This is a genomic window from Novosphingobium sp. AAP1 (genome assembly GCF_001295765.1).
Lineage (GTDB): Bacteria > Pseudomonadota > Alphaproteobacteria > Sphingomonadales > Sphingomonadaceae > Novosphingobium > Novosphingobium capsulatum.
In genome coordinates this window covers 796,438-854,108 of the sequence record NZ_LJHO01000001.1, presented here as the reverse complement: position 1 = coordinate 854,108, position 57,671 = coordinate 796,438, and the positions used below count along the sequence as shown (strand labels likewise).

The 57,671-nt window shown below is 67.6% G+C and carries 43 protein-coding genes (2 of these 43 only partly in view); 18 read left to right on the top strand and 25 right to left on the bottom strand.

The window, feature by feature from the left end:
• A protein-coding gene (locus tag IP65_RS03750; RefSeq protein ID WP_082349740.1) for a TonB-dependent receptor crosses the window boundary here: on the bottom strand, positions 1-2,489 show its 5' portion. It extends 250 nt beyond the left edge of the window; the window shows 2,489 of its 2,739 coding nt (coding positions 1-2,489); it begins with the start codon at positions 2,487-2,489; its stop codon lies off the left edge, out of view.
• Between the two features lie 405 nt (positions 2,490-2,894).
• Between IP65_RS03750 and IP65_RS03745 the strand changes: the two genes are divergently transcribed.
• A complete protein-coding gene (locus IP65_RS03745) occupies positions 2,895-3,626 on the top strand; it encodes a copper homeostasis protein CutC (protein ID WP_054130798.1) in 732 nt (243 codons plus the stop codon).
• 26 nt (positions 3,627-3,652) lie between these two features.
• On the opposite strand, the gene galA is transcribed toward IP65_RS03745, so the two are convergent.
• Entirely contained in the window at positions 3,653-6,640 is a 2,988-nt protein-coding gene (gene galA, locus IP65_RS03740; protein WP_054130797.1) for a beta-galactosidase GalA, read from the bottom strand.
• Between the two features lie 219 nt (positions 6,641-6,859).
• On the opposite strand from galA, the gene IP65_RS03735 reads away from it, so the two are divergent.
• The 5 genes from IP65_RS03735 (at position 6,860) to IP65_RS03715 (ending at position 18,034) form a co-directional block, all read left to right on the top strand.
• A complete protein-coding gene (locus IP65_RS03735; RefSeq protein ID WP_231627537.1) occupies positions 6,860-9,286 on the top strand; it encodes a beta-N-acetylhexosaminidase in 2,427 nt (808 codons plus the stop codon).
• Entirely contained in the window at positions 9,283-11,892 is a 2,610-nt protein-coding gene (locus IP65_RS03730) for a glycoside hydrolase family 2 protein (RefSeq protein WP_054130795.1), read from the top strand. Before IP65_RS03735 ends, IP65_RS03730 begins: the two co-directional genes overlap by 4 nt.
• The gene (locus IP65_RS03725) at positions 11,892-14,489 is read left to right on the top strand and encodes a glycoside hydrolase family 3 C-terminal domain-containing protein (RefSeq protein ID WP_054130794.1); all 2,598 of its coding nucleotides are present in this window, start codon (positions 11,892-11,894) and stop codon (positions 14,487-14,489) included. The genes IP65_RS03730 and IP65_RS03725 overlap by 1 nt, the downstream gene beginning before the upstream one ends.
• A 134-nt stretch (positions 14,490-14,623) precedes the next feature.
• The gene (locus tag IP65_RS03720; protein ID WP_369801223.1) at positions 14,624-16,042 is read left to right on the top strand and encodes a glycoside hydrolase family 125 protein; all 1,419 of its coding nucleotides are present in this window, start codon (positions 14,624-14,626) and stop codon (positions 16,040-16,042) included.
• A gap of 48 nt (positions 16,043-16,090) precedes the next feature.
• On the top strand, positions 16,091-18,034 hold the full coding sequence (locus IP65_RS03715) for an alpha-L-fucosidase (protein ID WP_054130793.1): 1,944 nt from the start codon (positions 16,091-16,093) through the stop codon (positions 18,032-18,034).
• Here the strand turns inward: IP65_RS03715 and IP65_RS03710 are convergent.
• Both IP65_RS03710 and IP65_RS03705 read right to left on the bottom strand, forming a co-directional pair.
• Positions 18,012-19,553, bottom strand: coding sequence for a carboxylesterase/lipase family protein (locus IP65_RS03710; protein ID WP_054130792.1), 1,542 nt, complete (start codon positions 19,551-19,553; stop codon positions 18,012-18,014). The genes IP65_RS03715 and IP65_RS03710 overlap by 23 nt on opposite strands.
• A 148-nt stretch (positions 19,554-19,701) precedes the next feature.
• On the bottom strand, positions 19,702-20,889 hold the full coding sequence (locus tag IP65_RS03705; protein ID WP_082349738.1) for a carbohydrate porin: 1,188 nt from the start codon (positions 20,887-20,889) through the stop codon (positions 19,702-19,704).
• A 35-nt stretch (positions 20,890-20,924) separates the two neighbouring features.
• On the opposite strand from IP65_RS03705, the gene IP65_RS21650 reads away from it, so the two are divergent.
• Positions 20,925-21,092, top strand: a complete 168-nt coding sequence (locus IP65_RS21650; RefSeq protein WP_197279203.1) for a hypothetical protein — start codon at positions 20,925-20,927, stop codon at positions 21,090-21,092.
• A gap of 358 nt (positions 21,093-21,450) precedes the next feature.
• On the opposite strand, the gene acs is transcribed toward IP65_RS21650, so the two are convergent.
• The gene (acs, locus tag IP65_RS03700; protein ID WP_054130790.1) at positions 21,451-23,400 is read right to left on the bottom strand and encodes an acetate--CoA ligase; all 1,950 of its coding nucleotides are present in this window, start codon (positions 23,398-23,400) and stop codon (positions 21,451-21,453) included.
• A 276-nt stretch (positions 23,401-23,676) separates the two neighbouring features.
• Between acs and IP65_RS03695 the strand changes: the two genes are divergently transcribed.
• The 3 genes from IP65_RS03695 (at position 23,677) to acpA (ending at position 27,530) form a co-directional block, all read left to right on the top strand.
• Positions 23,677-24,324, top strand: coding sequence for a DUF3237 family protein (locus IP65_RS03695; protein ID WP_082349737.1), 648 nt, complete (start codon positions 23,677-23,679; stop codon positions 24,322-24,324).
• A 47-nt stretch (positions 24,325-24,371) separates the two neighbouring features.
• Positions 24,372-25,688: an amidohydrolase family protein gene (locus IP65_RS03690; protein ID WP_054130788.1), complete on the top strand. Its 1,317-nt coding sequence runs from the start codon at positions 24,372-24,374 to the stop codon at positions 25,686-25,688.
• Positions 25,689-25,886: 198 nt separating this feature from the next.
• Positions 25,887-27,530, top strand: coding sequence for an acid phosphatase (gene acpA, locus IP65_RS03685; protein ID WP_054130787.1), 1,644 nt, complete (start codon positions 25,887-25,889; stop codon positions 27,528-27,530).
• Positions 27,531-27,554: 24 nt separating this feature from the next.
• Here the strand turns inward: acpA and IP65_RS03680 are convergent, their stop codons facing one another.
• From IP65_RS03680 to hemC, 3 genes are all read right to left on the bottom strand, one after another.
• Positions 27,555-28,427, bottom strand: coding sequence for a hypothetical protein (locus tag IP65_RS03680; protein ID WP_231627536.1), 873 nt, complete (start codon positions 28,425-28,427; stop codon positions 27,555-27,557).
• Between the two features lie 94 nt (positions 28,428-28,521).
• Positions 28,522-29,199 (bottom strand): uroporphyrinogen-III synthase, encoded by a 678-nt coding sequence (locus IP65_RS03675; RefSeq protein WP_054130786.1) that lies wholly within the window; start codon positions 29,197-29,199, stop codon positions 28,522-28,524.
• On the bottom strand, positions 29,199-30,152 hold the full coding sequence (gene hemC / locus IP65_RS03670; RefSeq protein ID WP_082349736.1) for a hydroxymethylbilane synthase: 954 nt from the start codon (positions 30,150-30,152) through the stop codon (positions 29,199-29,201). The genes IP65_RS03675 and hemC overlap by 1 nt, the downstream gene beginning before the upstream one ends.
• Positions 30,153-30,197: 45 nt before the next feature.
• On the opposite strand from hemC, the gene tsaD reads away from it, so the two are divergent.
• Genes tsaD through IP65_RS03655 form a run of 3 tightly spaced genes read left to right on the top strand, consistent with a single transcriptional unit; the run spans position 30,198 to position 33,773 of the window.
• Positions 30,198-31,250 carry a tRNA (adenosine(37)-N6)-threonylcarbamoyltransferase complex transferase subunit TsaD gene (tsaD, locus tag IP65_RS03665; protein WP_054130785.1) on the top strand — a complete coding sequence of 351 codons (1,053 nt, stop codon included), beginning with the start codon at positions 30,198-30,200 and terminating at the stop codon, positions 31,248-31,250.
• The gene (locus tag IP65_RS03660) at positions 31,247-32,260 is read left to right on the top strand and encodes an NAD(P)H-dependent glycerol-3-phosphate dehydrogenase (RefSeq protein WP_054130784.1); all 1,014 of its coding nucleotides are present in this window, start codon (positions 31,247-31,249) and stop codon (positions 32,258-32,260) included. Before tsaD ends, IP65_RS03660 begins: the two co-directional genes overlap by 4 nt.
• The gene (locus tag IP65_RS03655; protein WP_054130783.1) at positions 32,253-33,773 is read left to right on the top strand and encodes a lipopolysaccharide biosynthesis protein; all 1,521 of its coding nucleotides are present in this window, start codon (positions 32,253-32,255) and stop codon (positions 33,771-33,773) included. Before IP65_RS03660 ends, IP65_RS03655 begins: the two co-directional genes overlap by 8 nt.
• Positions 33,774-33,792: 19 nt before the next feature.
• Here IP65_RS03655 and rsmA read toward each other — a convergent pair whose 3' ends face one another.
• From rsmA to IP65_RS03590, 13 genes are all read right to left on the bottom strand, one after another.
• Positions 33,793-34,611: a 16S rRNA (adenine(1518)-N(6)/adenine(1519)-N(6))-dimethyltransferase RsmA gene (gene rsmA / locus IP65_RS03650; RefSeq protein WP_156306402.1), complete on the bottom strand. Its 819-nt coding sequence runs from the start codon at positions 34,609-34,611 to the stop codon at positions 33,793-33,795.
• 2 nt (positions 34,612-34,613) lie between these two features.
• Positions 34,614-35,618, bottom strand: coding sequence for a 4-hydroxythreonine-4-phosphate dehydrogenase PdxA (gene pdxA / locus IP65_RS03645; RefSeq protein WP_054130782.1), 1,005 nt, complete (start codon positions 35,616-35,618; stop codon positions 34,614-34,616).
• A gap of 156 nt (positions 35,619-35,774) precedes the next feature.
• Complete coding sequence (locus IP65_RS03640) at positions 35,775-37,133, bottom strand: peptidylprolyl isomerase (RefSeq protein ID WP_156306400.1); 1,359 nt, start codon at positions 37,131-37,133, stop codon at positions 35,775-35,777.
• Positions 37,134-37,379: 246 nt separating this feature from the next.
• A complete protein-coding gene (locus IP65_RS03635; RefSeq protein WP_054130781.1) occupies positions 37,380-38,447 on the bottom strand; it encodes a spermidine/putrescine ABC transporter substrate-binding protein in 1,068 nt (355 codons plus the stop codon).
• Positions 38,448-38,500: 53 nt separating this feature from the next.
• On the bottom strand, positions 38,501-39,844 hold the full coding sequence (locus IP65_RS03630) for a glutamine synthetase family protein (RefSeq protein ID WP_054130780.1): 1,344 nt from the start codon (positions 39,842-39,844) through the stop codon (positions 38,501-38,503).
• A gap of 26 nt (positions 39,845-39,870) precedes the next feature.
• A complete protein-coding gene (locus IP65_RS03625; RefSeq protein ID WP_054130779.1) occupies positions 39,871-41,214 on the bottom strand; it encodes an FAD-binding oxidoreductase in 1,344 nt (447 codons plus the stop codon).
• Positions 41,215-41,316: 102 nt separating this feature from the next.
• Positions 41,317-41,847 (bottom strand): nuclear transport factor 2 family protein, encoded by a 531-nt coding sequence (locus tag IP65_RS03620; protein WP_022678248.1) that lies wholly within the window; start codon positions 41,845-41,847, stop codon positions 41,317-41,319.
• A gap of 29 nt (positions 41,848-41,876) precedes the next feature.
• Complete coding sequence (locus tag IP65_RS03615) at positions 41,877-42,227, bottom strand: DUF3147 family protein (RefSeq protein ID WP_022678247.1); 351 nt, start codon at positions 42,225-42,227, stop codon at positions 41,877-41,879.
• A 392-nt stretch (positions 42,228-42,619) separates the two neighbouring features.
• Positions 42,620-43,735: an ABC transporter ATP-binding protein gene (locus IP65_RS03610; RefSeq protein ID WP_054130778.1), complete on the bottom strand. Its 1,116-nt coding sequence runs from the start codon at positions 43,733-43,735 to the stop codon at positions 42,620-42,622.
• 19 nt (positions 43,736-43,754) lie between these two features.
• Positions 43,755-44,606, bottom strand: coding sequence for an ABC transporter permease (locus tag IP65_RS03605; protein ID WP_054130777.1), 852 nt, complete (start codon positions 44,604-44,606; stop codon positions 43,755-43,757).
• Positions 44,606-45,475 carry an ABC transporter permease gene (locus IP65_RS03600; RefSeq protein WP_054130776.1) on the bottom strand — a complete coding sequence of 290 codons (870 nt, stop codon included), beginning with the start codon at positions 45,473-45,475 and terminating at the stop codon, positions 44,606-44,608. The genes IP65_RS03605 and IP65_RS03600 overlap by 1 nt, the downstream gene beginning before the upstream one ends.
• A 292-nt stretch (positions 45,476-45,767) precedes the next feature.
• A complete protein-coding gene (locus IP65_RS03595) occupies positions 45,768-46,490 on the bottom strand; it encodes a gamma-glutamyl-gamma-aminobutyrate hydrolase family protein (protein WP_054130775.1) in 723 nt (240 codons plus the stop codon).
• Positions 46,487-47,995, bottom strand: a complete 1,509-nt coding sequence (locus tag IP65_RS03590; protein ID WP_082349770.1) for an aldehyde dehydrogenase — start codon at positions 47,993-47,995, stop codon at positions 46,487-46,489. The genes IP65_RS03595 and IP65_RS03590 overlap by 4 nt, the downstream gene beginning before the upstream one ends.
• 188 nt (positions 47,996-48,183) lie before the next feature.
• Here IP65_RS03590 and IP65_RS03585 point away from each other — a divergent pair, with 188 nt between their 5' ends.
• The 5 genes from IP65_RS03585 to IP65_RS03565 all read left to right on the top strand — a co-directional run bounded on the left by IP65_RS03585 (position 48,184) and on the right by IP65_RS03565 (position 54,180).
• Positions 48,184-49,524, top strand: a complete 1,341-nt coding sequence (locus IP65_RS03585) for a glutamine synthetase family protein (RefSeq protein WP_022678240.1) — start codon at positions 48,184-48,186, stop codon at positions 49,522-49,524.
• Entirely contained in the window at positions 49,524-50,837 is a 1,314-nt protein-coding gene (locus IP65_RS03580) for an FAD-binding oxidoreductase (protein ID WP_082349735.1), read from the top strand. The genes IP65_RS03585 and IP65_RS03580 overlap by 1 nt, the downstream gene beginning before the upstream one ends.
• 198 nt (positions 50,838-51,035) lie before the next feature.
• Complete coding sequence (locus tag IP65_RS03575) at positions 51,036-51,413, top strand: cytochrome c family protein (protein ID WP_054130773.1); 378 nt, start codon at positions 51,036-51,038, stop codon at positions 51,411-51,413.
• Between the two features lie 167 nt (positions 51,414-51,580).
• The gene (locus IP65_RS03570) at positions 51,581-52,045 is read left to right on the top strand and encodes a (2Fe-2S)-binding protein (RefSeq protein ID WP_054130772.1); all 465 of its coding nucleotides are present in this window, start codon (positions 51,581-51,583) and stop codon (positions 52,043-52,045) included.
• A gap of 14 nt (positions 52,046-52,059) precedes the next feature.
• Positions 52,060-54,180, top strand: a complete 2,121-nt coding sequence (locus tag IP65_RS03565; RefSeq protein ID WP_231627535.1) for a molybdopterin cofactor-binding domain-containing protein — start codon at positions 52,060-52,062, stop codon at positions 54,178-54,180.
• 106 nt (positions 54,181-54,286) lie between these two features.
• Here the strand turns inward: IP65_RS03565 and IP65_RS03560 are convergent, their stop codons facing one another.
• The 4 genes in view from IP65_RS03560 to IP65_RS03545 are tightly spaced (each overlapping or abutting the next) and all read right to left on the bottom strand, a layout consistent with a single transcriptional unit that may run on beyond the window.
• Entirely contained in the window at positions 54,287-55,693 is a 1,407-nt protein-coding gene (locus tag IP65_RS03560; RefSeq protein WP_054130771.1) for an efflux transporter outer membrane subunit, read from the bottom strand.
• Positions 55,690-56,628, bottom strand: coding sequence for an HlyD family secretion protein (locus tag IP65_RS03555; RefSeq protein WP_156306375.1), 939 nt, complete (start codon positions 56,626-56,628; stop codon positions 55,690-55,692). The genes IP65_RS03560 and IP65_RS03555 overlap by 4 nt, the downstream gene beginning before the upstream one ends.
• The gene (locus IP65_RS03550; RefSeq protein WP_231627534.1) at positions 56,628-56,861 is read right to left on the bottom strand and encodes a DUF1656 domain-containing protein; all 234 of its coding nucleotides are present in this window, start codon (positions 56,859-56,861) and stop codon (positions 56,628-56,630) included. Before IP65_RS03550 ends, IP65_RS03555 begins: the two co-directional genes overlap by 1 nt.
• Positions 56,858-57,671: the final stretch of an FUSC family protein gene (locus IP65_RS03545; RefSeq protein WP_054130769.1), read on the bottom strand. The gene runs 1,274 nt beyond the window's last position; only the last 814 of its 2,088 coding nucleotides appear in the window; the start codon falls outside the window, past its right edge — the gene reads right to left on this strand; the stop codon is at positions 56,858-56,860. Before IP65_RS03545 ends, IP65_RS03550 begins: the two co-directional genes overlap by 4 nt.

Below are 57,671 nucleotides of genomic sequence, written 5' to 3'. Positions count from 1 at the left end.
CGGGCCTGGAAACCGTCCTTTTCGAAGTACGGGATCACGTTGACCGTGTGCTTCGAAAGGTAGGGCAGGTTGACCACGTTGCCGTCGCTATCCACGCCGCTCTTGGCATCGGCATAGGTATAGTTGGTCAGGATGCCGAAGCCGCCCCAGATCGGCGTCTGGAAGCCGACCGACACCCCGTTGACCGTGGCGTTGGTGGCGTTGACCGGCAGCGTGACCTGGTATTCCACCGGCGTGGTGCCACCGAGCGGGGTAAGCATCTGCGACACGGTCTTGGTCACGATGTACGAGCTGATCTGGCGGCGGAAGTATTCCACCGACAGCAGCGAGCCGGAACGGAAATACCATTCGGCCGACAGTTCGTAGTTGGTCGACTGATAGGGATTGAGATCCGGGTTGCCGCCGGCCGCGGTGAAGTTGGTGTCATTGCGGCTGAATGCGCCGGCCAGCTGGGCATAGCGCGGACGGGCGATGACTTCGGCCACGGCACCGCGCAGCTTGAAATTATCGCTGATATCCCACGACACGTTCAGGCTGGGCAGGAACTTGAGATAGTCCTTGCTGCTGACGATCGGGGTGTAGGTCGCGCCGTTGTCGGTCGAGTTGAAGTAGTTCGACCGGTCGCTGGTATAGACCATGCGATAGCCGCCCGAACCGTGGATCGGGCCGCTGCCGAAGTCCAGCTGGACATAGGCATTGGCAACCTTTTCACGCACGCTGAACGTCGAGCCCTTGTCGATCCCGGTGTCGACATAGAGGCCGTTGTTGAGCGCATCGACCACGCCCTGTTCGGTCAGCGTGGCGAACTGGTTGGCGTTGCCATTGTCGTTGAGGCCGTTGAACAGGCCACCAGGCGTGAGGTGGGTGGTGAAGTCGGTGAGCGAAATCGGGTTGGTGTAGAACACCTTGGAGCCGGTCACGGTCAGCGCGTTCTGGTGCGTAGAGGCCTTGATGCCCATGCGCACGTCCTTGAAGAACGCGTCGCTCACCTCCCACTTGCCGTCCAGCTGGGCGTAGAACTCTTCGTCCTTCTGGCGCGAATGGGCGATGCCGCCGATCTGGTAGCCGTTGATGGTGGTGCCATCGGGCAGCTTCTGCGACGAGGTGGAGAAGCGGCCCCACTGGCTCGCGTCGGTCGGCGCGGTATTGTAGTTCACGCTGGTCGACGTGCCGGTGTAATCGAAGGTGTAGCCACCGTTCGAATAGAGCGACATCAGGTATTCGGGGTTGGTGCCGCCAGTCGCCTTGCTCCAGCCGCCGTTGCCCGACAGGGTGAAGCGGTCGCTGACATGCCAGGTGCCCGCCAGGTTATAGCTGTCGTTGGTCACCTTGGTCTTGCGATAGTTCATGTCCAGCTCCGCCTGGGTGCTGGTGCCATTGGCCATTGAGGCCGAACTGATTAGGCCGTTCGACAGCGTGACTGCCGAAATGTTGCCCGGGTTGTAGTTCGGATAGATGAATTCCGACTGCGAGAAGTTGTTGTAGGTGCCCTGGATGTGCATGCCCGTGGCGATCAGCTCGAAATCGCTGGTGGGGGCATATTGCACGGCAAACTGGCCACCGATGCGCTGGCGCGTCTGCTTGAAATAGGCGTGGTTGATGCCGGCCGGATAGCGGGCATTGGCCAGGTCCTGCGTCGTCCCGCCGTTGATAGCGAGCGCCGAGTTCTTCGGCACATAGTTGCCGTTGCCGTCGGTCAGCAGGTCGCCATTGGCGTCCTTTTGCAGGAAGTCCTTGCCGGTGGAGTAGCCGAAGTATTCGATCCCGGCGCGGGCCAGCGAATCCTTGTCATAGGTGCCGGCCACCATGATGCCGAAGGTTTCGTCCTTGTTCTTCCAGCTGTAAAGCAGCGAGCCGCGCGGGTTGGCGATCTTGGAGCGATCGTTGTAGTTCACGCCGATCGAACCGTTCAGCGAATTCGCCTTCATGTCGAGCGGCTTGCGCGTGCGCACCAGCACGGTGCCGCCCAGCGCGCCTTCGTCGATCCACGGTTCGGGCGACTTGTAGACTTCTACGCGCGAAATCACTTCGGGCGCGAGCAGCGAATAGTTGAACGTGCGGCCGGTCACGTCGCCGGGGTTGCCACCCCAGTCGGCCGAGGCGATCGAGTGCCCGTCGATCAGGATGCGGTTGAGCGCCGGATCGGTGCCCTGGATCGACACGCGTTCGCCGATGCCGAACTGGTGGTCCACCGACACGCCGGGAATGTGCGAGAGCGATTCGGCCACGTTGCGATCGGGGAACTTGCCCACGCCTTCGGCGGTGATCACGTCCATCACGGCAATCGCGCTGCGCTTCACGTCGATCGCGTTCTTGAGCGAGGCGCGAATGCCGGACACGACAATCGCCTGGCCCGGATCGCTGCCCTGATCGGCGGAATCGGCGGCGGCGCTGTTGGGCGCTGTGGCCTGGGCATCCTGCGCGATGGCTGGCGACGACACGATCGTGGCAAAGGTGCTTGCCAGCAATGCTGCACGAAAGAATGACATGTTTTAACCCTCAATCCCGCCCGTATCCCGGGCACGAATGTGTTGAACCCTGAAACGGTGTTGCTTACCCCTCGCGGCTGTTTCCTGGATGTGGTCTGTAACCAATCTAAGTCCAACCGCCACGCAATATGTCACTTAAATGAAACCGGCTGTCCACCAAAACTTGGCCTGACACATCCGCCAACAGAATGAAATAATGTGAAAAAATATACGAAATCCGCCGTTTTCCGGTCTTTTTGCGGGTTGAGGGGTGCGGCATATTGGCCGCAGTCCCAAAAAAATTTACACGGGTTTGGTAGGGACCAAAACAAAGCCACATCGCGCAAAGGTGATTCGCTGGTGCGGTGGACCGCAAAAGGAGCAGGCCAATGAATGCCAATCAGCCCATGACGAAGGCCGGCCGCGATGCTTGAAGTGTGCGTGGAAGACGGTGCCGGCATGGCTGCGGCGCTGGCCGGTGGCGCGGATCGGCTGGAACTGTGCGTGGCGCTGGACCTGGGTGGGCTGACGCCGCCATCGTCCCTGCTCGATCTTGCAGCGCGCCAGCCCTTGCCGGTTCATGCCCTGTCGCGCCCGCGCCCTGGTGATTTTGCCTACAATGCCCGCGATTGTGCGCTGGTGCAGGCCGATCTGGCCGATTTCGCCAAGGCTGGCCTTGCCGGCGCGGTGATCGGTTGCGGCGGGCGTCAGGGGCTGGATCGCGGGGCGCTGGCCGAATGGGTCGACCATGCCCGCGCGCTGGGCGAGGCACGCGGGCGGCCGCTGTCGCTTACGCTGCACCGCGTGTTCGATCTGCTCGACGATCCGTTCGCCGGCCTGGAAATCGCGGTGGAACTGGGCTTTGACCGCATTCTGACCTCGGCCGGCGCGGTGCGCGCGGGTGATGGCGTGGCGCGCTTTGCCGCGCTGGTGAAAGCGGCCAGCGGGCGCATCACGATCATGGCCGGCGGGGGCCTGGAACCGCCCGCCGTGGCCGCCTTGCGCGCGGCCGGCGTGCACGAATTCCACGCCTCGTGCCGCAGCCCGGTGCCCAAGGCCTGCGTCGATGCGCGGTTGATCGACCTTGGCTTCCAGGCCGGGCGTGGGCGCCAGACCGATGTGTCGCGCGTGGCCGCCTTCGTTGCCGCCACACGTTGAAATGGTATTGAAAAGGAATTGAAATTTCAGGGAGTGAGGTCCACCGGCCCGGCAATTCCTGACACGCTCCCGTCCCGCGCGGCCACGATCACCACCAGTTCGCGCGGGCCGGCACCAGCGGGCAGCGCCAGGGTAAGGGGGGCCGGCGCCGGGCTGGTCTTGCGGCCCAGCAGCGCCCCGTCCAGCCATACCTCGGCCGTGCCGGCCAGGCTGGCAAAACGCAGGCTGCCGCTACGCGCCGCCACCGCGCGCCATGGCGTGATCGTGGCGCGATAGAGATGCCATTGTTCGCTGCTGCCGGCCGTCGTGGTTGCCGCCTCGCTGCTGCCCACGCTGTCCCAAGAATTGTTGTCGCCCGCCGCGGGAGCCAGGCGCGGGTCGGGCCGCGCGGGCAGGGCGGGGGAGCGCAGCCAGCGATCCAGGCGTTGCCGTGGCGCTTCGGCCGCCACCGTTGGCGCGGCGCTTCTGTCCTCGCGGCCCACGACCAGTCGCGCCGGGGCCAGGCCGGGCGCGCTGGCTTCCAGTACCAGCGGGGCAAGGCCCGCATCCCCCTGCACGATCGCCTGGGCCAGGCCATTGAACAGGCTGCGCGCGGTGCCTTTCTCGCTTTCGTGGCTGTTGGGATCGCCATTGCCCAGCCCGATGATTGCCCCGCCGCGCACGGACAGATGCACCATGTCCTGCGCCACCGGCACATGGCGGCCACGCGCATCGGTGGCATCAATGGTGATCGCCAGGGCATCATCGCCTTCGCTACCCAGCGCGCGGCGCGCGGGGGTCAGCCGCAGGGCCTTGGCCGGGCCAGCGGTCTCGTGCACCATGCGGGCCACCACCTTGCCGCTGTCGATCGCCAGGGCTTCCAGCCGGCCGGGGGCATAGGGGATGTGCAGCGTGTGCCCCATGATGCGATCGGCCTGGGCAATGCGGGCGACGGTGCGCCCGTTCAGCCGCACTTCCAAGCTCGGCGCATTGGTGATCGCCAGCATCTCTATCGGCTGGCCTTCGCGGCCCGGCCAGGTCCAGTGCGGATCGATCCACACCATCGGCGCGCTATCCAGCCACTGCGCCTGGCGGATGCCGAACGCGGTCTTGGGAAAGCCGCACAGGTCCATGATGCCGAAAAAGCTGCCCACGCTGGGCCAGGCATAGGGCGTGGGCTCGCCATGGTAATCCAGCCCGGTCCAGACAAAGCCGCCGGCCACAAACGGCCGCGCCGCGATTGCCTGCCAGGATTGGCGGTGGGTGGCGCCCCAGCCGGCGGCTTCCTTGTCCAGCGCGGTGATCACGTGGGCCTGCGGATCGCTGGCAAAGGCGCCGCGCGTGCCATAGGCGCTGGTGTCTTCGCTGCTCAGCATCGGCTGGTCGGGATGCAGCGCGTGATAGCGATCGTAATCGCCCTGGTAATAGTTGAAGCCCATGAGATCGACCGCCTGGCCGACGTTTTCGGGATTGAAGAAGCCGCCGCTCATCGCCGCGGTCACCGGGCGGTCCGGGTCGAGCCGGCGCACGGCGGCGCGCAGGCGGCGCACCATTTCCTTGCCGGCGTGGGTGCCCTGCATCGGTTCTTCGTTGAACACCGACCAGGCAAACACGCAAGCATGGTTGCGGTCGCGCTGCACCAGCCATTCCAGCTGCGCCAGGTAATCGGGCGCGGGGTTGAACAAGCGGTTTTCGGCCATGACCAGAAAACCCAGCCGGTCGCACCAGTCCATCACTTCGGGCGCGCAGGCGCCATGCGTCATGCGAATGGCGTTGCAGCCCAGCTGCTTGAGCCGCTGCAACCGCCACAGCACCAAGGCATTGGGCACGGCGACGCCCACCCCGGCATGGTCCTGGTGCAGGCAGACGCCCCTGATCTTGGTGGCGACGCCATTGAGCAGCAGGCCGCGCGCCGGATCGAACACCACCGCACGAAAACCGATCGCCACGCGGCGGCGGTCGATCACCACGCCATCGCGTTCCACTTCCACCACCAGGTCGTGCAGCACCGGATCATCGGGAGACCAGAGCGCCACCGCGCCATCGGGCCGCAGCGTGATCTGCGCCTTGCCCTGGTCCAGCCCGTCCACTTGCGCCTTGGCGCTGTCCTGGCACAGTATTCGCCCTGCGGCATCGCGCACACTGGCGCGCACCACGGCGCTGGCCGGTGCGTCGGCGATATTGCCCAGCGTCACGCTGACCGGCACCGTCCAACGGCCATTGGCCTGGCGCACCGGGTGGCCATGCACGCCCTGTTCGGCAATGTGCAGCGGCGGGCGGGTCACCAGCCAGGCGTGGCGATAGATCCCCGCGCCTTCATACCACCAGCCCTCGCGCACGGTGGCATCGGCGCGCACCGCGATCCAGTTGAGATCGTCGCCATAGCGGGCAAAGGGCGTCAGATCGATCGTCACCCCGGTATAGCCCGACCAAGAGTGTGCCACCTCGCTGCCATTGACCCACACCGTGGCGTGGCTGGCGATGCCATCAAAGCGCAGCTCGATCTTCTGGCCTTCCACTGCCGGATCGAGCCGGATCAGGCGGCGATACCAGCCGATCCCGCGCGGGCGATAGCCTTGCGAGACATTGGCAGCGGGATCGAAGCCCTGCGCGCTGGCCCAATCGTGCGGCAGCGTAACCGCCTGCCAGTCTGACGCATCGAAATCGAGCGCTGCCGGCCCGCCGGCATTGCCCGCCTTGACCGACAGATAAGTGGCATTGTGATCGGCGGGCACGGGAAAAGGAATGTCGCCTTCGTGAAACAGCCATCCCTGGTCGAGCGACTGGCGCCCCGGCTCTGTTGCCGGAAGGCGCGGCGCGGCGCCGGGCAGGGGGGCTGGCATGCGCAAGCCGCCAGGCATCATGTCCGTCGGGGCGATCAGCAGTGCCGCGCCGCGGTTTGCGCTGGGCAGGGCCATCGCGCTGCCGCCCCAGCCCAGCCGCATTGCCATGGCCCAGCCCGCCGCCCCTTTCAGCAGGGCGCGGCGCGAGGCCAGCGTGGCGGCGCGCGGCAAGGCATTGTCGGCTGGCGGCATGGCGGTATCCTGGCTTGCGGCGTAACGTCCGAAAGGATTTACATTGGTAATGTCGTTCGGGCAACGCTTGCGCGCCGGTTGAAGCGTAGGCGTATAAGCTCCGGCTTGGCGCCTGACGATTTTTTGTTGCGGCGGACACAATACCTGTTGTCGCATTGGATATATTTTGGTTACCTCTCTGCCCAAGGGTAGAGACAAGCAGGCGCGAGGGAATCAGGCATGATGGTGGCAGGATCGAACGGGCGGGGATCGCGCGCCCGCGCTGGAATGGCGGCGCTGGCCGTGGGCCTGGCGCTGGCAGTTTCGCCCGTTGCCCTCGCCGCGCCCAGCCATGGTCCGGCAGCCCTGCCGCTGGTGCCTTGGCCCGCCCAGGTGGTGCCGGGCAAGGGCGCGCTCGTACTCGCCAATGGCGCTACGCTGGCCGTGCCGCCGGGTGATGCCGGGGCCAAGGCGGCCGCCACCCTGCTCGCCGCGCGTCTTTCTGCGCAGCATGGCCTTTCGCTGCGTGTGGTCGAAGGCGACAAGGGCACCGTGCGCTTCGTGCGTGGTGCCACGGCCGGTGACGAGGCCTATGCCCTGGCCGTCTCGGCCAGCGGAGCGGTGATTACCGCCTCGGGCGATCGCGGGCTGCTCTATGGCGCGATGAGCCTCGAACAACTCGCCGGCGTGCCGGGCAAGAGCGGCGCTGCGGTGCGCGTGCCGGCTCTGGCCGTGACCGATGCACCGCGCTTTGCCTGGCGCGGGCTGATGATCGACACGGCGCGCCATTTCCAGCCGATCGCATCCATCCGCGCGGTGATCGACGGCATGGTGGCGGTCAAGCTCAACGTGCTGCACCTGCATTTGACCGACGACCAGGGCTGGCGCTTTGAAGTGAAGAAGTATCCGCGCCTGACGCAAGTGGGCGCCTGGCGCACCCAGCCTGATACCGGGCAGGGGCCCGATGCCGACAAGGGTGCGCGCAGTGGCGGGTTCTATACCCAGGCGGAACTGCGCGATCTGGTGGCCTATGCCGCCGCGCGCGGCATCACCGTGGTGCCCGAAATCGACCTGCCCGGGCATGCCCAGGCGCTGGTCGCGGCCTATCCCGAACTCGGCGTTCTGGGTGGCACGCCGCCGGTGTCGGGGGACTGGGGCGTCAATCCCTATCTGTTCAACCCTGGCCCGCAGGGCATGGCTTTCGTCAAGGACGTGCTCGATGAACTGATGGCGGTGTTTCCGTCCACGTTCATCCACCTCGGTGGTGACGAGGCGGTCAAGGACCAGTGGGAGCGCGCGCCGCAGGTGCAGGCGCAGATGCGCGCCCTGGGCATCAAGACCGAGAACGGCCTGCAAAGCTGGATGATCGATCAGCTCGGCAGCTATCTCGCGCAGCATGGCCGCCGCCTGATCGGCTGGGACGAGATCCTCGAAGGAGGCCTGCCGCCTTCGGCCTCGGTGATGAGCTGGCGGGGCGAGGCCGGCGCGGTCGATGCGGCCAATGCCGGGCACGATGTCGTACTCAGCCCGGCGCCCAATCTCTATCTCGACAATCTCCAGTCCGATCGCGGTGACGCGCCTCCGGGCCGCATCGCGATCCAGACGCTGGAGGCGGTCTATCACTATGATCCCATGCCCAAGGGGATCGATGCGCAAAAGGCCGCCCATGTGTTGGGCGCGCAGGCCAATGCCTGGTCGGAATACATCGTCACGCCCTGGCAGATGCAGCACAAGATTTTTCCGCGCATCGGCGCGCTGGCGGAAAGCGTGTGGAGCAATCCGGCTCAGGCCAAGGATTATCCCGGCTTCCTCGCCCGGCTCGATCCGCAGATGCGCCGCTGGCGCGAGGCCGGGCTGGAAGTGGCCGACAGCGCCCTGGCGGTCGATTTCAAGATCGCCGGCACGCGCAGTGCCGCGCTCGATGCCAAGCGCCTGACCGTGGCCCTTGCCACCCAGGCCCCCTATGGCACGATCCGTTACACGCTGGATGGCAAGGCGCCCACGGCACGGGCGCGCGCCTATGCCGCGCCGCTGGCCGTGGCGCCGGGCACGGTGATCATGGCGGCCGATTTTGCCGCCGATGGCGCCGCGCTGTCTGCCCCGCGCCGGTTCGATGTCACGCGCGATACGCTGCTGACCACGGCCAACGGTGCGCTGTCTGCCTGCCCGCGTGGTGCGCTGGGCCTGCGTGTTCCGCTGAATGCCGATGCCACGGCCAATGCGCCGGCGTTCAACGTCAATATCTTCGATGCCTGCGTGGCCGATGACCATGCGCCGCTGGCCCATGCCAAGGCGATCACCGTCAAGGTGGCGCGCCTGCCGCGCAACTATGGCCTGGCGCACGATCAGCACGCGGTGATCGCGCGCTATGCCACCAGTCCGTTTGGCGAACTGGTGGTGTCGGCCGGCTGCCGCGCGGCGGAAAAGGCGGCAAACGATCAGCAGAAGGAACACGATCCCATGCCCGGCGCGCGGGTGCTGGCCACCTGGCCGCTGCCCGATCCGGCCAAGGCGCCGCAGCAGTTTGCGCTCGACGCCGATCTGCCGCAGCTGGGCCTGGCGGATGAAAACGACGTCTGCTTCCAGTTCACCGCTTCGCCGGCCGGGCCGTTCTACACGGTGGAGCAGGTGCAGTGGCATGAAACCCCGCGTGGGGCCGCCAAGTGAGGCGGCTGGTCACGCTGGCTGCCCTGGCGCTGGCCGGGGTGGCGCCAGCCGCGCTGGCCGCGCCGGAAAGCCAGTCGCTCGATACCGGCTGGCAGGCGCGCATCGCTCCTGACGACGGTGCCGCAAAAGCCCATCCCCGCGAGGCGCGCTGGTTTGGCGTGCCCGTGCCCGGCACCGTGCAACAGGCCCTGGTTGAACAGCACCGCGTGCCCGATCCGTTCATCGGCACCAACGAAGGCGCGATCCAGTGGGCGGGCCTGGCCGGTTGGGACATGCGCCGCACGCTGAATGTAACGCCAGCGATGCTGGCGCACGGCCATCTCGATCTGGTGTTCGACGGGATCGACACCTTCGCCACGGTCAGCGTCAACGGGCATGACGTGCTCACGGCCGACAATGCCCATCGCACTTGGCGCGTGCCAGTGCGCGCGCTGCTCCATGCCGGCGCCAATGAAATCCTGGTGCACTTTGCCTCGCCCATTCGCGCATTGCAGCCGATGGTGCTCAAGCAGGCGCATCCGCTGCCGGCCGAGTACGATTCTGCCTTTGGCGACGAGCCCAAGGGCGTGCAGACCTCTGCCTATATCCGCAAGCCCAAGTACCAGTATGGCTGGGACTGGGGCCCGCGCATCGTCAACATCGGGCTGTGGCACGGCGTGCGGCTGGAAGGCTGGGACGGCGCGCGGATCGGCGCGATGGACGTGCAGCAGGATGCCATGGGCAGCGCACAGGCGCGGCTGACCGCGCGCCTGGCGGTAGAGGCCGATGCCACCGCGCCGCTTACCGTCGAGCTGGCGGTGACCGCGCCCGATGGCACGGCGCTGCCGCCGGTCACGCGCAGCGTGTCGGTCGATGCCGGCAGCAACACGATCACCGTTCCACTGACCATCGCCGCGCCGCAGCGCTGGTGGCCCGTTGGCATGGGCGCACAGCCGCTCTACCAGGTATCGGCGCACATCATCGATGGGGCGGGGCAGGGTCAGGCCGCGCAGCGCACGGTGGGCCTGCGCACGGTTGAACTGATCCGTGGCAATGGCGCGTTCGGCTTCAAGATCAACGGCGTGCCGGTCTTTGCCAAGGGCGCCAACCTGATCCCGTTCGACAGCTTCCCCTCGCGCGTGACCGCCGCGACGATGGAACACATGCTGGCCGATGCCAAGGCGGCCAACATGAACATGATCCGGGTGTGGGGCGGCGGCACCTATCTCGACGATGCGTTCTATGCTGCGGCCGATCGCATGGGCCTGATGATCTGGCAGGATTTCATGTTCGGCGGCGCCGTGCCGCCACCCGATCCGGCCTATCGCGCCAGCGTTGCTGCCGAGGCGGACGATCAACTGGCCCGGCTGGGCAGCCATCCTTCGATCGTGGTGTGGACCGGCGGCAATGAAGTGCTGTCGGGCTGGGCCAACTGGTCTGACCGCAAGGAGTTCAAGAAGGCGGTCGGCCCTGATGAGCAGGAGCGCATTGCCACGGCAATGACCGTGCTGTTCGACCGCGTGCTGCGCGATGCGGTGGCCGCGCATAGCCCGCAAACGCCGTATTGGCCGGGTTCGCCATCGACCGATTATGAAGGCCCGGTCGATACCGATGCCGCTGGCGATCGCCATTTCTGGGATGTCTGGTCCGGCTCCAAGCCGGTGGAAAACTATCAGGACAGCTGTCCGCGCTTCATGTCGGAATACGGCTTCCAGGCGATGCCGGTCATGGCCACGATCGCCGGTTTTGCCGGGCCGAACGTGTCAGACCCGCAAAGCGCGGTGATGAAGGCGCACCAGAAGTTCCTCGCGGGCGAAGGCAACAGCCGACTGCAATTCTATCTCGATGCGCGGCTGCGCGCGCCGCAGGGCAGCGGCCCGGCGCGGCTGGCGGATTTCGATTACCTTACCCAGGTCAACCAGATGCAGGCGATCGACATGGCCGCGCGCCACCATCGCGCCTGTGCCCCGGTCACCATGGGGTCACTCTATTGGCAGTTGAACGATGTCTGGCCGGCGATTTCGTGGTCGAGCATCGATTATGCCGGGCGGTGGAAGCTGCTGCACTATGCCGCGCGGCGGTTCTTTGCCCCGCAGACCGTGGTGGCCGAGCACAAGGGCGCGGCGACGCGCGTGGCGCTGGTCTCTGACGCGCAAGGTCCGCCCGCCGCGCACTGGCGCCTGACCGGGCGCGCCATGGACGGCACCACGCTGGGCACCGCGCAAGGCGATGTGCAGCTGGCCGCCAATGGCGTGACCGAGGCGGCAGAGGTGCCCGATGCCACGGTCTTTGGCAGCGCGGCGCCCGGCGCGGCTTATGCCGTGGCCGAACTGCTGGTCGCTGGCCAGCCGGTCGCGCGCCAAATCGTGGAGCGCGCCGTGCCCAAGGCCATGGCCTATCCCGACCCCGGCCTGTCGGTCGTCTGGCATGGGCGCCAGGTGACGGTTACCGCGCGCAACCTGGCGCGGGCTGTCATGCTCGATTTCGGCACGCTGGATGCAGCCGCCGATGACAACGGCTTTGACCTGCTGCCCGGGGAGAGCCGCACTCTTACCATCACCGGCCCTGCGCCGGTGGCCAAACTACGCCGCGCGCTGGTGCTGCGTACCCTGGCCGGGAGCCACTGATGCGTTCGTTGCCCGTTTCCTCTGCCCTGGCGTCGGTCATCGCGCTGGCCCTGGCTGCGCCGGCTGCCCATGCCGATCCGGTGGAGCAGCAAATCGCCGCCGCGCTCAAGGGCGTGAGCCTGGAACGCAAGGCGGCGCAGTTGCAAAGCACGGCGCCGGCCGATCCGGGCCTGGGTCTGCCGCCCTATGACTGGTGGAACGAAGGGCTGCACGGCCTGGCGCGCAATGGCGTGGCCACCGTATTCCCCCAGGCGATCGGCCTGGCCGCAACCTGGGATCCGGCGCTGATGGAGCGGGTCGGCACGGTGGTTTCGACCGAGGCGCGGGCGCGGTTCAACGCCCAGCCCGTCAGCGCCGATCGCCGCATTTACCAGGGCCTCACCATCTGGTCGCCCAACATCAACATCTTCCGCGATCCGCGCTGGGGCCGGGGCCAGGAAACCTATGGCGAAGACCCGCTGCTGACCGGCAGCCTGGCGGTGGGCTTCATCCACGGCTTGCAAGGGCCAGACCTTGCCCATCCGCGCGTGATTGCCACGGCCAAGCACCTGGCAGTCCATTCCGGGCCGGAAGCCGGGCGCGACAGTTTCGATGTCGATCCCAGCCCGCAAGACCTGGAATGGACCTATCTGCCGCAATTCCGCATGGCCGTAACCCAGGGTCATGCGTTGTCGCTGATGTGTGCCTACAATTCCATTGCCGGAATGCCGGCCTGCGCCAACGACGCGCTGCTCAACCAGCGCGTGCGCAAGGACTGGGGCTTTACCGGTTTCGTCGTGTCGGATTGCGATGCCATCGGCAATATCTGGCAGTTCCATCACCATGCCTATGACGCGGCAGAGGCATCGGCCGCGGCGATCCGCGGCGGCAGCGATTTCAACTGCGGCACCGCCTATTCTGCCCTGCCCGACGCAGTGCGGCGCGGCCTGGTGAGCGAGGCGGAGGTCGATCGCGCCCTGGTGCGTTCGCTCAGCGCGCGCGCACGGCTCGGCATTGCTTTCAACCAGCCCGATCCCTGGCGCGCGATCAAGCCCGATCAGGTCGATACGGCCGATCACCGCGCCCTGGCCCTGGAAGCGGCGCGCAAGGCCATGGTCCTGGTGCAGAACAACGACGGCGTCCTGCCGCTGAAACCGGGGGTGAAGCTGGCGGTGATCGGCGCCAATGCCGATGACCTGGGCGTGCTCGAGGCCAATTACCATGGCACCGCCGCCGCACCTGTCACCCCGCTCGAAGGACTGCGCGCGCGCTTTGGCGCCGATCACGTGGTCTATGCGCAAGGCTCGGTCCTGGCCGAAGGTGCGCCGGTGGTCCTGCCCGAAACCGCGCTTGCTGCCGATGGCAAGCCGGGGCTGGCGGCCGAATACCGCGATGCGATGGGCAAGCTGGTGCTGGCCCGCCAGGATCGCCGCATCGATTTCAACCTCACCCGCGCCGCGCCGGCCGGCCTCGATCCGGCGCGGTTCAGCGCGCGCTGGCAAGGCATGCTGGTGCCGCCGGGGCCGGGTGCCTGGCGCCTGGCGATCGATGCGCCGCAATGCTGGAAGGATTGCCACCGCCATGATGACGTGGCGCTGTGGGTGGGCGGCCAGCAGCTGCACGCCGGCCCGCTGGGCAAGGCGCGCGTCGAATTTGCCCTGAGCAGCGATGGCACGCCGCAGCCGATCCGGCTGGAGCTGGAACACTATGGCGACGATGAAGGCCTGCGCCTGATGTGGGTGCCGCCTGCCGACGCGGAAGAGGCCAAGGCCCTGGCCGTGGCCAAGGATGCCGATGTGATCGTGGCGGTGTTGGGCCTGTCCCCCGATCTTGAGGGCGAGGCGCTGCAGGTGCAGGTGCCTGGCTTTGTCGGCGGTGACCGGTCAGAGATCGAACTGCCCGAGCCGCAGGCGAGGTTGCTGGCAAACTTGCGCGCCACGGGCAAGCCAGTGGTCGCCGTGCTGGCCACCGGCAGTGCCATCGCCATGGATGAAACCCTTGCCGATGCCGTGCTGGTGGCGTGGTATCCGGGGCAAGCCGGCGGCACTGCGCTCGCTGACATCCTGTCGGGCGCCAGCAATCCTTCGGGGCGGCTGCCGGTCACGTTCTATCGCCACACCACCGATCTGCCCGCCTTCGTCGACTATGGCATGAAAGAGCGGACCTATCGCTTTTTCACCGGCACGCCGCTGTGGGGCTTTGGCCATGGCCTGTCCTACACCCGCTTTGCCTATGCCAACCCGGCCGTGAAGGCGGCCGATACGAAGAGCCCGGTCACCCTCTCGGTGCGCCTCACCAACCAGGGCAACCGCGCTGGCGAAGACGTGGTGCAGGCCTATGTCGTGCCGCCGATCCCCGCGCACGAGGCGGTGCTGACCGAACCCGTGCTGCAACACCAGCTGGCCGGTTTCGCCCGTGTTAACCTGGCACCGGGCAAGATGCAGACGGTGACGCTGACGCTCGATCCGCGCAGCCTGTCGGTGGTTGATCGCCGGGGCACCCGCCGGGTTCTTCCCGGCGCGTACAAGGCGTGGATCGGCGATGGCCAGCCGGGAGACGGGCCGGGCACCTGGGTGGAATTCACCCTGGCCGGCCAAGCGCAGGAGATGCCGAAGTGACCAAAGCCACCAACCCCCATGCCGCAGCGCTGGATCGCCGCTCGCTGGTCAAGGGTGCGGCGGCGCTGGCCACGGCCGGCTTCGTGGCCAGCCAGCCGGCGCGCGGTGCCGTGGCGGCGCAGGCCATTCCGCCGATCGCCGCGCCGCCCACGCCCGCCGCCCAGGCGCCTGCCGCCCCCGCCCCTGGCACGGCACCGGCCCCGCTGGGCTTTGCGGCCCGCCCGCCCAAAGTGCAGCGCCGCTTCACCAGCCCGGCGGTGGAGGAAGAGATCGCGCGCGTTTCGGCGATGATCGCCGATCCCAAGCTGCGCGCGATGTTTGCGGCCTGCTATCCCAACACGCTCGATACCACGGTGGAACTGGGCCTGGTCGATGGCCGGGTCGATGCCTTTGTCATCACCGGCGATATCCCCTGCATGTGGCTGCGCGACAGCAGCGCGCAGCTGCTGTCCTACATCCACCTCGTGCGCAAGGACGCGCACCTCGCCACGCTGTTTCGCGGCGCCATTGCCCGCCAGGCGCGTTCGGTCCTGCTCGATCCCTATGCCAATGCGTTCATGCGCGATGCCACGGCCAAGACCAACCTGCCCTGGGCCCTGGAAGACCAGACGCAGATGAAAACCGGCGTGGCCGAACGCAAGTGGGAGGTCGATTCGCTGTGCTGGCCGATGCGCCTCGCCTATCGCTATTGGCAGGCGAGCGGCGATACGGCCCCGTTCGACAACATCTGGGTTTCGGCGCAGCAGGCGATCGTGCGCACGTTCCGCGAACAGCAGCGCAAGGATGGGCGCGGGCCCTACAGCTTCCGCCGCACCAGCGATCGGCCCACCGAAACGCTCGGCCTCGATGGCTATGGCGCGCCCACGCGGCCGGTCGGGCTGATCCACAGCGGCTTCCGCCCGTCTGACGATGCCTGCCTCTATCCGTTCCTGATCCCGTCCAACCACTTTGCCGTCACCACCCTGCGCGAAATGGCGCTGGTGGCCGAAGGCGCGGCGGGCAATGCCGCGCTCGCGGCCGATGCGCGCGCGCTGGCCGATGAAGTGGCCGCCGCGCTGGCCAAGTGGGGCACCATGCGCCTGCCCGACGGGCGGCAGGTCTGGGCCTATGAAGTCGATGGCTTTGGCAACGCGGTGTTCATGGACGATGCCAACGTGCCCTCGCTGCTCGGCCTGGCCTATACCGGCTGTGTCACCGCCGATGATCCGCTGTGGCAGGCCACGGCGGCGGCGTGCTGGTCGGATGCCAATCCCTATTTCTTCAAGGGTTCGGCGATCGAGGGGATCGGCGGCCCGCATGTCGGCCTGGGTCAGGTCTGGCCGATGAGCCTGATCGTGCGCGCCATGTCGTCCAGCGATCCGGCGGTGATCGCACCGCTGCTGCGCCAGCTGCGCGATACTGACGCCGGCACCGGCTTCATGCACGAGGCGGTCGATTGCAACAATCCGGCCCAGTTCACCCGCAGCTGGTTTGCCTGGGCCAATGGCCTGTTCGGCGAAATGATCGTGGGCCTGGCCGATCGCCTGCCGGCGGTGCTGGCCAACCCGCTCTGACCTTTCGCGCGGCGCCGCGTGCGCCGCGCCTTTCCCCAAGGATTGCCCATGGACCTGTCCCGCCGTCGCTTCCTGTCGCGCTCTGCTGCCGCGGGCGCGGTTGCCCCCACGCTGGCCGCTGCGCCGACCCTGGCTGCCACCCCGGCGGCCACGGCACCCGCACCCTGGGGCGCCACGCCGTCGCCGCGCCAGTGGAAGTGGCACCAGCGCGGCATGTATGCCTTCGTCCATTTCTCCATGAACACCTTCACCGGCAAGGAATGGGGCTATGGCGATGAAAAGCCGGAATGGTTCAACCCCACCGATTTCAGCGCCGACCAGATCGTGCTGGCCGCCAAGTCTGCCGGGATGACCGGGGTGATCCTTACCGCCAAGCACCATGATGGCTTCTGTCTGTGGCAGACGCAGCTGACCGAGCATTCGATCCGCAACAGCCCCTACAAGGGCGGCAAGGGTGATATCGTTGCCGAAATGGGCGAGGCGGCGCGCCGCCATGGCCTGTCCTATGGCCTCTATCTCTCGCCGTGGGATCGCAACCATCCCGAATATGGCCGGCCCGCCTATGTCGATTACTACCGCGCGCAACTGACCGAGCTGTGCACCCGCTATGGCAAGCTGTTCGAGGTGTGGTTCGACGGTGCCAATGGCGGCGATGGCTATTACGGTGGCGCGCGCGAAACCCGGCACATCGATGCCCCGCGTTATTACAACTGGCCTTCGATCATCGCTCTGGTGCACCAGATGCAGCCCGATGCCTGCACGTTCGATCCGCTCGGCGCCGATATCCGCTGGGTGGGCAATGAAGATGGCGTGGCCGGCGATCCCTGCTGGCCGACCATGCCCAACAAGCCCTATGAACAGGATGTCGGCAATTCCGGCCTGCGCGGCGGCGAAATCTGGTGGCCGGCCGAAACCGACGTGTCGATCCGCCCCGGCTGGTTCTATCACCCAGATGAAGACACCAAGGTGAAAAGCCCCGAACGCCTGGTGCGCCTGTTCGACGAATCGGTGGGGCGCGGCACCAATCTCAACCTCAACCTGCCGCCTGATCAGCGCGGGCGCCTCGCTGATCATGATGTGGCAGTGCTCGCCTCGTTCGGCGATGCCATGCGCGCCACCTTTGCCCGCGATCTGGCCAAGGGCGCGGTGGCCCATGCCAGCGCGGTGCGCGGGCCTCGCTTTGCCCCGGCCGCCGTGCTCGATGGCCGGGCTGAAACCTATTGGTCCACGCCCGATGCCGTGCACACCCCCACGCTTACCCTCGATCTGGCGCCGGGGACGCGGTTCGATGTGGTGCGCGTGGCCGAATACCTGCCGCTCGGCGTGCGCGTCACCCGCTTTGCCATCGAGGCCGAAATCGGCGGGCAGTGGCAGCGCCTGGCGGAAAAGGAATGCATCGGCGCGCAACGCGTGGTGCGCCTGCCCGCGCCGATTGCGCCACGCCGCGTGCGCCTGGTGATCCTTGATGCGCCGGCGTGCCCGGCGATCCGCGAGTTTGCCCTGTTCAAAAGCGTGGCGCCGGTGCCGGTGGCCGCGCCCGCGCCGCGCGGCAGCGACGTGCTCAGCACGCTGGGCTGGCGCGTGGTCGATGCCAGCGCGCCGGGCGCGCAGGCGCTGCTCGATGGCGAGGTCGAAGCGCTGTGGGCTCAGCCGGTGCCCACCGCTGGGCATCCGGCCACGGTCACGCTCGATATCGGCCGCGCCGTGACGCTGGGCGGATTCAGCCTGACCCCGCCGCGCCATCTGGCACCCGATGCGACGCCGCCGCGCGGCTATCGTGTGGAGACCAGCCTGGACGGGCAGGCCTGGCAGGCGCAGGGCGAGGGTGAGTTTTCCAACATCGCTTACGCCCTGGCGACGCAGCGCATCGGCTTTGCCGCCCCGGTCCAGGCGCGCTATCTGCGCCTGGCGTTTGCCCAGCCGGCGCTGCCCGATCGCGCCGTGCTGGCGATTGCCGGGGTGGGCGGGTTCAGCGGCGCCTTGCCCCGCTGACCGGCTCGATCGGCGTCTGTTGCCACAATAGGCGTTCGGCGCCGTCGGGATCGTTCTCGACGGTGCTGACGCGGTCGAACACCATGGTGGCGCGGGTGGTGGCGTCAAAGCGCGGCCAGGCCGGCATGCCTGGTGACCCGGGCGCCCCGCCTTTGACAAAGGCCACCATCGCTTCGTGCCAGGCTTCGGCAATCGGCTGGTCCGCCGCCGAAAGGCCGAACATCTGCGCCATCGATGGCAGTGTCACGTGGTCAAACGTCAGCGGCAGGTCGAGCACGTGGGGGCTGTGCCCCTTGTAGGGGCCGCCCGGCGCCGGCAAGGCCAGGCGATAGCGCCACACCGGCGCGCCGCGTGCGGCATGGGCCTCGGCCAGGCGCAGCGTGGGCATGCCATATTCCTCGGCCGTGAGCAGGCGCCAGTGGCGCTGGGCGTCGGTTAATTCGGGAAAGGCGCGGGCATAGGCGCGGTTGAGCGCGGTCATCCGCGGCATCGGCTCGGTCGATACGCTTTGCGACCAGATCGGCCGGCTGGCCTGCACCTCGTTCAGGAACAGGCGGCTTTCGTTGGCATTCGATCCGGTCAGCAGCGGCACGCGTGGCGCGCGCCCCTCGATCACGCGGGCCAGCGGCGCCTGGGGCAGGAATGCGCCATCGACCGTCGGCCGGAATGGCAGGCCCTGTGGCCAGCCCTTGCGCGCGGCGACTTGCGCTTCGACCAGCGCGGGAAAAGGCGCCACCAGCAACCGCTCCACCCCGCCCAGCCGCGCCACCACGGCATTGGCAAAGATCGCGGCGGTGGCAGGAATATGCACGGTCTGCGCCCCGCCGCTGAACACCATGGCGCGGGCATAGAGCCCGTCGGCCGCCGGCGTGCCGAGCAGTGCGCAGACATTGCGCGCGCCCGATGATTCGCCCGCCAGCGTCACCGCGCGCGGGTTGCCGCCGAACGCGGCGATATTGTCCTGCACCCAGCGCAGGCCCAGCACCAGGTCACGCAGGCCATTGTTGCCGCTGCCGGCATAGGCGCGGCCCAGCAGGTGGCCCAGTTCCATGAAGCCCAGCGCGCCCAGGCGATAGTTCAGCGTCACGCAGACCACGCCATGCGCGGCAAAGCGGTTGCCGGCGATCACCTCCCACCCGCTCCATCCGGTTTCGTTGCTGCCGCCGTGCACGAAGACCATCACTGGATAGCGCCCCGGTGCCGCCGGCGCCCAGATGTTGAGCTGAAGGCAATCTTCCGCCTGGACGGCGGGCAGCGGGTCCATTCCGGCCGGCTGCGGCGCGGCGCGCGCCGGGCGGGTGGCATCCCATTCGCCTTGCCAGGGCCGGGCCGGGCGCGGCGCGGCAAAGCGGGCGGCGGTGCCATAGGGGATCCCGGTGAACACGCGCATGCCATCGGCCATGCGGCCACGCACCACGCCGCTGCGGGTGGTCACGCGCAGGGTGTCGCGGGCGGCATGCGCCACTTGGGGCAGGGCCAGCGTGGCGGCCATGCCGCCCAGCGCCCGGCGCCGCGTCATCAGGGGCATGCGTCGATCAATCCCTTGTTCGTTCAGGCTATCATGCCTCTTACCCGAAAGGATCGGAAACGTTCCACCCCGGCCGGCGCAGGCGCGCCCGCTTTTGCCTGCCCTTGCCCCATGCGCAAGGGGCAGGGCGAGGTTTTGCCTAGCGCGCCCAGGCGAGCTTGAACCGCATGCCCCAGACCAGGGCAGAGCGCAGCGCCGGATTCCAGCCAGGGTGGATCACATATTGCAGTTCCGGTTGCAGGGTCAGCCAGCGCGCCACTGGCCGCGCCGCGGTCAGCTCCAGCGCGGTTTCGTGGGCCCGCGCCACCACGGCATCGGGCAGCAGCGCGGCGCGCGCCCGGCTGCCGAGCCGGGCATGGGCCATGGCCACGCCCAATTGCCAGGCGCCCGCCTCGCGCACCAGGCCGGTGCCAAGATAGCAGCTGATCGGATTGCTGCGCGCATCCGCCAGTCCCAGCCGAACCCAGCCATGCCAGCGCGGTGCCAGCGGCCCTTCGATCAATACATAGCCGCCCTGCGAGTGGGCGCTGTGCCCTGTATCGTCCACGCGCGGCAGCGGCCGGGTATAGCGCCACACGCCCACCTGCACTTCGCCCTGGCCCAGCGGAAACTCCACCTCACCGATCAGCAGCGCGCCGGTCGTGCCGGGCAGGCGCAGGGCGGGTACATGGTCGTTGGCCACGCTGCCAGCCTGCGCGTCGAACGCGCCCAGGCGCAGCGTGGTCTTGCCTGCGGTGCTGGCGGTAACCAGCGCCCCGCTCACTGCCATGGGAAAGATGCCGGGGCCGTTGGGGCCGCTTTGCGCCAGTTCGGCGCCAGTGCCGTGACTGGCGTGGACGAACAGGGCGCCCACGCTCTGCACGTCGAACTCGGTGTTCACGTCGATCAGGCCCACCTTGGTCGCAATCGCCAGCGGCGCGGCATTGTCGCTCGCCTGCCAGCGCACCCAGGCTTCATACAGGTGATGGCGCCCTGGCGCCTGGATGCTGCTGATGCCCTGCGCATCGCCCGCCCACGAATCGGAAAAGACCGGCCCATGCACGGCGATCATGTCGATATGCGCGGTCAGCCGCGACACACCCAGCGCGCCGCCATCCACGTCCACCCAGGCATCGGCGCGCGCCGCCAGCCCGCCGCCGCGCGCCACACCGCCATCGGCAACACCCAGGGCATCGGCCACATAGCTGGCGCCCAGGCCGATCAGCCGCGCCGGTGGCGTATCTGCTGCCCAAGCCGTCTGCGGCAGGGCCAGCATCAGGCCAAGCAGCGCGGTGGCGCGGGACAGCCGGTGGCGCCTGGGCCGCGCCGGGGGAAGGGATCTGCACATGCCGCACAGTCTGCGGCATCGCCGGCCAAGCCTGGATGGATGCCGGGCTGCGCAGAAACGCGCATCGCGGCAATGCGGAAGGCGGCATTAAGCTGCCGTTGACCGGCAAGCCCATGCCGCCACCACAACAGCCGCTGCCGCCCGCTGAAAATTTCAGCAGGCTGAAGTGTTGCAACCCTGCATCAGATCTTGTCAAAGAATAGGTATGCACTTTTGGACTAGCACGTCTGGCTTGAGCCGCTATGATGACAAGGCATAAGACGGGATAAGCCCGGCGCGGCGGTGGGAGAGGACGCCGTAAAAAATCCCTGCGCCGGGTGAACCTGCCATCAAGCCGCGATTGCCATATAGTGGCGCGAAAATCGGGCTTTTTACGCAAAATCTACGGTTTACCGCACGCCCCGCGCTTCATGCTTCGGGGCGTTTGCGCTGTGCGAATCGGCGCCGCGTCGACCGTGCCAATCGCGTCAGGCCATATGCCAGCGCCCCCGTCACTGCCCGGCCCGTTGGGGGCACCGTGCAGTGGCGGGGGCGCGGCAAACGCGGCGCTAACCGGCGGGCTTAGGCCGTGGCCAGCACCGGGCGATTGGCGATGAGGTTGTCCACCACCGAAGGATCGGCCAGCGTGGAGGTATCGCCCAGCGAGCCCAGGTCATTCTCGGCGATCTTGCGCAGGATGCGGCGCATGATCTTGCCCGAACGCGTCTTGGGCAGGCCGGGGGCGAACTGGATCACGTCGGGCGTGGCGATCGGGCCGATCTCGTGCCGCACCCAGGCCACCAGTTCGCGGCGCAGCGCCTCGTCGGGCTCCACTTCGGCATTGCAGGTGACATAGGCATAGATGCCCTGGCCCTTGATGGCGTGCGGCATGCCCACCACGGCGGCTTCGGCCACCTTGGCATGGGCCACCAGCGCGCTTTCGATCTCGGCCGTGCCCATGCGATGGCCCGATACGTTGATCACGTCGTCGATGCGGCCGGTGATCCAGTAATAGCCATCCTCATCGCGGCGGCAGCCGTCGCCGGTGAAGTACCAGCCCTTGAACGTGGTGAAATAGGTCTGGAAAAAGCGCTCGTGATCGCCCCACACCGTGCGCATCTGGCCCGGCCAGCTATCGCCGATCACCAGGCAGCCGTCGGTGGCGCCGTCCAGTACCTGGCCATCGTTGTCGAGCAGGGCGGGCTGCACGCCGAACATCGGCTTGCTGGCAGAGCCCGGCTTCAATGCCGTGGCGCCGGGCAGGGGGGTGATCATCGCGCCGCCGGTCTCGGTCTGCCACCAGGTGTCGACAATCGGGCAGCGGCCTTCACCCACCACCTTGTGATACCATTCCCAGGCTTCGGGGTTGATCGGCTCGCCCACCGAACCCAGCAGGCGCAGCGACTTGCGGCTGGTCTTGTGCACCCAGTCATCGCCCTCGCGCATCAGGGCGCGTAGGGCAGTGGGGGCGCCATAGAAGATTTCCACGCCGAACTTGTCCACCACCTGCCAGAACCGGCTGGGATCGGGAAAGTTGGGCACGCCTTCGAACATCACCGTGGTGGCGCCATTGGCCAGCGGGCCATAGACGACATAGGAATGGCCGGTGACCCAGCCGATATCGGCCGCGCACCAATAGATTTGGCCCGGGCGATAGTCGAACACGTACTGGTGCGTCATCGCGGCCCACACGGCATAGCCGCCGGTGGTGTGCAGCACGCCCTTGGGCTTGCCGGTGGAGCCGGAGGTATAGAGGATGAACAGCGGATCTTCCGCGTTCATTTCCACCGGCGCGCAATCCGCGCTCTGCTCTGCCACGGCCTGTGCCCAGGGCAGATCGCGGCCTTCCTGCATTGGCACATCGGCGCCGGTGCGGGCCAGGACCACTACGGTATCGACCGCAGGGCAATGCGTCAGCGCTTCGTCGACGTTCTTCTTGAGCGGCACGCGCTTGCCGCCGCGCAGGCCTTCATCGGCGGTCAGCACCACGCGGCTGTCGCAATCCTCGATCCGCCCGGCCAGAGCATCGGGCGAAAAGCCGGCAAAGACGATCGAATGGATCGCGCCGATCCGCGCGCAGGCCAGCATCGCCATGGCGGCTTCGGGCACCATCGGCAGGTAGATCGTCACCCGGTCACCGGCCTTGACCCCGCGCGCCTTGAGCAGGTTGGCCAGGCGGCACACATCGGCGTGCAGTTCGCGATAGGTGATCGCGCGCGATGCATCGGTCGGGCTGTCGGGCTCCCACAGGATCGCCACGGTATCGCCGCGCTCTGCCAGGTGGCGATCGAGGCAATTGGCCGAAAGGTTGAGCGTGCCGTCCTCGAACCAGCGAATGCCGAAATCTTCCTCGTGGAAACTCGTGTTCTTCACTTTGGTGAACGGCTTGATCCAGTCGATCCGCTGCGCTTCCTCCGCCCAGAACGCATCGGGTTCCTCTACCGAGCGACGGTGCATTTCCAGATAGCGCGCTTCGTCGATCAGGGCGTTCTGGGCCCAGTCGGCGGGAACGGGATAAATGGCTTCGGCCATATGCGGAACCCTCTCGATGTGTTTGTCGTGCGCTGTGCGGGCGACGTGATGCTTGCCTCACGCTAGCCGCTTGGGCGCCTCTGTGCCAGTTGGATATAAGTCTACCATGCCGCAGGCGCGAGATGGCCGGGCGCGCTTGCACGCACGTGCCGTGTGCCGGGTGTCGCAACATCGAAACAATCCGCCGCGCATCTCCCAAATGGAAGGTGCGCAGGCAGCGTCCATGCGTGCACCACTTAGCCCAAGGCCTGTGGGGATCGCAGGCCAAGGAGGATCATGATGACGCTTTCCCGCCGCAATGCCCTGGGTGCGATCGGTGCCTGCCTGCCGCTGGCGGCTGCGGCCACGCGCGCGCTGGCTGCCCCCGTGGTGCCGCCCGCGCCCTTGCCGGTGCCGGCGGGCGTGGCCGGCCACGAACCATCGGCCCCGCCGCTGCCACCGGGCGGCGTGCCGCCGATCTATGACAAGGTCGGCCTGGAATGGGTGATGGATATCCTGCCGTTCTGTTCGCAGCCCGAATACATGGGCAGCGCCCAGGACCAGGTGGCGTCAGACGGCTATCGCAACGATGTCTGGCCGATCATCGGCGGCGTGTTCCAGGGCCGGGGGATCAAGGGAACGGTGATCCCCGGCGGCGGCGATTTCCCGGTGGTGCGCCCCGATGGCGTGGTGGTGGTCGATGCGCTCTATCGCCTGAAAACCGATGATGGGCAGCAGATCATCATCCACAACAAGGGCCTGGGCTATACCGAGCAGAAGTATCGCCTGCTGCCGACCTTCGAAGTGCCGGGCGCCAAGTATGCCTGGCTGCGCGAATCCGTGTTCGTCGCCACGCTGACCTTTCCCATTCCGCCATCGATCAAGGCGCCCGATTTCGGCCCCAATGCCAATGGCCGTCTGATCCAGGTTTTCCGTAAGACCTAAGGCGAAAGGCACTCCCGCTGCGATGCCAGAGGCGCTAGGCACAGACCATGCTCGTCCGCTCGCTTCTGCTCGCCGCGCTTTGCGCCTCTGCCACTCCCGCGCTGGCGCAAGCGGCACCGGATAGCACCGTCCCAGACAGCACCGTTTATGTGCGCGCCGGGCGCCTGATCGATCCGGAAAGCGGCCAGGTTCTGACCGGCCGCCTGATCCGGGTGGAGCAGGGCCGGGTGGCAGCGATCACTGCCGATGGCCCCGGCGCGGCGGCGATCCCGGCAGGCGCGCGGGTGATCGACTGGAGCGGCTATACCGTGCTGCCCGGCCTGATCGACATGCACGTGCACCTGGCTGACATGGACCAGTCGGAAAACGTCGCCGAACCGCTGCTGCATTCGGCCATGGAAATTGCCTATGTCGGCGCGCGCAATGCCCGCACCACGCTGATGGCCGGCTTCACCACGGTGCACAATTGCGGCAATTTTCGCGCCTATGCCGATGTGGAACTGCGCAATGCGATCAACCGCGGCGATGTGATCGGCCCGCGCATCAGCGCGGTGGGCGCCTATGTGACGATTCCCGGCGGCGGCGGCGAAGTGACCGGCTTTGCCCCCGATGTCGAAGTGCCGGCCGACATGCGCGCCGGCGTGGTGGCCGATGCCGCCGATACCACGCGCAAGGTCAACGCGCTGTTCCAGCATGGCGCGGATTCGATCAAGCTGATCGCGACGGGTGCGGTGCTCGCCCAGGGGACGGAGCCGGGCCAGCAGGAACTGAGCGAGGACGAGATGCGCGCTGCCGTCACCGTGGCCAAGGCACGCGGATCGTGGGTTACCGCCCATGCCCACGGTGCCACCGGCATCAAGGCGGCCATGCGCGCCGGGGTCAAGGCGATCGAGCATGCCAGCCTGATCGATGACGAGGGCATTGCCATGGCCAAGGCCAAGGGCGTGTGGCTCGACATGGATATCTACGATGGCGACTATATCGCCGACTATGGCCGGGCCCACCACTGGCCGGCCGACATGCTGCGCAAGAACGACGATACCACGCAGGCCCAGCGCGATGGCTTTGCCAAGGCGGTCAAGGCCGGGGTCAAGCTGTCGTTCGGCACCGATGCCGGGGTCTATCCCCACGGCCTCAACGCTCGCCAGTTCAAGTACATGGTCCGCTATGGCATGACCCCGATGCAGGCGATCCAGGCCGCCACCACGGTTTCGGCCGATCTGCTCGGCTGGAGCAAGGACGTGGGCGCGCTGTCGCCCGGCCACTATGCCGACATGATCGCGGTCAAGGGTGATCCCCTGGCCGACATTTCGGTGCTGGAGCATGTCGATCACGTGATCAAGGGCGGCGATGTGGTGAAGTGAGCGCGCGGCTTCCACCACCCCCCGACCCGTTCCTCTAAAGAGTAGGGGGGAGGAATTACAATATCTTATACCCCCTCCTCTTCAGAGGAGGGGGTTTGGGGGTGGTGGAAACCTGGCCCCAAGCTATGCTTGGACAGACGCTGCCCAAGTCTCTATTCCAGCGGCCGATTCCTTCCCCCCAATGGAACAAAGCCCAGCATGAGCGACCAATCCGACAAGCCCGCCGGCCCCGCCCTCGATCGCCGCAGCCTTTTGGCCGGGCTTGCCATTACCGGCGCTGCCGCCGGGGTTGATGCCGCGGCTGCCGCCCCGCGCGCCGGGGCCGGAAGCCGCGCCAAGGTTGATGCCGCGCTGCGCGCCAAGATCGATACGGTCGTGGTGATCTATGCCGAAAACCGCAGCTTCAACAATCTCTTCCCCGATTTTCCGGGGCTGCAGCAGCCGCTTTCCGCCGTGCCGGCCGAGCGGGCCCGGCAGCGCGATCGCGATGGCCGCGTGCTCGAAACCCTGCCCAAGGTCTGGGAAGGCATGGTGCCTGACAAGCAGGTGGTGGAGCACGCCGAGTTCCATATCGACGAAGACGCCATCACCGGCCTGCCCAATGCGCCCTTTGCGCTCAAGACGCCCGAAGGCGATCCGCTGCCCCATGGCGTGGTGACGCGTGACCTGATCCACAGCTTCTACAACAACCAGTGGCAGATCAACGGCGGGCGCAACGATGGCTTCGTCGCTTGGGGCGATAGCGGCGCTTTGGTCATGGGCCATTATGGCGATGTGCGGGCCAACCTGCGGCTGTGGCAGGTGGCGCGCGAATTCACCCTATGCGACAATTTCTTCATGGGCGCTTTCGGCGGCTCGTTCCTCAACCACCAATACCTGGTTGCCGCCACGCCGCCCTATTACCCGGACGCTGACAAGAGCCCGGCGAAAGACCGCGTGGTCAAGCTTGATCCGGCCTACAGCGATCCGCCGCGCCCGCTGCTCAAGCCCGGTACGCCAGCCAGCGCGATGGATGGCCCGGTGCGCTTTGTTGCCGATTCGATCACGCCCGATCACCGCGCGGTCAACACCATGCTGCCGCCCTATCTGCCCACCTACCAGGCCGATCCGGCCCGGCCGGGGATGGCCCTGGTCACTTCGCAGACCCTGCCGCCGCAGACCCATGCCCATATCGGCGATCGGCTGACCGAAGCCGGCGTGGAGTGGGCGTGGTACGCCGGTGGCTGGGACGAGGCGATGGCAGGGCGCGCCAATAGCGCGGCGTTTCCCTCCCGCCCCAATTTCCAGCCGCATCACCAGCCGCTCAACTATTTCGCCAACCTGGCGCCGGGCACGGCGGCGCGCGAACGCCATCTGCGCGATGGCGGCATGGGCGAAACCGCGCGCACCAACCTGTTTCTGGCCGATGCCGCGGCGGGCAAGCTGCCGGCCGTCACGTTCTACAAGCCGCAGGGCAACCTCAACATGCACGCCGGCTATTCCGACGTGGATGCCGGCGATCGCCATATCGCCGGGGTTGTCGATGCGCTGCGCCGCTCGCCGCAGTGGGACAAGATGCTGGTTATCATCACCTTCGATGAAAACGGCGGCTGGTGGGACCATGTCGCTCCGCCCAAGGGCGATCGCTGGGGGCCGGGGACGCGTATTCCCGCGCTGATCGTCTCGCCCCACGCGCGGCGCGGCCACGTCGATCACACTGTCTATGATACCGGCTCGATCGCGCGCTTCCTGGTGCGGCGCTTTGGCCTCAAGACCCTGCCGGGCCTGGTCGAGCGGGACAAGGCGATGATCGCCGCAGGCGGACCGCCGCCGGGCGACCTGACCGGCGCGCTGATCGTCTGATCAGCGCTGCCGGCGCCGCGCCGCTCAGGCGGCGGTGTCGGTCTGCGCGGCCTGCGGTGCTGGGCTGGGCGTTGGCGTGGGCTGCGGCGCGGCTTGCGCCGGGGCCTGGCCGGCAGGGGCTGCCACCGGCGGCAAGGGCTGCGGCGCGGGCAGCACCATCGCGGCGGTTTCCAACTGGTCCAGCGCATGCTGCGCAGCCACCCAGTCGCGGGCGTGGGCCAGCCATTCGGTGGCGGCATCCTTGCCCGGCATGCGCTCCACGTCGCTGATCGCAGCGTCGACGCGGCCACCGGCCAGCGCCAGGCGGGCATGATCGGCCCGCGCCTCGGGCGTGGCGTTGGGGCCTTCGTCGTGGCGGATCACGAACAGGCCGGCGATCTGGCCCGAAATCCAGTCCCAGGTATTGCCGCGCGGGGTCTTGCCCATCAGCTGCGGCTCGATCCCCGCCAGCTCTTCCGACAGGTTGCCCAGCGTGACCGGGTGGGCGGCGGCGGCTATCACGCGGTCCACCGCGCCCGGCTGGCTGGCGCCAAAGCGCACGCGCAGCTGATTTTCCAGGATGCCCAGCGGCTGGCCGCGCTCGATGGCGCGGCGCGCGGCAAAGGCCACCAGCAGCGCTTCGGCGCGGCTGGCCTGGCCGGCGGCGGCATTGGCCTGCTGGTTCAGTTCGGCCAGGCGCTGCTCCAGCGCGGAAACCTTGGCCGATGTGCTGGCGAGCACGGCATCGCTCGCCGCGCTGCTGGCAGCGGCCACGACCGCTTCGGAGGCGACGGCGGCGGGTACATCGCCACTGGAACTGGCCATCGGGCCCAGGTCAAGCCGCAGCCAGCCTTCGCGCGCGGCGAGCCAGGCGCCTGCGCCGCCCAGGGCGAGGATCACGATCAGCACCAACCCCACCAGCAACCGTCCCCCGCCACGGCGGCGCGGCGGATTTGTTTGTGCGTATGGCGTATCCTGCATCAATCTTTTTCGCTTGTTCGTGGCCCCGAAGTCACAGGTTCTGGCACATTTGCCGGGCCAGCGCCAGCAATGGTTGATCGCGCCGCATTGCGGAAATTTCAACGGCTTGCCAGCCGGTGCCGGCCATCTGCGCGATTCGCGGGGCGAGGCAGGCCAGGCCCACATGGCCGCGCGCCAGGCCCAGCCGGCCGCACTCCTCGGCAAAATGGCGCGCCGCTTCGCCCGAATGCAGCGCCACCACGCAAGGGCTGCGCAGCATGTCCTGCGCGGCCGGCGCCAGGGGCAACGGCTGCGCGGCATAGAGCGTGAGGGTATCCACCGCCACGCCCTCGGGCAGGGCGAGCGGCACCGGGTCGGCGCCCGACAGCCGCAGATAGCGCCCTGGCGCCAAGCCCCGCGCCACGTCGGCCAAGCCGCCTTCGCCGGTTTGTGCCACGGCAAAGCCGGCGCCTTGCGCTTCGCGCGCGGTTTCCGCGCCAACGGCCAGCACCGGCAGGGCGCGAAGGGCGGCCAGGTCTGGCCCGCCCAGGCGAAAGAGATTGGCGCTGCCCGCCAGGATCGCGGCATAGCCGGCCGGATCGGGCGCTTGCCACGCCACCGCCTGCATCGCAAACAGCGGCGCGCCCAGTGCCGCCAGGCCCAGCGCCTGGGCAGCGGCCACGCTCGCGGCATTGCCGGGCTGCGGCCGCAGGACCAGCAGCGGGCGCATCAGCCGCCGTGGAAAAAGGCGGCGATGCCCTCGGGCGCGCTGGCCAGCAGGCGGCGGGCGAGTTCGAGCGGCGTGGCGGTGTCGCTGGCGGCGAAGCGCGCGCTGTCTTCCACGCGCAGCGCGCCATCGGGGCTGAACAGCGCGGCGCGCAGCACCAGGTCATCGCCCTCGGCCGTGGTCAGTACCGCGATCGGGCTGTGGCACGTGCCGCCAAGGCCGGTCAGCAGCGCGCGTTCGGCGCGGATCGCGGCATGGGTCGGGCCATGGTCGATCGCGGCGAGCAGCGCGCGCACGTCCTCGCGCGCGGCCAGGCATTCGATGCCGATCGCGCCTTGCGCCGGGGCGGGCAACCATTCCTCAGCCGGCAGCACATGGCCCACGCCGGTTTCGCCCAGGCGTTGCAACCCCGCCGCCGCCAGCAGCGTGACATCAGCCTCACCCACCTGCAGCTTGGCGAGGCGCGTGGCGACGTTGCCGCGAAACGACACGATTTCCAGATCAGGCCGGGCGTGCAGCATCTGCGCGGCGCGGCGCGGCGCGCTGGTGCCCACCTTGGCGCCGGGCGGGATGGCGGCGATGCTGGCCGCGCCTACCAAAACATCGCGCACATCGGCGCGTGGCAGCACGGCAGCGATTGTGATCTCGTCAGGGCGGATGGTTTCCACATCCTTCATCGAATGGACCGCGAAATCGATCTCGCCGTGCAGCAGCGCCGCGTCGAGTTCCTTGGTCCACAGCGCCTTGCCGCCGATTTCGGCCAGCGGGCGATCCTGGATGCGATCGCCACTGGCCACCTGCGGGCACAGCTCCACCGCGCTTTCGGGCCAGCCGTGCGCCGCGCACAGCCGCGCGCGGGTTTCCTCGGCCTGGGCCATGGCCAGCGGCGAGCGGCGGGTGCCAAGGCGCAATGGTTTGTCAGGCGCCTGCGACGGGTTGTGAGACGGGTTGATCATGCGTGGCTTGCCGTAAACGGGATTATCTCTAAGGGAAAGCTCCGCATGGCCCTGATCCTTGGCATAGAATCCTCGTGTGACGAAACCGCCGTTGCCGTTATCGACGGCAGCGCCACCACGCTTGCCGCCCGTATCGTGGCCCAGCGCATCGCCTCGCAGGATGACGCGCATCGGCCCTATGGTGGGGTTGTGCCCGAAATTGCTGCCCGTGCCCATGCCGATGTTATCGCCCCGATGGTGGCGGCCACGCTGGCCGATTCCGGCCTCACCCTGGACGACATGGACGCCATTGCCGCCACGGCCGGGCCGGGCCTGATCGGCGGGGTCATGGTCGGGCTGGTGACGGGCAAGGCGCTGGCCATGGCCAGTGGCAAGCCACTGATCGGCATCAATCATCTTGAAGGCCACGCGCTCTCACCGCGGCTGGCTGAGCCCACCTTGGCCTATCCCTATTGCCTGCTGCTGGTCTCGGGCGGGCATTGCCAGATCCTGGAAGTCATGGGACTGGGCCGCTATCGCCGCCTGGCGACGACGATCGATGATGCGCTGGGCGAGGCGTTCGACAAGACGGCCAAGGTGCTTGGCCTGGGCTATCCCGGTGGCCCGGCGGTGGAGCGCCTGGCGCGCGAGGGCGATCCCCGCGCTGTGCCGCTGCCGCGCCCGCTGGTGGGCAGTGGCGAACCGCATTTCTCGTTTGCCGGCCTGAAAAGCGCGGTGCTGCGCGCCCGCGATTCGGGCGCCTTTGCGCCGGCCGATCTGGCGGCCTCGTTTCAGCAGGCGGCGATCGATTGCGTGATCGATCGCACGCGCGGCGCCCTGGCGCAGTGCGTGCCGGGGATGACCGCGCTGGTCGTGGCCGGCGGGGTTGCTGCCAATGCCGCCTTGCGCGCGGCGCTCGAAGGGCTGGCCGCGCAGGCCGGCCTGCCGCTGGTAGCGCCGCCGGTAAAGCTGTGCACCGACAATGCCGCAATGATCGGCTGGGCGGGGGCAGAACGCTTTGCCCTCGGGCAGGCCGATCCGCTCGACCTGCCGGCCCGGCCGCGCTGGCCGCTTGACGATAATGCCGCCCCCGTGCGCGGCGCCGGGGTCAAGGCATGATCGCGGCGCCTGGCACCGCGCCGGCGATTGGCGTGATCGGCGCTGGCGCCTGGGGCACGGCCCTGGCGCAGATGCTGGCCAGCGACGGACGCCCCGTGGCGCTGTGGGCGCGCGAGGCAAGCTTGGTCGCCACGATCAACCGCGAGCGCCGCAACCCCACCTACCTGCCCGGCGCGGAACTGGCCGAAACGATCACCGCCACCAGCGATCTGGCCGCGATGGCCACGCTGCCGGTGCTGCTGTGGGTTACCCCCGCGCAATTCCTGGGCCAGGTGCTGTCTGGCCTGCCCGATTATGCCGGCGATCTGGTGCTGTGCGCCAAGGGGATTGAGGCGGGCAGCGGCCGGCTGATGGCCGAAGTGGCGCATGCTGCGGTGCCTGCCGCGCACGTCGCGGTACTCTCTGGCCCGACGTTTGCCCACGAGGTAGCCGCCGGCCTGCCCACGGCGGTGACGCTGGCCTGTTCCGGCGGCGAAACGCAGTGGCAGCGCCTGGCCCCGGCCGTGGCGCGGCCCACGTTCCGCCCCTATTATTCGGCCGATGTGATCGGTGCCGAAATCGGCGGCGCGGTGAAGAACGTGCTGGCGATCGCTTGTGGCGTGGTCGATGGGCTCGGCCTGGGGCAGAATGCCCGTGCCGCGCTGATCAGCCGGGGCTTTGCCGAAATGCAGCGCTTTGGCCTGGCCATGGGTGCGCAGGCCGAAACGCTGGCCGGGCTATCGGGTCTGGGCGATCTCGTGCTGACCTGTTCATCGGCATCGAGCCGGAATTTTTCGCTGGGCAAGGCGTTGGGCGAGGGCCAAAGCGCGTCTGAGGCGTTGTCAGGCCGCAACACCGTGGCCGAAGGGGCGTACACCGCGCCCGTGCTCGCCGATCTTGCCCGCCAGAAGGGAATTGCCATGCCGCTCGTCGATGCGGTCGTTACCCTGGTGCGTGGCCAGGCGCCTGCCCGGGATGTCGTCGCCAGCCTGCTGGCGCGGCCCTTGCGTGCGGAACGCCCGCTTGGCTGATCCGGCTCTTCCCGCAAACCCGACCGACGCGCAGGCCGAACAGGCCGATATTGCCGCGCTGGCCAAGGGTGGGCGGACCAATTTCTTTGGCTTCGTGCTGCGCCTGGCGGCCAGTGTGCCGTTCCTGTTCATCGCTGGGCGCCTCTATGGCGCGGCCACGCTCGGGCGCTATGCCTCGGCCACGCTGGTGGTGGAACTGGCGGCGCAGCTCGCCACGCTCGGGCAAAAGCGCGGCCTGGCCCAGCAGCTGGCCAAGGAAGATCGCGCCAGTGCCACCACCGTGGCTGATGCCCTGCTGCTGACCACGCTGGTGTCGGTGCTCTGCGGGCTGCTGCTGTGGCTGGTGCCGATCATGATGTTCCCGAGCGGGGACTATACCCCGGTGGAACGCCTGCTGCCCATGGCGATCCTGCCGCGCGCGCTGGGCGACGTGGCATTGGCCGCGCTGGCCTATCGCTTTGACGTGGGCGCCACCGTGCGCGCCCGCGCCGTGGTGGAGCCGTGGACGCAATCGCTGGCCGCCGGTGGCCTGTGGCTGGCCGGCGCCTGGTGGCTGCCACTGCGCGAAAGCGGGCTGATCCTGGCCTATGCCGCGGCGATGCTGGCGGCGATGATCACTGCTTTCGTGCCCCTGGTCAAAAGCTATGGCCTGCCCCGCCAGTGGGCACCGCGCCCGGGCGCCTTGCTGCGCCTGGCCAACCGCAACCTGCCGCTGGCCGGGGCCGACGCGGTGGAGTGGGGCACGCGCAAGCTTGACCTGTTCATCCTCGGCACGTTTGCGCCGGCCGCCGTGGTCGGCATCTATTACGTGGCGCAGCAGGTCACCACGCTGCCGCAAAAGCTCAAGACCAGTTTCGAGCCGATCCTGGGCCCGGTGATCACCCGCAACCTGCGCGAGAACAACCTGGGCGCGATCGCCCGCCAGGTGTGCCAGGTGGGCTTCTGGATCACCGCCGCGCAAGCCGGCATCGCCCTGGCGCTGGGCCTGCCGGGCAAGGGCGTGATGGGCCTGTTCGGGCCGAATTTCGTGGCCGGCACTGGCTCGCTCGCGCTGCTGCTGGCGGCAGAAGTGGTGGCAGCGCCTGCCGTGGTGAGCGAGGCGGCGCTGATCTATGTGGCGCGGCTGCGCAACTGGTGGATCAGCCTGGGCACGATCGCGCTGCAGGCCGGGCTGACCGTGGGCCTGATCGTGGCCGCGCGCGAACTGGGCTATGACGGCACGGTTGAGGCGATGGGCGCCGCGCTGGCCCTGGTCATTTCACTGGGCCTCGCCTCGCTGCTCAAGTCGCGCCTTTTGGGCAGCATCCTGGGCCAGAAAATCAGCAACTGGCGCTGGGCGCTGCTGTGGGCGGCAGTGCCCGCGGTGGGCGTGGGCATGCTGGCGCGCCTGCTGCCGGAATGGATCGAGGTCAGCCTGGGCATTCCGGCGATCCTGGGCGTCTATGGCCTGGTGATCTGGCGGCGCGGCTTTGGCCCGGAAGACCGGGTGCTGTTCCGCAAGCACAAGAACTGAACGCCCTCGTTCCGTTTCGTCAGGACAGGGTGCGGGCAATCGCCACGAAATCGGCCACGTCCAGCGTTTCGGCGCGGCGGGAGGGATCGATGCCCAGCGTTTCCAGGGCAGCGAGCGCGCCGGGCACGCCCTTGAGCGACTGCCGCAGCATCTTGCGGCGTTGGCCAAATGCCGCCTCAGTCACGCGTTCCAGCATGCGGGCAGAAACGCCTTCGGGCATGGTGGCGGGCGTGACATGGACCACGGCCGACATCACCTTGGGCGGCGGGGTGAACGCGCTGCGGTGCACTTTCATGGCAATGCGCGGCGCGGCGCGCCATTGCGACAGGATCGCCAGCCGGCCATAGGCATCGCTGGCGGCGGCGGCGACGATGCGCTCTGCCACTTCCAGCTGGAACATCAGCGTAAGCGAGAGCCACTGCGGCGGCCAATCCTGCCCCGAAAGCCAGCCGGTGAACAGCATCGTGCCCACGTTGTAGGGCAGGTTGGCGATCACGTGCCACGGCGCGTCGAACAGGGTGGCGGGATCGATCTTGGTCGCGTCGCCCTCGATCACGCGCAACTGGCCGGGAAAGGCCTCTGCCAGTTCGGCCAGGGCCGGCAGGCAGCGCTTGTCCATCTCGATCGCGGTGACATTGGCGCCGGCGCGCAGCAGGGCACGGGTCAGGCCGCCGGGGCCGGGGCCCACTTCCAGCACGTTGGTGCCCTTGAGCTTGCCGGGAATGGCGGCAATGCGCGCCAGCAACTGCTCGTCGAACAGGAAGTTCTGGCCCAATGCCTTGGACGCGAGCAACCCATGGCGGTTGACCACATCGCGCAACGGCGGAAGATCGGGCAGGCTCATGCCCCGGCCGCAGCGCGGCGCACGGCGCATTCCCCGGCCATGCGGATCGCCGCGATCATCGCGCCCGGGCGCGCCTGGCGGCTGCCGGCGATGCCAAAGGCAGTGCCGTGATCGGGTGAGGTGCGGATGATCGGCAGCCCCAGCGTGACATTGACGCCATCATCGAAATCGAGCGCTTTCAACGGGATCAGTGCCTGATCGTGATACATGCAGATGGCCACGTCGTAGGTCGTGCGGGCCTGGGCATGAAACATCGTGTCGGCCGGCAGCGGCCCGTGCGCGGCAATGCCGGCGGCCTGGAGCGCGGCAACGGCGGGGGCGATATAGCTGTGGTCCTCATGCCCCATGCGGCCTTCCTCGCCGGCATGCGGGTTGAGCCCGGCCACGGCGAGGCGGGGATGGGCGATGCCGAAATCGCGCACCAGCGCCCGCGCGGTAATCGCGCTGCGCCGCGTGATCAGCTCGGCGGTGATCATGCCGGGCACGGCGTGCAGCGGCACATGCACCGTGACTGGTACGACCTTGAGCGAAGGGCCGGCCAGCATCATCACCGCGTCTTCGGGCGCCACGCCGCTGGCCTGGCCGACAAATTCGGTTTGCCCAGGGTGGTTGAAGCCAACGCTGGCCAGCCGGCTCTTGGATACCGGTGCGGTGACCAGGGCCGAGGTTTCGCCCGCCACGGTCAATTGCGTGGCGGCGTCCAGCGACTCGAGCGCCAGCATCGCGCCCTCGTCGGTGGGCTGGCCAGGGGTATAGCCAGCATCGCCCAGGTCGAGCACCGGCAGGGCGGAACCGAACGTCGCGGCCGCCTCTTCCAGGCTGCCCACGGCGCGCACCGGCACGTCGAGCCCGCGATGGCGCGCGGCCTGGTCCAGCACGCGGCGGCTGCCCACGGCCACGAACGGCTCCAGCTGCGCCATGCCGCGCAGGATCCACGCGGCCGCGATCAGTTCGGGGCCGATGCCGGCAGGATCACCCTGGGAGATGGCGATGGGGTTCATGGGCTGGCGCTATCGGCTTTGTGGGTGGAGGGGTGGGATGTTGCGGGTTTCACTTGGCCTCCACCACCCCCCAACCCCCTCCTCTAAAGAGGAGGGGGAGAGCCGGAGCCCCCTCCTCTTTAGAGGAGGGGGTTGGGGGTGGTGGCGGCAAGCACCTTAGTTATACTCAATCACCGCATCGCGGCGCAGGTCGCGCAGATAGGTCTGGGCGCGCTTGTTCACGCGGTCGTCTTCCATCTGCGACTGCATTTCTTCAAAGCTCGGGCCATCGGCCACCTTGGGATCGTCGCGGCCGCACAGCACCAGCACGCGCACGCCGTCTTCGATCGATCCGAACGGCGGGGTCGCCTCGCCGATCGAGAGCTTGAGCATCGAATCCTGCAGCGCGGCGGGCAGGTCGCGCGCCTTGACCTGGTCGTTGGTGACGACCGATGCGCCGATGCCGGCTGCGGCCGCATCGACCTGGCCGCAGCCGTGGATGGTCTTGACGGTAGAGGCAAAGGTGGCGGCCTTGGCCGCAGCGTCCTTTTCCGTGGTGCCCTTGGGGAAGCTGAGCGAGATCTGCTTGAGGCTGAGCACGGCGTCGCGCGGATCGGCGGTCAGCACCTGTCGCTTGTCGATCAGATAGAGGATCGAATAGCCGCCGGGAATTTCCACCGGCCCGGCAAGCTGGCCCGGCTGCATCGATGTGGCGACATTGGCCAGATCCTGCGGCAGCTGGGCCAGGCGAATCCAGCCAAGGTCACCACCCACGGCGGCGGTGGAGGCTTCGGAATACTGCCGCGCATAGGCGACGAAGCTGCCGCCCTTCTTGAGCTGGTCAACGATCTGGTTGGCGTTGGCCATGACCTGCTGGCGGTTGGTATCATTGGCCGAGAGATAGATTTCGCCGATGCGGTATTCCTCGGTGCCCTTGGCCGCCTTGAGGCGGTCCATCATTTCGCGCACTTCGCCGTCAGACACGTTGATGAACGGCTGGACGTTGCGGCGCAGCAGGCGCTGCCACGACAGTTCGCCACGAATCTGCCGCTTGAGCGAGGCCGCCGAAGAGCCGATCGAGGTCAGGTACTTGTCGAGCGCGGCCGGGTTCTGGCCGAAGTTCTGCTGGGCCACGCGTTCGTAGGTCTGGTTGACTTCGTCATCGTCAACATCGACGCCGGCCGACTTGGCCTCTTGAATCTGCAGGGTTTCGTCGATCAGGTTGCGCAGCACCTGCAGGCGCAGGCGCTCCTGTTCCTCGGCCGAAACCTTGCCGCCATTGGCATTGACGATCAGCGCCAGGCGCTGGTCGATATCGGTGCCGGTGAGGATTTCGCCGTTCACGATCGCGGTGGCGCGGCGCACGTTGGGATCGCTCTTGCCGAAGATCTGCACGTTGGCGGGAATGTTGAGCTGGCCCGAGGCATCGGGCGCGCCGCCTGCGGTTTGCGCCTGGGCTACGCTGCCGGCCACCGGCAGGGCGGCCGTGGCGGCAAGGCCCAGTGCCAGGGCGGCCCGGCCGCACCAGTGACCCATACGAATATCACGGCGCATCTGGAACTGGGGCAGCCGGGTGATGGACTTCATGGCGATCCGAACTTCCTGTCAGGCAACATGCGAATTGGGCTGCATGCGAAATGGTGCGTCGATCCCGGGCCTGCATTGCCCCGGCTTAACCCACGCTGAGTGGCGGCAAGCGGCCGGGAATGCAACGCCGGAATTGGCCGGTTGGGGGAAAACTTTGCGGGAAACGCGGCCAAAGGCGGGATTTGGCGGGCCTAATCAGCCCGCCCGCACCTGGGTCATCGCCTGCTCATAGCGGCTGTTCATCTCTTGCCCGCGATAGCGCGAATATTCGCATGCCGCGAGCGCTATGGCGGGCGGGAAGATCACCTGGCTATTGCGGTAATCATCGGGCATCAGCGCCAGCGCCGCCTGGTTGGGCGTGGGATAGCGGATGGTGCGGGCAATGTCGGCCCCGGCCTTGGCGCCCAGCACGAAATCGATGAAGGCATAGGCCAGATCGGGATTGGGCGCATTGCGGGGAATGCACAGCCCGTCGCTCGCGAGGATGCCGCCTTGGCGCGGCACGACGAACGCCAGGTCGGGATCGTCGCGCATGACCTGGGCGATATCGCCATTGTATTCGATCACCAGGTCAACGTCGCCCGCCAGCAGCAGATCCTGGCCATTGTCGTCATGAAACGCGGCGATATTGGGCTTTTGCTTGAGCAGCATGGCCTTGACCTGGGCGATCACGGCGGGATCGTTGGTATTGGCCGGATGCCCGAGGTATTTCGCGCCGATCTCGAACAGCTCGCTCGCTTCGGCGAGTAGGGCGATGCGCCCCTTGTAGCGATCGGAATCGAGCACCCATTTCCAGCTGTCGGGCACGCCATCGACCTTGGACTTGCGATAGCCGATGCCGGTGACGATCCAGGTATAGGGCACCGAGACGCGGCGGCCGGGATCGAACGGCGGGTTGAGGAACTGGGGCGCGATGTTCTTGAGGTTGGGGATTTTGGCGTGGTCCAGCTCGGTCAACATGCCGGCCGCGTGCATGCGCTCAACAAAGTCGTTCGAGGGCACGATCACGTCATAGCCCTGGTTGCCGCTGCGCAGCTTGGCAAAGAGTTCGTCGTTGTTGGCAAACAGGCTGATGTTCACGCCCGCGCCGGCGGCCTTGGTGAAATCGGCCACGGTGTTTTTGCCGATGTAGGTATCCCAGGTGTAGAGATTGAGCGACCGCGCCGGCTTGCCGTGCGAGCAGGCGCCCAGCGCGCCGGTAAACGACAGGCCAATGCCGGCAAGGCCAGCCTGGCGCAGGAACATGCGGCGCGAATGGACCATCTTCGTTCAATTTCCCATGCGACGTGACGACACGGCGGGGGGATGGCGCCCGATCACGCTTTGAGCAAGAGGTGATCGCGTTCCCATGACGAGATCACCTCGTCATAGGCGGCCAGTTCGTTGAGCTTGATCTCGTAGAATGCCTTGATGAACTGCTCGCCCAACAGATCGATCACCGGCTGGCAATCGATCATCTGCTTGAGCGCGGCATCAAGATTGCGCGGCAGGGTGCGCTCTTCGTCATAGGCGTTGCGGTTCATCAGCGGCAGCGGCTCGATCCGTTCCTGCAGGCCGATATAGCCACAGGCGAGCGTGGCGGCGATGGCGATATAGGGATTGGCATCGGCGCCGGGCAGGCGGTTTTCGATGCGCGTGCTGCGCGGGCCGCTGACGGGAATGCGCAGGCCGCAGCTGCGGTTGTCGAGGCCCCATTGCACGTTGATCGGCGCGCTGTGGGCCGGGCGGATGCGGCGGAAGGAATTGACGTTGGGCGCAAACAGCGGGACGACCTGGGGCAGGTAGCGTTGCAGCCCGCCGACGAACCAGCGGAATTCCGGGGTCAGCCCGTTTTCGGTGCCGAACAGGTTGTTGCCGCCCGCGTCCACGGCGGAAATGTGCAGGTGCATGGCGCTGCCCGGCTGGCTTTCCATCGGCTTGGCCATGAACGTGGCATAGACCCCGTGCTTGAGCGCAACTTGGCGCACGATGCGCTTGAAGATCACCACCTGGTCGCACAGCGCAACGGGATCGCCGTGGTTGAAGTTGATTTCCAGCTGCGCCGTGCCGCCTTCGTGGATCATGGTATCAAGCTGGAGCGAGGCGACTTCCGAATTGTCGTAGATTTCCTCGATGATATCTTCGTACTCGGTCACCGATTCCAGGCCATAGGGCTGGGGCGAGCTTTCCGCGCGGCCCGAGCGCCCGCGCGGCGGCTGGATCGGCAGATCGGGATCGGAATTGACCTCGGTAAGATAGAATTCCAGCTCGGGCGCCACCACCATCTGCCAGCCCATGTCGGCATATTTGGCCAGCATGCGCTTGAGCACGTGGCGCGGCGCGACTTCAAACGCGCTGCCATCGCGGTGCAGGGCATCGGCCACGACAAAGGCCGTGGGGGTGCGAAAGCCCGGCGCCACGCAGATCGAATTGATATCGGGCAGCAGGGTAACGTCGGGATCGCGATAGAGGAAATCGTCCTCGTCGGTATCGGCATAGTCACCGGTGATGGTGACGGAAAACACCGAGGAGGGCAGGCGCAGGCTCATATTGCCGACCGAGGCGATGAACTTGTCGGCCGGCCACACCTTGCCGCGCACCACGCCGTTGATATCGGGGACGAGGCATTCGACCTCGCTGATGCGTTTTTCGCGGATCCATTCGGCAAAGGCTTCGGTCATGGGATCACTCGCTTGGAAGAAGGGGTTCAGAGACGGTCGCGCAGGGCAAAGAAAGTCATCGCGGCGGCCATGGTCGGCCAGCGCAGCAAGGTGCCTCCGGGAAAGCGGGGCGTGGGCAGGTGGCGCACCAGATCGAGCGCGGGCGAGGGCAGTCCCGCCATGGCCGCGCCGATTTCTCCACCCAGCCACGGCGCCAGCACTACGCCCAGCCCGGAAAACCCGCTGAGCGACCACAGCCCCGGCGCAATCTGCGCGGCATGGGGCAGTCGGTGCGGGGTGATCGACAGCGTGCCGCCCCAGGCATGGTCGATCGCCACATCGGCCAGTTGCGGAAAGACCCGCAGCATATGCGGCCGTACGAACGCGGCGATGTCGGCCGGCAGGCGCCAGGAATAGCGCTCCCCGCCGCCGAACAGCAGGCGGTGATCGGGCGTGATGCGGAAGTAATAGACCACGAAGCGCGAATCCGACACCGCCTGGCCGCCAGCGATCAGGGCTGCCGCCCGTTCTGGCCCCAGGGGCGCGGTGGTGGCGATGAAGTTGTTGATCGGCAGGACATGGGCATCGACCTCCGGTACCAGGCCCGTGGCATAGCCGCCTGTCGCCACCAGCACCTGGCCCGCGCGCACCGTGCCGCCGGGCGTGGTCACGCGCCAGGCCTGGGCCGTGCCCGGCGGGCCATCGGGCGCAATGCCGGTGCAACGGCTGTGCGGATGGATCACTGCCCCCGCCGCGCGGGCAGCGCGCGCCATGGCGAGCGCCAGCTTGAGCGGGTGGAGATGGCCGCCGGCCATATCCAGGCTGCCGCCATGATAGGCCTGGCTGCCGACCAGGGCGCGAATGTCGTCACGGCCCAGCGGGGTTAGCGCGCCGTGGCCATATGCCTCTTGCAGAAAGCGCACCTCGGCATGGGTCTGCGCCACCAGGCCGGGCTTGTGATCGGCGTGGATCAGCCCGGCGCGAAAATCGCAACCGTCGGGATCGTGCGCGATCAGCCGGTCGAGGTGGTCGCGCGCATGGCGGGCCATGGCCCACATTTCGCGCGCACCGTCGCTGCCGAGGTGGCGCGCCAGCCAGTGCTGGTCCTTGTTCCAGCCAAGGTGGACCTGGCCGCCATTGCGGCCCGAGGCGCCCCAGCCGACAGGCCCGCTGTCCAGCAGAACGACCGATCGCCCGGCCTCTGCCAGCCGCAATGCGGCACCCAGACCTGTGTAGCCCCCGCCGATGATGCAGGCATCGGCCTGCACATCCTGGTCCAGCGCCGTGCCGGCAAAGGCCATGGGCGCGGTGGCGGCGTAATAGGACGGCGGATAGGCCCGCACATCCTCGCCGGTTGGTCCTGCCCGCTCGATGGATCGAGGCGTCAACATTGCCTGTGGTTCTACCCCATGTGGCAAGGGGCGACAAGCGAACGCGCTGGGGGTTTGGCTGCCAGGCCGGTGCATGCCATGCACCGGCCTGGCGCGTGGAATTCAGGGGGCTGCGTCAGCCAGGGTGGCGCCATCCCAGTGTTCATCGGCCTTGCCATCGACAAAGCGCCACATGTCGAACCAGGTGGTGGTATAGGTCTTGCCCGGGTTCTTGGGGTCCTTGAGCGTGCGCACCATGCTCACGACCACGCGATCGCCCTCGGCCGTGACCGCGGCGACCGGGGTGGCCATGTGCGCCGGGCATGCCTTGGGCTGCACCTTGACCACCTGGGTGAAGAAATGGACCACGGTATCGCGGCCCGAGGGCACCATCGGGTTGTGCTGGTGATAGGCCGGGGTAAGGTATTGATCCGCCTTGTCCCAATGCCCGCATTCCAAAAGGTCTTTGACGATATGGAGTGCGGCCTGCTTGTTACGGTTGAGCACTGGATCGGGGCTGGTGAACAGGCTTTCGGGATCGGGCACCGCCACCACCGCTTCCTGCGCGTGAACGGGCGTTGGCAGACTGGCCAGGGGCACGGCGGCCAGCGGCAGGGCGAAAAGGCCGGCGGCGGTCAGGGCATGGCGTAGCATCGTTGGCTCCCTCCTTAACGAAAACGGCGTTACAGCGGCAGGCCCAGCCGGGGGCCGATCCAGACCATCAGGCTGTAGAGCGCAATGGTCAGCGCGCAACCAGCCAGCAGCGCCGACCAGAACCCGGCGCCGTGGCGCAGCAGGGCCGGGATCAGCAGGAACATCGGCAGCGAGGGCAGCACATACCAGAACGTGGCCCCAGCGTGGGCCGCCATGTTTTCGGCATCGGGGCGATCGTGCCACAGCCAGATCATGCCGATCACCGACACCAGCGGCAGCGACGCAATGAGCGCGCCAAAACCGGGATAGCGCTTGGCAAGAGTAGAGGCGGTGGCGATCAGCACGCCGGAAATGGCGGCCTTGAGAGCAAGCTGCAACATGGTGCGCCGGTGTTACGGCAGCCGCGCCGCGTTGCCTAGCGCTGCTTGGACAAATGGGGTGCTGGCAGGAGGGGTGAGGATGGGTGGGTAGCTGCTGCTTGTGCCGCCATTGTCGCATGGTAACAAGCGGGACCCCGGATCAAGTCCGGGGTGACGAGAAATTTGAGATAAATTATTTTCTCACCGTCACCCCGGACTTGATCCGGGGTTCCCGCTTTCCTGTTGGCGCATGCCACGTTCGAAATTGGGCGATTGCCGGCATATTTGGCTCGCGCAGAGGCGCAGAGAGGCTCTTCAATCTCCGCGCCTCAGCGCCTCTGCGCGAAACACTTTTTCCTATATCGTTGATAGAAATATAAATCTCTATCTACTCATGCCGCCCAACACCGCGATCAGCCCAGCAGTATGACCGGGGCCTTGGTGTTCCAGCTCAGCCACACGGCCTCGCCCACGGGCAGGGCGGAGACGAGCGAGCGTTCGCCGTTGGCGCGGGCCACCTTGAAGGTTGCGCCGCTGGCGGTTTCCACATCGTAGAGCGTCTGGCTGCCGAGGTAGGCGGAGCGCACGATCGTGCCGGCCACCACGTTGGCCTGTGGGCAGGCATCGGGGCCGGCCGGGCGGCCTTCGCTGGCCGGAGTCATCGTGATCTTTTCCGGGCGGATGCCGGCCCACACTGGGGTGTCGGGCGCGCCGGTGACGCCGTGGCTGACGAAGATCGGTACTTCGAGACCAGGTGCGGTCACTGCGGCGTGATCCCGCTCGTCGACGCTGAGGCGGCCTTCGAACATGTTGATGGTGCCGATGAAATCAGCCACGAACCGGTTTGCGGGGTATTCATAGAGATCGCCCGGCACGGCCACCTGCTGCAGGCGGCCCCGGTTCATCAGCGCGCAGCGGCTGGCCATGGCCAGCGCCTCGTCCTGATCGTGGGTGACCATTACGAACGTAACGCCGACATCGTGCTGGATCTGCGCCAGTTCGGCGCGCATCGCATCGCGCAGCTTGGCATCGAGCGCGGACAGCGGCTCGTCCAGCAGCAGCACCTTGGGCTTTTTCACCAGGGCGCGGGCGAGGGCAACGCGCTGGCGCTGGCCACCCGAGAGCTGATCGGGCTTGCGATGGCCAAACTCGTCTAGCTTTACCAGGCGCAGCGCCTCGGCCACGCGGGCGTCGCGCTCGTCCTTGGCGACGCGATCGATCTTGAGGCCATAGGCGACGTTTTCGGCCACGGTGAGGTGCGGGAACACGGCGTAGGACTGGAACACCATGTTGACCGGGCGGCGGTTGGGCGGGGTGGTGCTCATGTCCACGCCGTCGATCAGGATGCGCCCTTCGGTCGGGGTTTCCAGGCCCGCCAGCATGCGCAGCAGCGTGGTCTTGCCACAGCCCGAGGGGCCGAGCAGCGAGAAGAATTCGCCGCGTTGGATATCGAGGCTGACATCGTCCACCGCGATGAACGAGCCGAACCGCTTGGTCACGTTCTCGAACTGGATGAGAGGCTGGGTCATGGGAAAGTCCTGTGTGAAATCAGTGGCCCTGGGCCAGGTCGCGACCCTGCAGCTTCATGCCGATGGCGGTGAGCGCGATGGTGATGAGCATCAGCACGGTCGAGGCGGCGTTGACCTCGGGCGTGACGGAGAAGCGCACCATCGAATAGATCTTGACCGGGAAGGTCACCGTGTTTGGCCCCGAGGTGAAGAAGGTGATCACGAAATCATCGAGGCTGAGCGTGAAGGCGAGTAGCCCGCCCGAGATCAGCGCCGGGCGCACATGGGGCAGCAGCACATCCCACAGCGCGCGCAATTCGCTGGCGCCCAGATCGCGTGCGGCCTCTTCCATCTCGCGGTTGAAGCTGGCGAGGCGCGCGCGGACCACCACGGCGACGAAGGGGAAGCTGAACGTGATATGGGCAATGATGATCGCGCCCAGATCGAACGGCCAGACCAGATCGCGCGGCCAGGGCACGATCTGCCCGAAGAACACCAGCATCGCCACGCCCATGCAGATTTCAGGCACCACGATCGGCAGGGTTACCGCGCCATCGAACAGGCCCTTGCCGGGAAAGCGGAAGCGCCACAGCGCGATCGCGGTCAGGGCGCCGAGCACCACGCTGAACAGCATCGAGATGAACGCGATGGTCAGCGAATTGGTGAAGGCATCGATCAGCGCGGAATCGTTCCACATCGTGCCATACCAATCGAGCGTGAAGCCCTCCCAGCGGATGGTGCGGCGGCTGTCATTGAAGCTGAACACCACCAGGCTGGCCAGCGGCAGGTAGAGGAACAGGATCACCGCGCCCACCCACAGGCGCAGCGGCCAACGGCGGCTGTATTCGAGCGGGCCCGGTTTGGCATCGAGCGGCTTGGGGGCAGTGGCCATCAGGCGTCTCCCTGCGGGCGGGCGCGGGCGGCGCGGCGATCCTGGATCGCGCGCAGGCCCATGGCCAGGAGCGTGAGATACATCAGCATGAACGACAGCGCGGCGCCGAACGGCCAGTCGTTGGCACGCTTGAACTGCCGCTCGATCACGCTGGCGATCATCTGGCTGTCAGGCCCGCCGAGCAGATCGGGCGTGAGGTAGGAGCCGAGCGCGGGAATGAACGTGAGCATGATTGCCGAGAGGATGCCCGGCTTGGCGATCGGCACGATGATCTTGAAGATCGTGGCGATGTGCCCGGCACCCAGATCGAGGCTGGCCTCGATCAGCGAGCGATCCATGCGATCGAGCGTGGAATAGAGCGGCAGGATGATGAAGGGCAGGTGGACATAGACCAGGCCGACGATCACCGCGAAGTTGGTGTGCAGCATCTCGACCGGGCCAAACCCGAACAGGCCGAACATGTCGTTGATATAGCCCTCGGTGCGCATCACCGCCATCAGGGCATAGGTGCGCACCAGCAGGTTGGTCCAGAACGGCAGCATGATGCCCAGCAGCAGCAGGATCTTGCCGCGATCGCTGGCAAAGGTCATCGCCAGGGCATAGGGAAAGCCGATCACCAGGCACACCGCCGTGGTCACCCCGGCAAAGACCAGCGACTTAGCAAAGATCAGCAGATAGACCGGATCGAATACGCGCACGTAGTTGTCGAGCGTGCCGGTGACGGCCACTTCGGTCAGTCCCAGGGTGCGGCCAAAGCTGTAGGCCCAGATCACGCTGAGCGGAACGACGAAGAACAGGGTGATCCAGGCGGCCGGCGCGGTCAGCACGGCCCAGAAGGCGCGCCTGCTGGTGTTCGATGCGCTGCTCATCGCCGGGCGGTTCCCATGGTTCGTGGCCTCATGCGTCCTGGCCTCATCGGTGGCAATTCCCCAGTTTGCGCGGCCCCGCGAAGGGCCGCCGGGCGCCGCGGGCACACGCCAAGACGGCGCCCGAAGCGGGTGGTTGAACATGCCTGCCTGCGTGACGCCCGTTTTTGGTGTGCGTCGGGTTTATGCTATTGCGGGGTGACCCCGTTATCTGCGATCACACTTATGCGCGGGAACCGGCCCGGTCAATCGCAAATCGCTGTGGCGCGAATGTGCCCGCCCGCGCCGGCTTTCGTCAACTACCGCGCAGCACCTGGCCCAGCCGGGCAAAGAACCAGGCCGAGGCCGGGTTGCGATCGGCATCCCATTCCGGGTGCCATTGCACGGCCAGCACCTGTGCCGTGCCGACTTGCGCCGAAAAGGCCTCAACCAGCCCATCGGGTGCCACCGCTTCCACCGTCAAGCCCTGGCCCAGCGTGGCCACGGCCTGGTAATGCACGGAATTGACGGTGATCGCATCGCCCAGCGCGGTGGCCAGGATGCCGCCGGGCGTCAGGCTGACCGGGTGGGTCTGGGCAAACATCTCTTCCAGGCTGGCGCCATCGGGGGCGTGGTGCCTGACCGGCCCATCGCTGGGCAGGGTTTGCAGCGTGCCGCCGAACGCCACGTTGAGTTCCTGGAAACCCCGGCAGATGCCGAACACCGGCTTGCCGGCGCGCAGCATGGCATCGCCCAGCGCCAGCGTGGTGGTATCGCGCGCGGGATCGAACGGCCCGTCACCGGCGCTGGCGCCATAGCGCCACGGCTCCATGTTGGACGGGCTGCCGGTGAGCAGCAGGCCATCGAGCCGGCCGGCGAGCGCGGCCCAGTCGGTCAGGCCGGGCAGGGCCGGGACCAGCACCACATCGCAATCGGCGTGGGCGGCGGGCGCGCGCAGATAGCGGTCGATTACGCCATGCACCGGTTCTGGCCCGCCGCTTCGCAGGCAGCACGATACGCCCAGCAGCGGCCGCGTCATGCCGGCAGCACTCCGAGCGAGGACAGCGTGGGCGTGGAAATGGTGACGGACTTCATGTCGGCATACTTGAACAGCGCGTGCAGGCTGCGGTCGCGGCCAAAGCCGGATTGCTTGAACCCGCCAAACGGCATGGTGATGTCGCACGCGTCCCAGCCGTTGACCCAGACCAGGCCAGCGCGCAGGCGCCGGGCAAAGGCGTGGGCGATATCGATCGAACCGGTCCACAGGCCCGAGGCGAGGCCATATTCGGTGTCGTTGGCAAGGGCGAGCGCCTCTTCGGGCGTATCGAAGGGCACCACCGCCAGCACCGGGCCGAACACCTCTTCCTGGGCCAGGCTGCTGGCGTTGCTGACGGTATCGAACACCGTGGGATCGAGGTAGAACCCGCCGGTTTCGGCGCGCGCGCGGCTGCCGCCCAGGCGCAGCGCGGCGCCTTCCTGCTGCGCGCGGGCGATGCGGGTGAGCACGCCTTCCAGCTGCTTTTCACTGATCACCGCGCCCAGTTGCGTCGCCGGGTCGAGCGGATCGCCCGGGCAGATGGTGCGGGCGACGGTCAGTACCTTGTCCACGAATTCGGCGTGGATCGAACGCTGCACCAAGAGCCGCGATCCGGCGGTGCAGACCTGGCCCTGGTTGTAGAAAATGCCCCACGCCGCCGCTGCTGCCGCGCGATCGAGATCGGGATAATCGGCAAAGACGATATGCGGGCTCTTGCCACCCAGTTCCAGGCTGACGCGCTTCAGGTTGCTGTCGGCCGAATAGCGCATGAGCTGGCGGCCGACCGGGCCCGAGCCGGTGAACGTGATCATGTCCACGTCGCGGTGGAGGGCGAGGGCCGCGCCCGCGTCCTGGCCGGTGCCGGTGACGACATTAAGCACGCCATCGGGAATGCCGGCCTCCAGCGCCAGTTCGGCAAAGCGCAGTGCGGTGAGCGAGGACAGTTCCGATGGCTTGACCACCATCGAATTGCCCATGGCGATGGCCGGGGCGATTTTCCACATGGCCATGAGCAGGGGGAAGTTCCACGGCACGATCGCGCCGATCACGCCCAGCGGATCGTGCACGGCATAGCTGAACTTGTCGGGGCCGGTGGGGCCAACCTCGCCATGGATCTTGTCGATCGCCTCGGCATAGAAGCGCAGCGTGCCGAGCGCGAGCGGCACGTCGACATTGCGGGTGTCGCTGATCGGCTTGCCCGAATCGATGGTTTCGAGAACGGCAAATTCTTCGGCCGCTGCCTCCAGCTTGTCGGCCAGCGTCAGCATCAGCTTCTTGCGCTGGGCGGGCTTCATGTCACGCCATTGCCCGCTTTCAAAGCGGCGGCGCGCAGCGGCCACGGCGCGGTCGATATCGCTGGCATCGCCCGCCGGCAGGGTGCCGATGACCTGGCCAGTGCCGGGGTTGACGGTGTCCAGCGTGGCGCCCGAAGCGGCCGCAACGCTGGCGCCGCCGATCACGTGGTGGGCCGGCAGGCGGCTGGGCAGGGTGGGCGGGGCACTGGTCATCGTCTGGTTCATCCGGCTGGTGCAATGTGTGATCACTAATAGTCATTGTGGCCCGTGGTGCAAGGTCTGGCAGCCATGGCTTCTGTGTATTTCCCGGCGTCGAAAGAGCGGTTGTGGGCGGAAAAGCACGTGGCAATCCGACGATCCGGGCTGGACAGCGCGGCGGGCTTTTCATATGTGATCACACCATGACACAAGAAACCGCCTCGTCCTTTGCCGCCTGGCTTGCCGCCCATCCCGAAGTGACCCGAGTGGAAGCCTTTCTCACCGACGTGAACGGTGCGCCCAAGGGCAAATGGCTGGTGCGCGACAAGGCCGTGGCCCTGGCGGCCAAGGGCCTGCCGATGCCGCTTTCGGTCTTTGCCCTCGATGCCTGGGGCTGTGACGTGGCGGGCGCAGGCCTGGCGTTTGGCACGGGCGATCCCGATGGGCTGTGCTGGCCGGTGGCCGGGCGCTGGAGCAAGGCGCCGTGGCTGGGCGAGGATAGCGCGCAGGTGTTCCTGGGCATGGTCGACAAGGATGGCGGCCCCGTGGTGGCCGATCCGCGCGGGATGTTGCAGGCCCTGCTGGCGCGCTATGCCGCGCGGGGGTTGACCCCGGTGGTGGCGACCGAACTGGAGTTCTACCTCTATCGCCTGGAAAACGGCGTGCCGGTGCCGCCCGATGGCAACCTGCGGCGCAACGACACGCTCTCGACCACGGCGCTGTCTGCCCATGCCGCACTGTTCGACGAGATCATGGCCCTGGCCCACGCCATGGGCATTCCCGCCGACGCGGTGATCAGCGAGGCGGGGCCGGGGCAATACGAACTGAACCTGCTGCACCGCGCCGATGCACTGGCCGCGGCCGACGATACCGTGCTGATGAAGCGCATCGTGCGCGCGCTGGCGGCGCACCACGGGCTGGGCGCGACGTTCATGGCCAAGCCCTATGGCGATTGTTCGGGCAGCGGCATGCACATCCATGCCAGTCTCAACGATGCAGCTGGCAAGAACGTGCTGGCCAAGCCTGAGGGCGGCCCGGCCGACATGCTGCTGCACGCAGTGGCCGGCCTCTTGGCGGCGATGCCCGAAACGATGCTGGCCTTTGCGCCCAACTACAACTCGTTCCGCCGTTTCCGGCCCGATGCCCATGCGCCGGTCTCGGCCAGCTGGGGCATCGATGACCGCTCGGCCGCGGTGCGGGTGATCGTGGGCGATGCCAAGGCCACGCGGATCGAGCATCGCATCTCCGGGGCTGACGTGAACCCGCACGTGGCGATGGCGGCGATGCTGGGCGCGATGCTGCAGGGGATCGAGGACGCGGTGATGCCGCCGCCGGCGCAAGACCCGCTGCATCCTGGTGCCGGCGCGCCGCTGCCGGTGGAATGGGGCGCGGCGCAGGCCGCCTTTGCCGCCTCTGAACGCGCGGCGGGCATGTTCGGCGCGCGCTTCCGCGATATCTTCCTGGCCTGCAAGCAGCAGGACCGTGCCGCGTTCCTGGGCCAGATCGACCGTTTCGAGTACGATACCTACCTGGGATTGCTGTGATGGACATGGCGGTGCCGGGCTTGCATCAGGCGGCGCCCTATGCCGGGATGCCCACCTGGTATGCCGCCAGCGCCAACCCGGCGCCGCAGCGGCCGGTATTGCAGGGCGCGCAGCGAGCCACGGTCTGCGTGATCGGGGCCGGGTTCACCGGGCTTTCGGTGGCGCTGGAACTGGCCGAAAAAGGCATCGACGTGATCGTGCTGGAAAGCGAGCGCGTGGGCTGGGGCGCATCGGGCCGCAATGGCGGCCAGCTGATCAACGGCTATTCGCGCGGGCTTGACGTGCTGGAAGCGCGGCACGGGCCGGCCGTGGCGCGCGCATTGGGCGCGGTGGCGCTGGAAGGCGCCGCGATCATCCGCGACCGCGTCGCGCGCTATGGCATTGCCTGCGATCTGGTCGATGGCGGGCTGGGCGTGGCGCTGAATGCAAAGCAGATGCGCGCGCTGGAGGACGAGCAGCAGGTCTGGGCCGCGCATGGCCATGCCGGGATCACGGTGCTCGACCGCGAGGCCCTGCGCGCCCATGTCCAGAGCGATCGCTATGTCGGCGGCATTCTCGACCCGCTGCGCGGCCATTTCCATCCGCTGAACTATCTGCTGGGCGAAGCCGCCGCGTTCGAGCAGCTGGGCGGTCGCCTGTTCGAACACAGCCGCGTTACCCAGGTGGATGACAGCGGCCCGCGCCCGCGCGTGGTCACCGCGCAGGGGGAGGTGACCGCCGATACCCTGGTGGTGTGCGGCAATGCCTATCTCGGCAAGACGCTGCCCTGGCTATCGGGGCAGATCATGCCGGTATCGAGCCAGGTGGTGACGACCGAGCCGCTGGGCGATCTGGCCGCGCAGCTCTTGCCCAGCAATGCCTGCGTGGAGGATGCCAACTACATCCTCGACTATTTCCGCCGCACGGCCGACGGGCGCCTGCTCTATGGCGGCGGCATCGTCTATGGCGGGCAGGACCCGGCCAGCGTGGAAGCCAAGATCCGCCCCGGTCTGATCAAGACCTTTCCGCAGCTCAAGGACGTGAAGCTGGAGTTTGCCTGGAGCGGCACCTTTGCCATGACGCTGAGCCGCATGCCGCAGATCGGCCGGCTTTCACCCAAGGTGTTCTATTCGCATGGTGACAGCGGCCACGGCGTGACGACCACGCAATTGCTGGGCCGCCTGCTGGGCGAGGCGATCGCCGGGCAGCATGCGCGCTTTGACGTGTTTGCCGATCTGCCGCACCCGCCCTTTCCCGGCGGGCAGCGCTTTCGTGCGCCGCTCTCTACCCTGGGATCGCTGTGGTACACGCTGCGCGATCGGCTGGGGGTGTGAGCCGCGCATATGGGCGGCATTGTGCCTGAATCGATGCCTCATCCATGGCTGAATCGATGGACCTTTGCGGGTCGATCGTGCACAATCGCTTGGTTGGTGGCGGTCCTGTCCGGCCGAGCGCCTTCGATCCCACGTTACGATCCCGCTGCCACTCCGTGGCCGGGATATCCGCGATCAACACCTGAAGGACGGTCGATAATGCGTCGTATCCCCCTGTTCGTTTCTGCCCTGGTGGGCCTGGCCGCAGCCGTGACGGCGCCTGTGGCCCATGCCCAGAATGCCGCTGCCGGGGCCGCCATGTTCAAGCAGCAGTGCCAGATGTGCCATGTCAACACCGCCGGCGCCAAGGGCTTTGCCGCGCCCAACCTGTGGGGCGTGGTCGGGCGCCAGGCCGGTTCCACCGCGTTTGCCTATTCCACCGCGCTCAAGAATTCGGGCAAGACCTGGGATCCCAAGACGCTGGACACCTTCCTGACCGCGCCGGGCAAGCTGGTGCCGGGCACGCGCATGGTCGTGGCCATTCCCGATGCCAAGAAGCGCGCCGACGTGATCGCCTATCTCAAGACCCTGCACTGATGCCCGTGATGGCGTAAGATGCGCCCCATCATCGTCACCCCGGGCTTGACCCGGGGTCCCGCTACCCTTTGGGGCTGGATGAGCAAAAAGCGGGATCCCGGATCAAGTCCGGGATGACGACGAGGGAGCGAACGCCAGACCACGCCCATTAGACCGGAGCACCGCACATGCCTGTTTCGCTGACAATCGATGGCAAGCAACGCACCCTGGCCGTGGCGGAAGACATGCCGCTGCTGTGGGCCTTGCGCGATATCGCCGGGGTGACCGGCGTGAAATTCGGTTGCGGAGCGGGCCTGTGCGGCGCGTGCAGCGTGCTGGTGGACGGGCAACGCCTGTTTGCCTGCCAGACACCGGTGGCCGATGTGGCCGGCAAGGCCGTGACCACGATCGAGGGGCTGACCGGCCAGCCGCTGGGGCAGGCCCTGGCGGCCGCCTGGGAAGAGCTGGACGTGGTGCAGTGCGGCTATTGCCAGCCCGGGCAGATCGTGGCCGCCGCCGCGCTGCTCAAGGCCAATCCCAAGCCCGACGATGCCGCCATCGATGAAGGGATGAGCGGCAATATCTGCCGTTGCGGCACCTATAACCGCATCCGCGCCGCGATCCATCGCGCCGCCGACACGATCAAGGCTTGAGGGAGGGAACGCCGATGACCACGCCCATCGCCACCCCTTCGCGCCGCGCGTTCCTGGCCGGATCGGCCGTGCTGGCCAGCGCCCTGGTGGTGCCGCTGCACCGCGCGTTGAGCAGCGTTCCCGCCGGCCAGCTGGCGGCCAATGGCTATCTTGCGGTGCTGCCCGATGGCGCCGTTTCGCTTGCCCTGCCCAAGACCGAAATGGGCCAGGGCATCCTGACCGCGCTGACCATGCTGGTGGCCGAGGAACTGGGCCTGGCGCCCAGCGCGATCAAGGTTTCGATCCCGCCGGCCGACCGCGCCCGCTTTGCCCCGATCGATACCACCACGGGTGGTTCCACGTCGATCCGCGAGCTGTGGAAGCCGCTGCGCCAGGCCGCTGCCAATGCGCGCGCCGCGCTGGTGGATGCGGCGGCGCGGCAGTGGAAAGTCATGCCCGATGGCCTGACCCTGGCCGATGGCGCGGTGGTGAACCCGGCATCGGGCAAGCGGCTGGGCTTCGCCGCGCTGGTCGCCGATGCCGCCGCGCATGTGCCGACCGACGCCACACCCACGCCGCGATCGGCCTGGAAAGTGATCGGCAAGGATACCCGTCGGCTCGATTCGGCGGACAAGGTGCGCGGCACCGCGCAGTTCGGCATCGATGTGAAAGTGCCGGGCATGAAGATTGCCACGCTGGCGCAATCGCCGGTGTTCGGCGGCAAGCTGGCCAGCCACAACGCCGCAGCGGCCAAGGCCGTGCCCGGCGTGGCAGACGTGATCGCGCTGGATGACTGCCTGTTCGTGACGGCCGACAGCCTGTGGACGGCCAAGAAGGGCCTCGAGGCTGCCGCGCCGACCTGGAACGAGGGCGCCAATGCCGGGCTGGACCAGGCCCAAGTCGTGGCCGCGCTCGATGCCGCCGTGGCCAAGCCGGGCGTGACGGCCAAGGCCGAGGGCGATCTGGCCCAGGCCCGCGCCGGCGCAGCCAAGACCGTGGAAGCGCTCTATCACCAGCCGTTTCTGGCCCATGCCACGATGGAGCCGGGCAATTGCACCGCCCATGTCACGCCGCAGGGCGTCCAGGTGTGGACCGGAACGCAAGTGCCGAGCGATTGCCGCGCGGCAGCGGCGCGCACGGCGGGCGTGGCCGAAGACAAGGTCCAGGTGCACAACTTCCTGATGGGCGGTGGCTTTGGCCGGCGGCTGGAAACCGACATGGTGGAGCGCACGGTCAGCCTGGCGGCCAAGGTGCCCTATCCGGTCAAGCTGGTGTGGACGCGCGAGGAGGATATCCAGCACGACATGGTGCGCCCGGCCTATGCCGACCGCATCAGCGCCAGCCTGGACCAGGCGGGCAAGGTCACCGCGTGGGAGCATCGCATCGCCGGATCGGCCGTGATGGCGCGCTTCCTGGGCGAGAAGTTCAACGGGGTGGATGATGACGCCGTGGATGGCGCGATTGCCCCGCTCTATCCGGCCAAGGCGCGGCTGGTTACGTTCAAGCAGGTGGAAAGCGCCATGCCCACCGGCTGGTGGCGCGGCGTGGGCGGCCTGCGCAATACCTTCGTGATCGAAAGCTTTGCCGACGAACTGGCGCTGGCCGCCGGGCAAGACCCGCTGGCCTGGCGCCTGGCGCAGATCACCGATCCACGGGCGCGGGCGGTGCTGCAAAAGGCGGCGGCCGAGGCCGGCTGGGGCAAGGCGCTGCCCAAGGGCGAAGGGCTGGGCCTGGCCGTGCTGCACATTTGGGACACCTGCCTGGCGGCGGTGGCCCATGTGAAGGTCGACGCGCAAAAGCAGATTCTGGTGCCGCAGGTGACCGTGGCGGTGGATTGCGGCCCGGCGATCAATCCCCTGGGCGTGAAGGCGCAGATCGAAGGCGGGGTGACCTTTGCCCTGTCGGCCGCGCTCTATGGCGGGGTGACGCTGGAGAAGGGCCGCATTGCGCAGTCCAACTACAACGACGTGCGCCCGCTGCGCATGAACGAGGCACCGCGCGTGATCACCCACGTGATGCCGACGGACAGCGCGCCAGGGGGCATGGGCGAGCCGCCCGCGGCGGTGATCGCCCCGGCGGTGGCCAACGCGCTGTTTGCCGCCACGGGCAAGCGGGTGCGCCAGGTGCCATTGCAGGCCGGGTTCGAGGCGGCCTGAGCCGACAGGCTTGCGTGGGGCCCCGGATCAAGTCCGGGGAGACGAAAAGGGTATTGGGCTATTCATCGTCACCCCGGACTTGATCCGGGGTCCCGCTTTCTCTGCTTTACCAGCCGCCGCCGAGCGCCAGGAACAGGTTGACCTGGTCGTTGGCCAGTTCCACGCGCGAATTGAGCACGGCGGCTTCGGCGCCGATCACGCCCTGGCGGCCACCAATGTCGCTGGTGATGGCAGCGCGGCCGGCCTCGCGCAGGCGGCGGGCTTGGTCGGACGCGGTGCGGGCAGAGGCCAGCGCTTCATCCAGCGCGGCATGGCGATCATGGTTTTCGGCATAGGTGGCGAGTGCCGTTTCGGTTTCGCGCAAGGCGCCGAGCACCACGCCATCGAAATGCGCGAGCACGGCATCGGCACTGGCATCGGCCGCCTTGACCCGCGCGCGGGCACCGGCGCCGGGGATCGACCAGTGCAGCAGCCCGCCGATCGACCAGCGGTTGGCCGCCGGCAGCCCCAGATCCTTGACGAAGCCGGTGGAACCAGCGGACAGGCCGATGCCGATCGAGGGATAGAGATCGGCCGTGGCCACGCCGATGCGCGCGGTGGCTCCGGCCAGCTGCCGCTCTGCCGCGCGCACATCGGGGCGGCGGCGCAGCAGGGCCGCGCCATCGCCCACCGGCAGCGGCGTTTTCATCTCGGGCACGCTGCGGCAGCTCTCCGCCTCGCGCGGGTAATCGGCCGGCACTTTGCCGGTCAGCGCGGCCAGGCGATAGAGCGCGGCCCGCGCGGCGGCGCGATAGATGGGCAGAGCGGCCTGCGCCTGGGCCAGGCGGCCTTGCGCGGCGGTAACATCGGGAGCGGCGCTGCGCCCGGCCGAGACCAGGCGGCGGTTGATATCGACCAGATGCCCTTGCAGGGTGATCGCGCGCTGCGCCAAGTCTTCGGCGGCATGGGCGGCGCAGACGCCGACATAGGCCCGCGCCACATCGGCCGCGACAGTGACCTTGACCGCATCCTGCGTGGCGGCGCTGGCTTCCTCATCGGCGCGGGCGGCCTCGATCTGACGGCGGATGCGGCCGAACAGATCGATCTGATAGCTCATTTCCGCCCCCACATCGCCGATATCGGCAACGGGCAACTGCTCGTTCTGCAGATAGGACTGCCCCGACAGGCGCGCGTGCTGCGCCCCGGCCGAAACGCCGAAATCCACTTCCTTGCCACCTTCGGCCACAGCCGTAACGGCGCGCGCGCGGGCTAGGTTGGCAGCGGCCACGCGCAGATCGGTATTGGCGGCCAGCGCCTGTTCTTCCAGCCCATCGAGCACGGGATCATCATAGAGATGCCACCAGCGCGCCGGCAGCGGATCGGCCGTGGTCAGCGCGGCGGGGGCAGACTGGAATGCGCCCTGTGCCGCCGGGCGGGTGATCGCTGCATCCTTGGGCAAGTGGTAATCGGGGCCAACCGCCTTGCAGCCGGCCAGTGCCAGCATGGCCGAACCGATCAGGAAAAGGCGCTTCACCGGGCGTTCTCCTGCTTGTCGGGCGCGAGGGTGACCGAGGCGGTGCGCCCGGCGATCAGCGCGACATTGGCCGGGCGTTCATCGAGCGCGATGCGCACCGGCACGCGCTGGGGCAGGCGCACCCAGGAAAAGCTGGGGTTGATCGAGGGCAGCATCGAGGCGCTGCCGGTGCGATCGTGATCTTCAATCGCCATTGCGATCGAGGTGACATGGCCCTTGAGCAGGCGATCCTCGCCCATCAGGCGCACGGTGGCGCGCTGACCAACGTGGACATGGGCCAGCTTGGTTTCCTCGAAATAGCCCTCGATGCGCAGCGAGCTGTTGTCGACCAGCGCCATCACCGCCTTGCCCGGCGCGACATAGTTGCCCGGCCGCAGCGTCTGGTCGGAAATCGTGCCATCGACCGGGGCGCGCACGGTGGTGCGATCAAGGTTGAGCCGGGCCAATTCGCGCTGGCTTTGCGCGGTTTCCAGCATGACCTGGGCAGCGGCGACCTGGGCCTGGGCATCGGCCACCTTGGTCTCGCTCTGCTGCGTCACTTCCAGCGGCACGAGATCACCCAGGCCACGGTTGCGCGCTGCCTCGCGCTGGGCCTCGGCCAGGGCGACGCGGGCGCGGGTGATCCCGGTGCGGGCCTGGGCGATGGCATCGTCGGCCTGGCGCACGGCCAGGGCATAGCGCGCGGTATCGATCTGGAACAGCACGTCACCCTTGTGCACCGGCTGGTCGTTGACCACGGCGACCTGGGTGACCAGGCCCTGCACATCGGGTGCCACCTGCACGACATCGGCGCGCACGCGGCCATCGCGCGTCCACGGATCGGCCTGGTAATGCAGCCACAGCGAACGCGCGCCGATGGCCGCGACGATGACGATGGCGCCGGTCACGCCGATCTGGACGGTCTTGCGAAGGGTGGGGGAAGCGAGCAGCGACATCAGAGCCATCCATTGATCAACTGGGGAAAGCGCACGAGCAGCGCCCAGAATGCCACGAACATGGCAGTATCGAACAAGACCGGGTGCCAGACCCAGCGATAGAAACGCAGCGCCACCAGCACGCGGTGCACGATCAGCGCCAGGATCAGCGCGACCGTGGCGGTGACCGGCGCCGAAGCCACGAAGACTTCGCCGAACATGTATTCGGAAAAAGCAGGCGTCGGCGGGTTCATGCCAGTGGCTCCACCACGGCGGGGGCTGCTACCAAGGGCAGGACCGGGCCGGGGCTATTGGGGAAAAGATTGCGGCGCAGGGCGATCAGCGCGGCGATGGCATGGGGCGCATCGGGCGCATCGGGGTGGCCAAAGGGCAGCGGCGGCGGGCGCACCGGGCCGCCTTCCTTGAGGATCAGGCGCAGCGCGCGATCGATGCGGTGCTGCAGCCGGGCGTCGGCCGGGGGCGGGGCATCGGGGCGCCAGGCGCGGAAATAGCGGGCCGCCTCGCGCAGCAGGCTGGCCAGCGCGCGCTGCTGGCGCAGCGGCGCAGCGGCGCGAGCGTGCTGGATCGCCACCAGATTGATTGCCAGGCGCACCTCGCGCAGCGCAGCCTGCGCCGCCAGCGAGCCGGCGGGATCAGCGCCCAGGCGCTGCGTCAGCAGGGCGGTCTGGTCGATCACCCGGCCCAGCGCCAGCGCGGGATCGGGCGGCGTGGCGGTGGTCGACAGCCGCACCAGATCGCGTTGCAGCGCGCGCAGCAGGCGGGCGATCGCCACGTCGGTACCCAGGTTGCGCAGGCCGGCGGTGAACCCTGCGGCCAGGACCACGGCCAGGACCTGGCCGATGTTGCTGTTCACAAAGCGTTCGAAATCGGGGTGGAAGCTTTCCTGGATGGCCAGCGCGCTGCAGAACCCCATGGCCATGGCAGTGGCTTGGCCACCCAGGCGGGGATGGGGAATGAATGCGGCGATCGCCAGCAGGGTGGGCGCCATGACCAGTGCCAGCGCTGTGAAATCGTGCACATAGGGCAGCACTTCGAACAGGTAG

What these genes read in the sequence shown, in the direction of transcription:
- IP65_RS03630 (WP_054130780.1), bottom strand. Translation starts at nt 39,844, where the DNA reads ATGACCGAAGCCTTTGCCGAATGGATCCGCGAAAAACGCATCAGCGAG.
- IP65_RS03595 (WP_054130775.1), bottom strand. Translation starts at nt 46,490, where the DNA reads ATGACGCGGCCGCTGCTGGGCGTATCGTGCTGCCTGCGAAGCGGCGGG.
- IP65_RS03575 (WP_054130773.1), top strand. Translation starts at nt 51,036, where the DNA reads ATGCGTCGTATCCCCCTGTTCGTTTCTGCCCTGGTGGGCCTGGCCGCA.
- pdxA (WP_054130782.1), bottom strand. Translation starts at nt 35,618, where the DNA reads ATGAACCCCATCGCCATCTCCCAGGGTGATCCTGCCGGCATCGGCCCC.
- IP65_RS03745 (WP_054130798.1), top strand. Translation starts at nt 2,895, where the DNA reads ATGCTTGAAGTGTGCGTGGAAGACGGTGCCGGCATGGCTGCGGCGCTG.
- galA (WP_054130797.1), bottom strand. Translation starts at nt 6,640, where the DNA reads ATGCCGCCAGCCGACAATGCCTTGCCGCGCGCCGCCACGCTGGCCTCG.
- IP65_RS03590 (WP_082349770.1), bottom strand. Translation starts at nt 47,995, where the DNA reads ATGACCAGTGCCCCGCCCACCCTGCCCAGCCGCCTGCCGGCCCACCAC.
- IP65_RS03715 (WP_054130793.1), top strand. Translation starts at nt 16,091, where the DNA reads ATGGACCTGTCCCGCCGTCGCTTCCTGTCGCGCTCTGCTGCCGCGGGC.
- IP65_RS03690 (WP_054130788.1), top strand. Translation starts at nt 24,372, where the DNA reads ATGCTCGTCCGCTCGCTTCTGCTCGCCGCGCTTTGCGCCTCTGCCACT.
- IP65_RS03705 (WP_082349738.1), bottom strand. Translation starts at nt 20,889, where the DNA reads ATGTGCAGATCCCTTCCCCCGGCGCGGCCCAGGCGCCACCGGCTGTCC.
- IP65_RS03615 (WP_022678247.1), bottom strand. Translation starts at nt 42,227, where the DNA reads ATGTTGCAGCTTGCTCTCAAGGCCGCCATTTCCGGCGTGCTGATCGCC.
- IP65_RS03565 (WP_231627535.1), top strand. Translation starts at nt 52,060, where the DNA reads ATGACCACGCCCATCGCCACCCCTTCGCGCCGCGCGTTCCTGGCCGGA.
- IP65_RS03625 (WP_054130779.1), bottom strand. Translation starts at nt 41,214, where the DNA reads ATGTTGACGCCTCGATCCATCGAGCGGGCAGGACCAACCGGCGAGGAT.
- IP65_RS03550 (WP_231627534.1), bottom strand. Translation starts at nt 56,861, where the DNA reads ATGAACCCGCCGACGCCTGCTTTTTCCGAATACATGTTCGGCGAAGTC.
- IP65_RS03570 (WP_054130772.1), top strand. Translation starts at nt 51,581, where the DNA reads ATGCCTGTTTCGCTGACAATCGATGGCAAGCAACGCACCCTGGCCGTG.
- hemC (WP_082349736.1), bottom strand. Translation starts at nt 30,152, where the DNA reads ATGATCAACCCGTCTCACAACCCGTCGCAGGCGCCTGACAAACCATTG.
- IP65_RS03600 (WP_054130776.1), bottom strand. Translation starts at nt 45,475, where the DNA reads ATGAGCAGCGCATCGAACACCAGCAGGCGCGCCTTCTGGGCCGTGCTG.
- IP65_RS03710 (WP_054130792.1), bottom strand. Translation starts at nt 19,553, where the DNA reads ATGACGCGGCGCCGGGCGCTGGGCGGCATGGCCGCCACGCTGGCCCTG.
- IP65_RS03675 (WP_054130786.1), bottom strand. Translation starts at nt 29,199, where the DNA reads ATGCGCCCGCTGCTGGTCCTGCGGCCGCAGCCCGGCAATGCCGCGAGC.
- IP65_RS03635 (WP_054130781.1), bottom strand. Translation starts at nt 38,447, where the DNA reads ATGGTCCATTCGCGCCGCATGTTCCTGCGCCAGGCTGGCCTTGCCGGC.
- IP65_RS21650 (WP_197279203.1), top strand. Translation starts at nt 20,925, where the DNA reads ATGGATGCCGGGCTGCGCAGAAACGCGCATCGCGGCAATGCGGAAGGC.
- tsaD (WP_054130785.1), top strand. Translation starts at nt 30,198, where the DNA reads ATGGCCCTGATCCTTGGCATAGAATCCTCGTGTGACGAAACCGCCGTT.
- acs (WP_054130790.1), bottom strand. Translation starts at nt 23,400, where the DNA reads ATGGCCGAAGCCATTTATCCCGTTCCCGCCGACTGGGCCCAGAACGCC.
- IP65_RS03620 (WP_022678248.1), bottom strand. Translation starts at nt 41,847, where the DNA reads ATGCTACGCCATGCCCTGACCGCCGCCGGCCTTTTCGCCCTGCCGCTG.
- IP65_RS03695 (WP_082349737.1), top strand. Translation starts at nt 23,677, where the DNA reads ATGATGACGCTTTCCCGCCGCAATGCCCTGGGTGCGATCGGTGCCTGC.
- acpA (WP_054130787.1), top strand. Translation starts at nt 25,887, where the DNA reads ATGAGCGACCAATCCGACAAGCCCGCCGGCCCCGCCCTCGATCGCCGC.
- IP65_RS03725 (WP_054130794.1), top strand. Translation starts at nt 11,892, where the DNA reads ATGCGTTCGTTGCCCGTTTCCTCTGCCCTGGCGTCGGTCATCGCGCTG.
- IP65_RS03555 (WP_156306375.1), bottom strand. Translation starts at nt 56,628, where the DNA reads ATGTCGCTGCTCGCTTCCCCCACCCTTCGCAAGACCGTCCAGATCGGC.
- IP65_RS03585 (WP_022678240.1), top strand. Translation starts at nt 48,184, where the DNA reads ATGACACAAGAAACCGCCTCGTCCTTTGCCGCCTGGCTTGCCGCCCAT.
- IP65_RS03610 (WP_054130778.1), bottom strand. Translation starts at nt 43,735, where the DNA reads ATGACCCAGCCTCTCATCCAGTTCGAGAACGTGACCAAGCGGTTCGGC.
- IP65_RS03735 (WP_231627537.1), top strand. Translation starts at nt 6,860, where the DNA reads ATGATGGTGGCAGGATCGAACGGGCGGGGATCGCGCGCCCGCGCTGGA.
- IP65_RS03580 (WP_082349735.1), top strand. Translation starts at nt 49,524, where the DNA reads ATGGACATGGCGGTGCCGGGCTTGCATCAGGCGGCGCCCTATGCCGGG.
- IP65_RS03640 (WP_156306400.1), bottom strand. Translation starts at nt 37,133, where the DNA reads ATGGGTCACTGGTGCGGCCGGGCCGCCCTGGCACTGGGCCTTGCCGCC.
- IP65_RS03660 (WP_054130784.1), top strand. Translation starts at nt 31,247, where the DNA reads ATGATCGCGGCGCCTGGCACCGCGCCGGCGATTGGCGTGATCGGCGCT.
- IP65_RS03605 (WP_054130777.1), bottom strand. Translation starts at nt 44,606, where the DNA reads ATGGCCACTGCCCCCAAGCCGCTCGATGCCAAACCGGGCCCGCTCGAA.